A 56,259-nucleotide genomic window follows, 5' to 3' on the forward strand; every position below is an offset into this window, starting at 1 on the left:
GCCCGGTGCAGGTGATCATTCCGTTCCGCGACGAGGAGGAAGCCATCGCGATCGCAAATGGGACCGATTACGGGCTTGTCGCCGGGGTCTGGACCAGTGACGGCGGACGGCAGATGCGGATGGCGCGGGCGATCCGCTCCGGTCAGGTCTTTGTCAACAATTACGGCGCCGGCGGTGGGGTCGAACTGCCTTTCGGTGGCGTCGGCAAATCCGGCCATGGCCGCGAAAAGGGCTTTGAGGCGCTTTACGGCTTCTCGGCCCTGAAAACCGTCGCTGTCTGGCACGGCCGTTGAAAATTTGAGTGAGGAGCACGTGATGAGACTTGAAGGCAAGACTGCCCTGGTAACCGGTGGCGCATCAGGATTTGGAGCGGGCATCGTCCGCAAGTTTCTGGCTGAAGGCGCGCGTGTCGCCATCGCCGACATCAATGCCAATGCAGCCAGCGAGTTCGCCTCAAGCTTTGGGGATCAGGCCTTTGCCGTGGCCGTCGATGTTTCAAAGAATGACAGCGTGGCGGCGATGGCGAAAACCGTGCTTGAGCGCTTTGGTGGCATCGACATTCTCGTCAACAATGCCGGCATCACCCATCTGCCTGCGGCGATGGAAGATATCAGCGAAGACGATTTCGACCGTGTCCTCGCCGTCAACACCAAGTCGGTATTCCTCACCGCGCGTCACTTCGTTCCGGCCATGAAACAAAAACGTGCGGGCGCCATTCTCAATGTTGCCTCCACTGCAGGTGTCAGCCCCCGACCGCGCCTGAGCTGGTACAATGCGTCCAAAGGCTGGATGATCACGGCCACCAAATCGATGGCTGTCGAACTTGCGCCAAGCGGCGTGCGCGTCAATGCCATCAACCCGGTGGCGGGCGAGACGCCCTTGCTCAAATCCTTCATGGGTGAAGACACGCCGGAAATCCGCGCCAAGTTCCTCGCCAGCATTCCGCTCGGGCGGTTTTCCACTCCGGAAGACATGGGCAATGCTGCCTGTTTCCTCTGCTCTGACGAGGCCGCGATGATCACCGGCGTCGCCATGGAAGTCGACGGCGGCCGCTGCATCTAGGCGCACAATCGGGTGAATCGCTTGCTATGCGTGATTTGACCCGCTAGCAGAGGATCAACTTACAGCGCCGCGCGCCCGACGGGACCGCGTGAAGCACCGCTGTGGACCTTTGCAATCATGCATGTGCGCTGGCGTTCAAATGGATCCATCTGGACCCGCCATGCATTGGGAGATCAGATCATGCGCCTCGGCGGACGCCTGCAAGCAGCCATTGAAGTCCTGACAGAAATCGACGCACGGCACCGCCCGGTTCCCGATGCGCTCAAGGATTGGGGCCTGTCGCACCGCTTTGCCGGGTCAGGCGACCGCGCGGCAATTTCCAACCTGGTGCATGATGCGCTCAGAATGAAGCTGTCGCATGGCTTCATTATGGATGGCGATACGCCTGCCAATCTTGCCGTTGCCACCTTGATGCGCCAATGGCGGATCAGCCCCGAAGAGCTGACGGCCTCGCTGGATGGGGACAAATTCGCTCCCGAAATCCCCTCGACCGAGAAAATGATCGAGCATCTCGGGCGTGACCTGTCTGAGGCCGCACCCCACGTCCGCGCCGATATCCCGGAATGGCTGGTCGGATCTTTCGAGCGCGCCTTTGGTGCCGATTGGGAAGCCGAAGCACAGGCGATGACGGCCCGCCCGCCGCTTGATCTGAGGGTCAACACGCTTGCAACCGAGCGCGAACCGGTTCTGGAAGCCTTTGCCGAGCATGGCGCCCGTCCGACGCGGCTCGCGCCCAACGGAATCCGGATTGAAGCCGGCGAAGGGCCGCAGCGGCAGATCGCCGCCACCAGCGAAGTCAGTTTCGCTAGGGGCTGGTTTGAAATCCAGGATGAGGGCTCGCAACTGGCCGCTAGCCTTGCAGGTGCCGCCCCCGGCGAGAGCGTGCTCGACTATTGCGCCGGCGGCGGTGGCAAGTCGCTCGCCTTTGCCGCGATGATGGAGAATGACGGAAGCATCAATGCCTATGATGCTGACCGGCGCAGGCTCGCGCCGATGGTCGAGCGCATGCGCCGTGCGGGCGCCGAGATCATCTATATCAAGGAACGCGCAGCCAACCTGGCTGGGCTCGAAGCCCGCATGGACCGGGTACTGATCGATGCGCCCTGTACCGGCACCGGCACCTGGCGCCGCCGCCCGGATGCCAAATGGCGCATCTCGGAGAAGAACATCGCCGACCGAATGGCAGATCAGGACAAGGTGCTCGATGATGCGGTCAATTATGTCCGCCCCGGTGGTGAACTCGCCTATGTCACCTGTTCGCTGCTGCCGGAAGAAAACACCGACCGTGTGAAGGCGTTTCTGCAGCGTCATCCGGAATTTGAAACCATTGGCCTCAAGCAGCGTTGGCGCTCTGTGGTAGCTGATCAGGATGCGCCTGTTCCTTATGCGGATCAGAACCTGGGCTTGGTGCTGTCGCCACGGCGTACTGGTACTGACGGGTTCTATTTTGCCGGTTTCCGTCGCAAGATGTAATGCATGCAGCAGTCATCCATCCGGTAGGCGGTGGAGATCTAGAAATATGCGAGGAGCCGCATGAGCAAATCAAACGCCGTGACACTGATCCTGTTCATCGTGCTCACTGTGGCTGGCGGTAGCCTGATCGGCTTCTTCTCCATTCCTGGCCCGTGGTACCAGGCGCTTGAAAAGCCGTCATTCAATCCGCCCAACTGGGTGTTTGGCCCGGTCTGGACTGTGCTTTATGTGCTGATAGGCATCGCCGGTGCTCGCGTCTGGATTCGTGAGCGCGGCGGCGTTTTGCCCAAGCTGTGGTTTGCCCAGATTGTCTTCAATTTCATGTGGCCGCTGGTGTTTTTCACCATGCAGCGCCCGGACCTGTCGCTCCCGGTGCTCATTGCAATGCTCGCCTCTATCCTGGCCTTCATTTTTATGGCTTGGGGTCGCGATCGCCCCTCCGCGCTGATGTTCATTCCCTATGCCATGTGGGTCTCTTTTGCAGGCCTGCTCAATGCGGCGATCTGGTGGCTCAACCGGACCTGAACGTCAGACGCCAGAAATGACTTGCTGTTTGCCCGGCTGCTTGGCACCTTCGCAGTTGCGAAAAGGAAGTACCGCATGAATGAGAAGCCGGACGAAAATTTCCGTGGACGTGTAACAGACAGCTTTGCGCGTCAGAGCGTGATGCGCACGATCGGTGCCGAGTTGACCAAGGTCGAATACGGGGTTGTCGAGATCGAAATGCCGTTTCGCGCCGATCTCACCCAGCAGCACGGTTTTCTCCATGCTGGAATTTTGTCGACCGCACTCGATTCGGCCTGCGGTTACGCAGCACTTTCGGTGATGCCTGAAGATGCCGCGGTGCTGACCATCGAGTTCAAGATCAATCTCTTGTCGCCGGGTCGTGGCGATCGGTTCCTGTTTCGGGGTGAGGTCACCAAGCCGGGCAGCACCATCATCGTCAGCGATGGGCGCGGTTATGCGATTTCCGATGGCCCGGCCAAGCTGATTGCATCCATGACCGGCACTATGATGGTGGTGCGCGGGCGCGAGGGGATCGCCGGGTGAGCGGCGCCGTCAAACAGGTCGGCAATCGCCGGGTGCTTTATGTGATGGCGGCAGAGCCGGAATACGGTCCGCATCTCAAGGCCCGTTTCGAGCCTCTGATCACCGGCGTTGGCCCGGTCGAGGCCGCTGTTGCAGTGGCCGCTAGCCTTTCAGCTCACGGCCCTGAGAGGCCCGATTGCATTGTCTGTCTCGGTTCCGCCGGATCGAGGATGCTGGAACAGACCGGGGTCTATCAGGTTTCCTCGGTCAGCTACCGCGACATGGACGCGAGCCCGCTTGGCTTCGAGAAGGGCCGCACCCCGTTTCTCGATCTGCCAGCCGTCTTGCCGCTGCCGGTTATTGCCGATGGCGTTCCCTCGGCAAGGCTTTCCACTGGCGCCAATATCGTCTCGGGCGCGGCCTATGATCTGATCGACGCCGACATGGTCGACATGGAAACCTTTGCGGTTCTGCGAGCCGCCAGCCTGTTTGGCGTACCGGTCATCGGCCTGCGTGGCATCTCCGATGGCAAGGCCGAGCTCAACCACATCGACGACTGGACCGAATATCTGCACGTGATTGACGAAAAACTGGCTCAGGCGGTGGATCTCGTCGAAGCGGCGATTGCATCCGGCGCAGCTTTGGCTTAATCGCTCGCCATGAACGATATCCTCCACACCACTCATCCAGACTCCATCCTGATTATCGATTTTGGTAGTCAGGTTACGCAGCTCATTGCCCGCCGGGTTCGCGAAGCCGGCGTGTATTGCGAGATCGTCCCGTTCCAGCTGGCCGATGAAGGCTTTGACCGGATGCAGCCGAAAGGCGTGATCTTTTCCGGTGGACCGGATTCGGTCACCCGTGAAGGCTCGCCGCGCGCACCGCAGGCCGTGTTTGAGTCCGGCGTGCCGATTCTGGCGATCTGCTACGGCCAGCAAACCATGTGCATGCAGATCGGCGGCAATGTCGAAGGCGGCCATCACCGCGAATTCGGCCGTGCTGATGTCGAAATCCTCAAGCCCTCGCCGCTGTTCGAAGGTTTTTGGGAAGTCGGAAAAAAATACCCGGTCTGGATGAGCCATGGCGATCGTGTCACCAAGTTGCCGGAAGGCTTCGAGGTCATCGGCACATCGCCCAACGCGCCTTTCGCCATATCGGTTGATGAGAAGCGGCGTTACTACACCACCATGTTCCATCCGGAAGTGGTGCACACGCCCGATGGTGCGAAACTCCTGTCCAATTTCGTGCACAAGATCGTCGGTCTCAAGGCCGATTGGTCGATGGCCGCCTATCGGGCGGAAATGGTGCAGAAGATCCGCGATCAGGTGGGCTCGGGAAAAGTCATCTGCGCGCTCTCCGGCGGTGTTGATTCCTCTGTGGCAGCGCTCCTCATTCACGAAGCAATCGGTGACCAGCTCACCTGTATTCTCGTCGACCACGGCCTGATGCGCATGAACGAGGCCGCCGATGTGGTGGCGATGTTCACCGAGCACTACAATCTCAATCTGAAAATGATTGATGCGTCCGACCGCTTTATCTCGCAGCTGGAAGGCGAGGCTGACCCGGAAACCAAGCGCAAGACCATTGGTCGCCTGTTCATCGAGGTCTTCGAGGAAGAGGCCAAGAAGATCGGCGGCGCCGATTTCCTCGCTCAGGGCACGCTCTACCCCGACGTCATCGAAAGCGTCTCGTTCTCCGGTGGCCCATCGGTGACGATCAAGTCGCACCACAATGTCGGCGGTCTTCCCGAGCGCATGAACATGCAGCTGGTCGAGCCCCTGCGCGAACTGTTCAAGGACGAAGTCCGCGTATTGGGCAAAGAGCTCGGCCTGCCCGACAGCTTCATCGGTCGCCATCCGTTCCCCGGCCCGGGTCTGGCGATCCGCTGCCCCGGCGGCATCACCCGCGAAAAGCTCGATATCCTGCGCCAGGCCGACGCCATCTATCTCGACGAGATCCGCAAGGCCGGTCTCTACGACACGATCTGGCAGGCCTTTGCCGTGCTGCTGCCGGTCCAGACTGTCGGCGTCATGGGCGATGGCCGCACCTATGAGTTTGTCTGCGCGTTACGCGCCGTCACCTCGGTCGACGGCATGACCGCGGATTTCTATCCCTACGATATGGATTTCCTCGGCAAGACCGCGACCCGTATCATCAACGAGGTCAAGGGCATCAACCGCGTCGTCTACGACGTCACCTCCAAGCCCCCTGGCACCATCGAGTGGGAATAGGGGCGCCGCGCGCCCAGGCAGACGGAAAGGCCCGATATGACCGCCACGATTTATGGCATCAAGAACTGCGACACGATGAAGAAGGCGCGGACATGGTTGGCGGATCATCAGGTCGAGACGACCTTTCACGACTACAAGGCGTCAGGCATCGACCGGGAGCATCTTGAGCGCTGGTGTGATGAAGCAGGCTGGAAGACAGTTCTCAACCGTGCCGGAACCACCTTCCGCAAACTGCCTGACGATCAAAAGCAGGATCTCGACACAGACAAGGCCATTGCCCTGATGCTGGCCCAGCCTTCGATGATCAAGCGTCCGGTGTTGGAAGCGGATGACCGGATCATCATCGGTTTCAAGCCTGAGCTTTACGAGCAGTTCTTCGCCTGAGGGATTGAGATGGCGAAGACCACCCGCGCCACACAAACACTGAGCAAGCTCGGCATCGTGTTCAGTGTTCACAGCTATGATTACAATCCCGATGCGGAAAGCATTGGCATGCAGGCGGCTGAAGCGCTTCAGGAATCACCGTCACGGGTGCTGAAAACTTTGATGGCGGAACTTGATGGAAAGCCGGTTTGCGTCGTGCTTCCATCCGACCATGAGGTCAGCATGAAAAAGCTGGCGGCGGCCCTGGGCGGCAAGTCGGCAACAATGATGAAGCCCACAGACGCCGAACGCCTCACCGGCTACCATGTCGGCGGCATCAGTCCTTTCGGCCAGAAAAAGCAGGTGCCGACCGCGATCGAACAGACGGCTTTGTCAGAACCTCATGTTTTCATCAATGCCGGTCAGCGCGGGCTGCAGCTGCGTCTTGATCCCAAAGATGCCTGCCGCGCGCTCAACGCCGTTGCAGCATCTGTCATCGCCTGACTGCTCACAACCGGCCGTGTGTCCCGGCAATCGGGGTTGCTTCCTCAGCCGACCTGGCCGTCAGTGTGGCAATCATTTCCGCTGCGAGCCGAAGATCATCCTCGAACGCCGCCATTTGTTTTTCCCGTTCAGCCGGGTCCGGCAGCCGCAACAGATACGACGGATGCACCGAAAGCAGGATGGGTGTTCCGTCGGCAAGCTGTTCCACCGTCCCGCGTCGCTGTAGAATATTGGCCCCGGATCCGGTCAATGCCTCTGCGGCCGTCGCGCCAAGAGCCAGAATGAGCTTTGGCCGCACCATGGCCAGCTCGGCGTCCAGCCACCAGCGGCAATGCTCGATCTCGCCGGAGTTGGGCCGCTGGTGAAGCCGCCGCTTGCCGCGCGGAATGAATTTGAAATGCTTCACCGCATTGGTGACAAACGCCTCTTTCCGGATCAGCCCGGCGGACTGGGCTACCTTGTCGAACAGCTGTCCGGCCGGGCCAACGAAAGGCTTGCCGGTGAGGTCTTCCTGATCGCCTGGTTGCTCACCGACGATCATCAGCGGTGCATCGAGCGGTCCGGTGCCCGGCACAGCCTGGGTTGCAGTCTTGTGCAACGGGCAGCGCCGGCAATCATGGATGGCAGCGGGAAGGGTTTCCATCGGGCCGCTCCAGGCAGATTCGAGCCCGGCGAGCTGCTGACGCGCTTTCCTCGCGCGCACTGGCGGAAGGGTCGGCGCAGCTTCGGCCATGGCGCGCGCCCGGGCAGGAGCATTAGCAATGAGGTCCGGGATTGTTGCCGCTTCCGGCAGGTTCTTCCAGTATTTTCTTGGCATCTCCGAGGTCATGGCCTGAACTTTCAGCCGCGCCGGATTGAAGATGCTGCGGAAATAGGTAAGCCAGAGCGCCTCGCTCGCGTCCTCCGGGAAGTCGGGCTTGGGCTGACCCGGCAAGAAGCGCAACTCGCCACTCTGGAAAGTCGCCGTCTTTTCCGGCGTGACAATGCGCCAGTCCATGTCGCCAAACCGCCGGGCGAAGAATAGGGCCGTCGGTTCCACCGTATGATGGGTTGGCTCAAACCAGGCCGCGAAGCTGCGCCGGGCGTCATCGCGATCGCCAATCTCCCTGAAGCGCACAAAGGCTTTCATCTTGTGTTGGCACCGATGGACCGATTTTTCCATCGCCCGCAAATGTGCCAGCTCCCGGTCGCCGCGGTCGGCAACCAGATGAGGCGTGTCCTTGAGCCGCCAGAGAAATTGATAAAGACGTGCAAATCGATCTTCATCCCGGTGCCAGCAGACGGTTTCGGCAAGCGCGACGAAACTGCGCGGCGCCGTCATCTTCAGCGGCGTGGTGGCGCCGGATACCGGCTGATCATCAAACAACCCCCGCTCTGTCTGCTCGCTTCCCCACGAGACATCTGCCGGCATCAGGCCTTCTGCCAGGCAGGAACGGGCAGCCTTGCGCCACGCAATGGCAGTGCCGGTTTCGGGAAGAGTAATGTGGCGCATCAGAACAGCGTCAATTGCGTAGGCGGGGGCAGGAACTGGCTCCTGAGCTGCGCTGTATCGATCAAGCCTCCCGGCGACCAGCCCAAGGCGGTGATGAAGGCCTTGGCTTTTTTCATCATTCCGCCCATCCGCACCACGTCTTCGTAGCGGATTGTGCGGTAACGACGCGTACTCAGGATCCGGTTCACCGTTTTGACGCCAAAGCCGGGCACGCGAAGCAGCAATTCGCGGTCGGCGCGGTTTATGTCGACCGGAAAGACTTCCCGGTGCGCGAGCGCCCAGGCGAGTTTCGGATCAAGCTCCAGGTCGAGATTGCCGTCATGCGCAACGCCGATGATCTCCTGAAGATCGAATCCGTAGAACCGCAGCAGCCAATCCGCCTGATAGAGGCGATGTTCGCGTACAAGTGGCGGCGAAATCAGGGGCAGCCGCGACGAGCTGTCGGGGATGGGCGAAAACGCCGAGTAATAGACCCGTTTGAGTTGATAGCTCGAATAGAGCCGTGTCGATTCACCCAGTATGGCTGCGTCATTTGAGCCGTCCGCGCCGACAATCATCTGTGTCGACTGCCCCGCGGGCGCAAATCGCGGAGCTTTGCGACCGGTGTGGGTGGTGTCATTGGAGGCCTCCTTGCGCAAACGCACATCCGCCATTGCACGGCGAATCTGCGCCGGGTTCTTTTCAGACGCGAAGGTCTCCATGCTGGCATCGGTCGGCAACTCGACATTGATTGACAACCGGTCTGCCAGCCTTCCGGCTTCCTCGATCAGTTCAGGGGCCGCGTCCGGAATGGTCTTGAGGTGGATGTAGCCGCGAAAGTTCTCTTCTTCCCGCAGCTTGCGGACGATTTGCACCATGTCCGCCATGGTCGCGTCTGGCGAGCGAATGACGCCTGAAGACAGGAACAAGCCTTCGATATAGTTCCGCCTGTAGAAATCGATTGTCAGACGGACAACCTCGTCGACCGAGAAACGGGCGCGGGGCACATTCGACGATACCCGATTGATGCAGTAGGCGCAGTCATAGATGCAGAAATTGGTCATCAGAATCTTCAGCAGACTGATGCAGCGCCCGTCGGGCGCATAGGCATGGCAGATCCCCGCGCCCTGGTTCGACCCAAGCCCCTTGCCGTCTCGGCTGTCACGCCGTGTTGACCCCGACGAGGCACACGAAGCGTCGTATTTGGCTGCATCGCTGAGAATGGCGAGTTTGGATTCGAGTGTTTTTCCAGTCATTTGTTCCTTATATGTTCCGTTCCGTGTCACGGCAACAGCTCAGGTTGAGCCTGTTCTGGAAATAATGGCTGGTGATTAATGCCGCAGAAGGCCTAGAACAGGCTGCCTTGGCCCGGTTCCCCGGGTTTGTCTGCCTTGGTGCGTGCTGGTTTCTTGGGCCTGGAGATGGGTTGATCCGAACTGCTGGCAAGCGCGGCAACCTCACCGTCGGCAAACTCGATTGCCAGCATGGTTCCGGCCTCGACCTGTTCAGCACGCGAAAGTACAGCCCGGTCCTGGTCGCGGATCACCGCGAAGCCGCGACCCAATACACTCTGATAGGATAATGACTGCAGCATGCGGGCCTGTGCGCCGAGCCCGCGTTTGCGCTGGTCGAGCATAAGGCTCAGCGCGCTGTCGCTTCTCCGGGCCATATCCGTGAGCCGATCCCTGCCGCGCGCATGCATGTCGGTGATCCGGCGTGGAACCGCGGCAAGAACCTGCGCATGCCGCTCCAGGCGTGATCTCAGCGCATCGATTCTGCGTTCCTGCACTCGGTCCATTCGTGCGATCTTGTCGCGCACCACCTGGTGTTTCTCCCGGATCGCAGAGACCAGCGCGATCGGGGTTACCCGGGCCGCCTGCTGTTCGAACCGGCGTCGGCGGTTGGCGGTGTTGAGTTCCAGCGCCCGGCCCAGCGACTGGCCCGAACGGTCTAGGCGTTGCCGCGGCAGCGCCAGCACGCTGTCAAGCGTTGGCAGGGCCCGCGCCAGAGCACGGAGCGCATCGCGGCGGCGGTCGAGCGTGCGTGACTGGGCCGATTTGAGCCGTGCTGCCAGCGTTGCCAGATGCGCTTCCAGATCCGCTTTCACCGGCACCGCCATTTCGGCAGCACCGGTTGGCGTTGGCGCACGCCGGTCGCTGGCGTGATCGATCAGCGTCCAGTCGGTCTCGTGGCCGACTGCCGAGATCAGCGGGATGTCTGACTCTGCCGCAGCCCGCACAACCGCTTCGTCATTGAAGCCCCAGAGATCTTCCAGGCTGCCACCGCCACGCGCCACGATGATCAGATCCGGCCGCTTGATCAGACTGTTCGCGCCAAGCGCGTTAAAGCCGTTGATGGCGCGCGACACCTCCTCGCCTGACGTGTCGCCCTGAACCCGGACTGGCCACACGATCACATGGACGGGAAACCGGTCCTCGATCCTGTGCAGGATATCGCGGATCACGGCGCCTGTGGGTGATGTCACCACGCCGATCACCATCGGCATGTAGGGCAGCAATTGCTTGCGCGCTTCGTCAAACAGGCCTTCGGCGGCAAGCTTGCGCCGCCGTTCCTCGATCAGCGCCATCAGCGCACCGGCGCCTGCCGGCTCGAGTGCTTCGATGACGATCTGGTATTTTGAAGACCCGGCATAGGTGGTGATCTTGCCGGTGGCGATCACCTCCATCCCCTCTTCGGGACGATATTTCAGCTTCGAGAACGCGCCCTTCCAGATCACGGCCTCGATGCGGGCCTTGTCATCCTTGAGCGAAAAATAGGCGTGCCCGGAGGAATGCGGACCCCGGTAGCCGGAAATTTCGCCACGCACGCGTACATTTCCGAAAGCATCTTCGACAGTGCGTCGGATGGAGCCGGACAATTCACTGACTGTGAATTCGGCGGCGTTGGTGGGCGAATCATCAAGAAGCGAAGGCATGCCCGAATGCGCACTATGATGGGGCCTGCGTCAAGCGTCGCGTTGTGCCGAGCCAGCCGTGGAACCTGAGATCATAAGACCCGGTGTCGGCCGTGATTTAAGCCCGTTTGGCAATACTGTTTAAAATCATTGCCTTGCCGCAAATGGATTCGAAAAATTACACCTGAATTTAACCCATGCACTGTAAAAACAGGTGACGAGAGGTAGGGGAGGCAGAGTTTTGACTGGAACAAAAAACTATCTGTCGCGTCTCCCGGATGAGGATCGGCGCGAATATGAGCGCCGGCAAACAAATTTGGTGGGTACCATCCACTACATGCTTCACGGGGTTCGCGGGTATTCGTCGCAAACCTGCCGGATGATCAACATCTCTGAAAGTGGCTGTGAAGTCAGTCGCATTCTCCCGGAATCGGTGCCCGATTTTCTCTATTTCGTGCTCAAGGGCCTGGCCGCCAAGTTTCCCTGTGCCGTGATTGATCGCGAGGAAGAAGGCCTGCATTTGAAATTCATGACTGTCTTGCCCACCGAACTGGTTGACAGGATCACCCAAAAAGGCGGACCCGCGAAGTAGCGCCGAAACAGCAAAGTGTTCCTCGCGCAAGACAGCGCGGTCCATTGCGCAGGCCTTTGCTCTCGTTGCAGGATGCTTCCCGTACGAAGCAGGACAATGTCACATGAAGCATGCGGTAATCATCGGCGGCGGCCACAACGGACTGGTTTGCGCCTGGTATCTGGCGGCAGCCGGGCACAAGGTCACGGTTCTTGAAAAGAATGACACAGTGGGTGGCGCCGCGATCACCGAGGAGTTTCATCCCGGATTTCGCAATTCCGTGGCCTCCTACACGGTGTCGCTGCTCAATCCGAAAGTCATCACCGATCTCGAATTGCACCGGCATGGCCTCAACATTGTCGAGCGCCGCATGGGCAATTTTCTGCCCCTGCCGGATGGGCGTGCGCTCGAGGCAGGCCCCGGCCGGACCAAGGCATCAGTGGCACAGTTCTCGACCCGTGACGCCGAGGCGCTCGACGGTTTCGACCGGATGCTCGAGAATGCCGCCAACGTTCTGCGCGATCTGTTGCTGCGCACCCCGCCCAATGTCACCGAGGGCAATTGGCTCGCCGCCGTTCCGGAACTCCTCAAGGCAGCGTCATTGGGGCGTCAGTTTGCCGAATTGTCCCTTGATGCGCGGCGTGACGTGCTCGATCTCTTCACCTGTTCCGCCGCCGAAATCCTCGATCGCTGGTTCGAAAGTGATCCGGTCAAGGCCCTGTTCGGCTTCGACGGCATCGTCGGAAACTGGAACAGCCCGATGGCGCCGGGCACCGGCTATGTTCTGCTGCATCACTATTTTGGTGAAGTGAACGGCAAGCAGGGCGTCTGGGGCCACGCCATCGGCGGCATGGGCGCAATTACCGATGCCATGCGCAAGGCCTGCGAGGAAAAGGGCGTGGTTGTGAAAACCGGCACCCCGGTCGCCCGTATCGAAGCCGGAAAGACCAGTGTCACCGCTGTTATTGCCGAAGATGACGCGCGCATCGAAGCCGATCTCGTAGTTTCCAATATTCACCCGAAACTGCTGGTCTCGAATTTGCTTGAGGATGCCCCGCTGCCAGAGGATTTCCGTCGGCGCATCGGGTATTGGCAAAGCGGCTCGGGCACGTTCCGGATGAACGTGGCGCTCGATGCGTTGCCCACTTTCACCGCGCGCCCCGAACCCGGCGACCATCTGAGCGCCGGCATCATCATTGCACCCTCGCTCGATTATATGGACCGCGCCTATCTCGATTCCCGCGCCCATGGCTGGTCGCGCCAGCCGATTGTCGAGATGCTGATCCCTTCGACGCTTGATCCAACCCTTGCGCCTGAAGGCAAGCATGTCGCGAGCCTGTTCTGCCAGCACGTCGCGCCTCAATTGCCGGATGACTTTCCCGGCGGTGCGTCCTGGGACCATCACAAGGAGGCGGTCGCTGATCTGATGATCGGAACGGTGGACCGCCATGCCCCCGGCTTCGCCAGGAGCGTGATCGGTCGTCAGGTGCTCTCGCCGCTCGATCTTGAGCGCAAGCTGTCGCTGGTGGGCGGCGATATCTTCCATGGCAAGTTGAGCCTCAACCAGCTGTTCTCGGCACGCCCGGTGCTGGGTTACGGCGCCTACCGCGCACCGCTGAAGGGCCTTTACATGTGTGGCTCGTCCACCCATCCCGGTGGCGGCGTTACCGGGGTCCCGGGACACAATGCGGCACGCGAAATTCTCAGCGACATCCGCGCGCGCCGGGTGTAGGCGTCTGCGCACACAGCTTTCATGTTCAGGGTGAGACAAGATGAAGACCGAAATCGAATCCATACCAGGTGAAACCCCGGGCATTGCCTATGAGCTGATTGTCCATCGGCTGACCGGTTCGGACCCATCCGCGCCCCGCGTTTACATTCAGGCGGCGCTTCATGCCGATGAACGCCCTGGCGTTGCAGCATTGCACTACCTGATACCGATGCTTGAAAAAGCCGAAGCCGAAGGCCGCTTGCTCGGGTCGCTGACCCTGGTGCCGCATGCCAATCCGATTGCTGCGGCCCAGCATCTTTTCAGCCAGCATATGGGGCGTTTTTCCTCGGGAACCCGGATCAATTTCAATCGGGATTTCCCGATCCCCGATGAACGCGGTGTGCGCACGCTTCACGCGGCGTCATCCCCGGTCTTTGCCGAACTCAGGCTCAAGAGCAGATTGCTGGAGCTCGCCGACAATCATCCGATCGTCCTGGACCTGCATTGTGATGATGAAGGTGTGCAGTATCTCTATATTCCCGAACAGCTATGGCCGGAAATGTCCGATCTTGCAGCATGCCTCGACGCCGAGGCTGCGGTTTTGTGGAGTGCTGGTTCCGACTGTGCCTTCGAGGAAGCTGCCTTTGCCCAGATGAGTGCCAAAGCCGTCAACGGCAATCTCAGTGGTCTGTGTGCCACGACTGTCGAACTTCGCGGTCAACTCGATGTCGACCCCGCCCTTGCGAGGAAGGATGCGAAAGGATTGTACCGCTTCCTCAAGATGCGTGGCGTCATTGCGGATGAGACCGCACAGCCGGCGCAACTTCGTGCAGATTTTGTCGCCAAGCAAATCCGCAACGTGGAGATGGTCCGGGCGCCGGTTGGCGGCACCATCCTGTTCCATGTCCGCACCGGTGAGCGGGTCGAAGCGGGTCAGCTGCTGGCCGAGATTGTCTCCCGGCCGGGCGAGGCCGGTGGTACGGTTGGTGTTCATGCCCCGCAGTCGGCGTTTGTGCTGACCCGCCGCATGCGCCGGTTCATTCGCATGGGCGATGATCTGCTGAAGCTGGTTGGCGACAGCCCGTCGCCATCCGCCCACGACGGCACACTGGAAGATTGAGCGCGCCGGTTGAAAGCCAGTGCCAATCGCCAGGCCCGGCCGGGCCGGCTTTTAGTCCTTGCGAACCGCGTTCAAGACAAAATCGAAGTTCGATTTCCAGATCGTGTCGCCACTTTCGCCTGGCTCCATTTTTGTGAGCAAGGATGATTTGACGCCAAACACCGCATCCGATGTCAGCCATTTGTCATCGGCGACGAATGTGTGGGTGATGACCGTCTCATAGCCATCGGCGGACACGATGAAATGCATATGCGCCGGCCGGTTTGGATGTCGGCCAAGCGCTCCCAGCATTTGCCCGACAGGCCCGTCGTCCGGGATCGGATAGGAGACCGGACGAATGCCGCGAAACGCATAAGTGCCGTCTGCGCCGGTCACAAACACACCTCGATTGTTCCATTTCGGCTGGATATCCGGCTGCTGGACATCGTAGTAGCCTTCGGCATTGTCGCACCAGACATCGAGTTTCGCGCCTGCCACCGGCTTACCGTCGAGAGCCAGAACGCGGCCCTCAAACAGACAGCTTTCGCCCTTGCCGTCGAGCGAGATCTCATCTCCCATGGCGCGAACCGGGGCTCCTTCCACATGGAACGGGCCAAGCACGGTGTTTTCGGTCGCCCCCGACGGCCTGCGGTTGTTGATCGCGTCAACCAGCATTGAGAGCCCGAGAACGTCGGACAACAGGATGAATTCCTGGCGGTTACCATCGCACATCTTTCCGGTCCGGGTCAGGAAGTCGATCGCCACGCCCCATTCTTCCTGTGTCAGGTGCACGTCCTTGGCAAAAGCGTGCAGATGCCGGACAAGCGATTCCATCACCTCGCGAAGACGGGGATTGGTTTCGTCGCCAACGCGGGCGTTGACGGCCTCGACTGAGCCGGCTTCGGTGAAATAGTTGATATTTGATGCATCGGTCATTTGGGTCACTCCGCAGCCTGAACAGCACTTTTTGAAGTCCGGTCGAGGATCGAGCTCAGCGCCCGCATCAACTCGCCTGCCGGATCATCCGGCAGTGTCATGGCGCGCCAGGCGACATGGTGGTCCGGACGGACCAGAACACAGCCGCCTTCTTCGGTTTCACGTGACCTGGCCCAATCGCCATGATGATCGACCAATGCCCGGCGCGGACCGATCACATGCACCGCAATATCAACGCCAAGCGCCTTGCTTGCTTGTGCCGCGGCCTCGGTCCACCGCTCACCGGAAATCCCTGTCAGAATGGTGAAGCGGCCCTTGCCGGTGATATCAAGCGTGGAATGCTGCTTGCCGTCCTGATCATAGATCCAGGCATGCGGCAGCCGCGCGCCCGGCCATGTGGTCGGCTGGTAGTGCAGTTCCTTGTCCTTGGCGAAATCCGGCTCCGACTGACCATCCGTAACTGCAGCCGCCGATGTGTAGCGCTGGTTCATTTCCACGCCGTGCGCATCAAATTCATACTTCTTGAACTCGAACGCCTTGCGCAGGGCCTCGCGCTGTTTTTCTGCAGCTTCTGTTGCATCACAGCGGGCGTCCATGGATGCCTTGATCTTTTCGACATCGGTGCCGCCATCCATGCCGAGCGCTTCGAAGATCGGGCCGAATTCGCCAATTGACTGGTTGGCCCGCGTCACGATCTGCCGTGCAATCGGAGCGCGCTCCTTTGAATAGGTGTCGAGCAGGGCGGGGCCAGCCTCGCCCTTGATGACGGCGGCGAGCTTCCAGGCCAGATTGAACCCGTCCTGGATCGAAGTGTTGGAGCCGAGCCCGTTTGACGGTGGATGCCGGTGCGCTGCGTCGCCCATGATGAAGGCGCGGCCCTTCTGCATGTGGGTCGCAAACATGTTGTTCACGGTCCAGGTGTTGGCCGACAGCAGCTCGATTTCCAGCTCCGGGTCGCCCACCAACTGCCGCGCCACTTCGGTGGCGACCTCAGGCGTGACTTCCGGCGCCGGCTGGTTGATATCGTAGCCCCAGACAATCAGCCATTCGTTCCAAGGTCGCACCATGCGAACCAGACCCATGCCGATACCGCCTACATCCGCGCCGGGCTGCATGACCCAATAGAGAACGGAGGGACGGTGGGCCACATATTTGGACAGGTCGGCGCGGAACAGGATGTTCATCGAGCCGCCGACCCCCATCTGTCCCTCGAACGGCAGGCCCAGATCTTCGGCAACCTTCGAATTGCCGCCGTCTGCACCGACCAGATACTTCGAGCGAATGGTGATTTCCTGGCCCGTCAAGCGGTCGAGACAGGTTGTCGTCACGCCTTCAGCGTCCTGGACATGTGACTTGTACTCCGTCGACATCCGCGCCTGCGTACCGCGGGAACAGGCGGTCTTGAAGAGAAGCGGCTCCATCATGGTCTGCGGCAGGTCATTCATCATCGTCGGCGACGACAGACGATGCTCCGCCTTTGATTCCGGATGATTGCCCCAGCTTTTCATGCGGCCGATTTCCTCGCCCGCCAGGCTCTCGCAGAAGACATTTTCGCCCATCAAATCCTGTTCCGAGCAGTGCATATAGGCTTCCGCCTCTACGTCAGTCCCGAGGTCACGCAGCACTTCCATTGTGCGCTGGTTGGTGATGTGCGCCCGCGGCGTGTTCGCGAGCCAGCGGTAGCGGTTGATCACCATGTTCTCGACGCCATAGGTAGACAGCAGGGCCGCGGTGGCCGAGCCCGCAGGACCGGTTCCGATGATCAATACGTCCGTCGTGATATCCGCCATCATTATTCCTCCCTGGATGTGTCGTTCTGACCGGCAATTTTTCCGCCCGATAGGCGGCGCCGGATTGGAAACAATTGAATGCCGCTTTTATCGCTGATCAGGCCCCATAGCCCTCGCGGCGCAAACAGCATGATGATGATGCCGAGCAGGCCGAGCGCGATCAGATACCAGGACCCGTAGTCGGCAAACAGAGTCTGGAGGGCAAAGAAGACCAGGACCCCGATGATCGGGCCTTCTATCGTGCCGATCCCGCCGATCACCACGATGAAAATCACGAAGGCTGTCCAGTCGATCACAGAGAAAGCACTGTCCGGGCTGATGCGACCGTTCTGCAGGAAGATCAGGCCGCCGGCGATTCCGGTTCCAAACGCCGCAATCAGAAAGACCGCCCACTTCATCCGCGCCGCATCGACACCGACCGACTTCGCCGCCTCCATGTTGTCGCGCACGGCGGCCAGCGCCAGGCCCCTCTTGGTGCGGAGCAACCAGTAAATGCCGCCAATTGTCGCCACGACCAGCGCAAGCGCCAACCAATAGGCCAGAATGTCGAGGGCCGCCGACGCGCGCACATCAAAGGTCGACTGGACCCAGTCCACGCCCCACATCGCAGCGCGTGCGTCGCGCGGCAGCGATGTGCCTGTCCCGCCGCCGACGGCCTGCCATTGTGCCACCAGAAGCCGAACAACTTCGGCGACGACCCAGGTGCCGATGGCGAAATAGGCGCCTTGGAGGCGGAATGCGAAAAAGGCTGTTGGTATGGCAATCAGCAATGAGCCGACGCCGGACAGCAGCAGTGCCGCAATCGGGTTCCAGCCCCACAGGATTGCAGCGCCAAAAACCATATATGCGCCGAAGCCTACGAAGGCCTGCTGCCCAACGCTCACCAATCCTCCATAGCCGGCAAGCAGGTTCCAGAATTGCGCCAGAACCAGCATGGTGAAGATGAAAAACAGATCCTGGATAAGGCCGCGATCCGCGAAGACCGGAAGCACGATTGCAACGATCACCAGACACGCAGCAGCGATGGAAGCGAAAGTTGAGGTTCGGGTACGGGTGGTGACGGTGTAGGAATGTGTGCGCATCAGTCTGTGGCCCTCGGAAACAGCCCGCGCGGTCGCACAAGAAGCACGATCAGAAAGGCCAGATGCCCCCCCAGAATCTGCCATTCAGGACTGATTGCGGCGCCCAGCGTCTGGGCAACGCCGATGATGATACCACCGGCCAGCGTCCCCCAGAGTGAACCAAGTCCGCCGATGATGACGGCTTCGAACGCGTAGATCAGCCGTGCCGGGCCAACAGTCGGATCGAAATTTGCGCGCGTGCCCAGATACAGCGCCGCAATGGTGACAACCACCATGGCGATGCCGGTGGCCTGAGCGAAGACGAGTTGCGGCTTGATCCCCATCAGGCTTGCCGTCACCGGATCATCTGATGTGGCGCGGAAGGCGCGGCCCAGCGAGGTGCGGTAGAATAGCCATTGCAGGGCAAGGATCACGCCGATTGCCGAAAACAAGGTCAGCAGCGGCATGACCCCGACTGTGATTGGGCCAAGCGGAAGCGATGCGGTTTCCAGAGCGCCGGCTGGGATGCGGCGACTATCGGCCGAGAAGCCTTCCTGCAAGACGTTCTGGATGACCACGGAAAGCCCGAAGGTGACAAGCAGTGGCGGCAGGATATCGGTTCCAAGCACACGGTTGAGCACATAGCGCTGCAGGCCGTAGCCGACCAGGAACATGATCGGCATCGCGACCAGTGCGGCAAGGAACGGATTGAGCCCCAGCATCGAGACAATGACCAAGAGCAGATAGGCGGCCAGCACGATCAGGTCGCCATGGGCGAGATTAACCAGCCGCATAATGCCAAACATAAGTGAAAGGCCTGCGGCAAATAGGGCGTAGAGGCTGCCCAGCAGGATACCCTGCACGATCGTATCGACCCAAATCATGCAGCAACTCCAAAATAGGCCTTGTGGATCGCGTCGCGGCTCAAATCGGCCGGCGTCCCCTCAAGTGTCACCTTGCCCTCCATCATGCAGTAGACCCTGTCAGCGACCTTCAGGGCCTGGCCGATGTCCTGCTCGACGAGAATGACGGAGGCTCCGCCTTTGCGAATTTCGGGCAGGGCCTTGTAGATGTCGCGGATGATAACCGGCGCGAGGCCCAGTGAAAGTTCGTCACACAATAGCACGCGCGGATTGCTCATCAGGGCGCGGCCGATTGCGACCATCTGCTGTTGGCCACCGGAAAGAGCGTTTCCTGGACTGTTGCGCCGTTCTTTAAGAATTGGAAACAGCCCGTAAACCGCATCAAGGTCCCACGTGCCGTTGCCGCGGCTGCGATACGCGCCGATCAGCAAGTTTTCCTCAACGCTCAACGAGGGAAACAGACGGCGGCCTTCAGGCACCATCGAGATGCCGAGCGCCACGATGTCATCGGCCGCAAGTGCGCCAATCGGATGATCATCAAGGACAACCATTCCCGGCTGCTGCTGCAGCACGCCCGAGAGCGAGCGCAGAAGCGAGGTTTTGCCAGCGCCATTGGCGCCGATGATGGCTACGCATTCGCCCTTAGCCAGGGTCATGTCGACACCGAAGAGGGCCTGGAAATCTCCGTAATGAGCAGTCAGGCCGCGTGTTTCAAGCAACGCCATCAGACTTCGATCCCCAGGTAGATTTCCTTGACGTCCTTGGACGCCATGATGGTTTCGGGGTCTCCAAGGCCGATCATCTTGCCGAAATCGAGCACCAGCAACCGCTCGACCACCCGGTTGAGCGCGTGCAGCACGTGCTCTATCCAGATGATCGTGACACCCTCTCGGTGGATCGAGCGGATGGTTTCCACCAGTGCGATGCACTCGCCTTCCGTCAGTCCTCCGGCGATCTCATCAAGCAGCAGCAGCTTTGGGCCTGTGGCCATGGCTCGCGCCAGTTCCAGGCGCTTGCGCTGCAGCAGCGACAGGCTGCCTGCGAGCACATTCGCCGAGCCGATCAGCTCGGTGCGCTCGAGAATTTCGCCGCACTGCTGCTGTGCCTCGCGTTCGCTGCAGGTCTGGCCGTGGGTTGCCGCCACCAGCAGGTTCTCGAACACCGTCAGCTTGTCAAAGGGTTGCGGGATCTGAAACGAACGTCCTACGCCGGATATGCAGCGCTGCATCGGCGGGACGCGCGTGACATCTTCGCCCATGAAGGCAATCGAACCGGCGTCGGGATAGAGGTTGCCGGTAATCAGATTGAACAGTGTCGACTTACCGGCCCCGTTCGGGCCGATAATCCCGAGCGCCTCACCATGCGACACCTCGAATGTCACATCGTCCGTGACCTTGAGCGCGCCGAAACTTTTCGACACACCCTGCAGTTTCAGGATTGGTTGTACCGGGTTGTTCATTCGCAAGCCTTCGGACAAGGTTTAGCTTTGGCAGAATGTGCCGCCCCACATCGCGGGGCGGCACTGTTTATGGTTCAGGAAAGCGCTTCCATTTCGCCACCCGTCGGAATGCTCGGCGCGGTCTTGTTGTCCACGACCACGAGCTCGAACGTGCCGTCATCCTTGCGGCGCCACTGTCCGCCAACCAGCGGCGTCTTGCAGACGTTCTTGGCAGCGAACGGTGGAACGCCCTCACCATTCCAGGCAACACGACCGACAATGGTGTTGAGATCACTCGTGGCGATTGCCTCGGCTACGGCTTCGGCATTGGTCGGGTCATCCGACCGCTTGATGACATCGGCTGCCATTTCGAACAGGGAATGGACGAAACCGATCGGCTGTGTCCATGGACGCCCGGTTGCTTCGGTGAAGCCCGCCGCGAGCTCTGCGCAGCTTTCGCCTGTCAGCGATGACTTGAACGGATGGCTGGCTGACCACCAGACTTCCGATGACAGATTGTGACCGGATTCGCCCAGCGTCTCCACCGACTGCGGGAACAGGATCGCCTTTGCGACCGTCATCGCCTTGGGCGTGAAGCCCTGCTGGGTTGCCTGATTGCGGAAGGTGGTGAAGTCCGGCGGTATCACGACGCCGGTGACGATTTCCGCGTTGGCCTGCTTGAAGGCGTTGATTTGCGCCGTGAAGTCATCTGTCAGGTTCTGGAAACGGCCCGGATCGATGGTTTCGTAGCCGGCAGCAGCAAAGCCCGGCGCCACGCCGACATTGGGGTCACCCCAGGCATTGCCGTCGGCATCGTTGGGGAACAGTCCTCCGACCTTCTTGTTGGTGTCGAGCTGGTTCCACATGTTGGTGAACACGGCGATGACGTCTTCGAGCCCCCAGAAATAATGGTAGGTGAAATCGAACGGCTTCCAGCTACCCGGATCGCCCGGGTTGCCCTGCTGCCCGATGAACCATGGCTGCCAGGGCGCTGCGGTCGATATCGTCGGCACGCCTTCGCTTTCGCAGACGGTCGAAACCGGGTTGGTTGTTTCCGGCGTCGAGGCGACCAGCATCAGGTTGATGCCGTCATCGATGATCAGTTCCTGCGCCACATCGGCGGCTCGGTTGGGGTTGGACTGGCTGTCCTTGACGATGACTTCGACGTCCATCCCCTGTTCGGCAATGTATTTATTGAACATCGCAATGGTGAAGGCATCGGCTTCGGCGAACCCAGCCAGCGGACCTGTCTGCGGGCTGACGTAGCCAATGCGGATTTTCTTGCCTTGTGCGATGGCGGGCATCGACAGCCCGCCAGCAGCGATGATGAGGCCGCCGGCGGCGGCAGTCTTGATAATGCGTCTGCGTGAAATCATCCGGTTTTCCTCCCATGAACGATTGCTTCAGTGTTCGGGCCTGCGCCCTTCCCAAGCGGCCTGCAGCAGGGCGCGAATATCGTCCTGCGAAAATGGCCTTGGATTTGAATATTTGTTCTTCACTGCAATTTCCGACGCCCGATCGAGATCGGCTTCGCTCAGTCCGAGATCCGAAAGCGCCAAGGGGGCACCGGCCTCCCTTGCAAAATCCCACAGTCCCGCACCGGGTGTGGCTCCGAAGATGTCGTGCAGTGGCGCGAGCGCATCAGTCGCAACAGCATTGAAGCTTGCGGTGTGCGGCAAAAGGATAGCGTGGGTCTCTGCGTGGGGTGTGTTGAAGCTGCCGCCGAGGGTGTGGGCGAGCTTGTGATGGAGCGACATGGTGACAGCGCCCAGCGCCGTCGAGCAAAGCCAGGCGCCATAGAGCACCAGACTGCGCGCCTCGCGATCCTGCGGCGCTTCGCGCAGCACCGGCAGCCCGGCCTTGAACGCCTTCATGGCTTCCACCGACATCAGGCTGATTACCGGATTGGCGTCCGGTGCATAAAGTGCTTCTACGCCATGAGCGATGGCATTCAGTGACGAGGTCACCGTCATCTCCGCAGGCAGCGTCAGCGTCAGGTCCACATCATAGATGACGGTTTCCGGTCTGATCGAAGCGTCGCGTCGGGTTGTCTTCAGTCCATCTTTTGTTTCGCCAAGGATGTCCGTCATTTCCGAACCGGCATAGCTGGTCGGAATGGCGATCTGGTTGGCGCCTGTGCGTGTTGCAATTCCCTTGCCGAGACCGATCGTGGAGCCGCCGCCAATCGACACCACGCAATCGGCGCCACTCCGTCTGAATGACTCGATCGCTCGTTCAGTGACCTCGACCGGCGTGTGCATCGCAGCTTCGCTGAAGCTTCCTGCGGACAGGGCGCCGAGTTGTGTCGCAAGCGATTGGGCCTGCTCGGTCTGGTGTGGCGTTGAGAGCACAAAGGCTTGCTTGTTACCGAGACGCTCAACTTCCTCGCCGACACGGGCGAGTGTCTGCGATCCGAACACAACGCGGGTGCCAATGCCGGGGAAGGTGAAGCCGTCTGCAGGCAACTTCATGTCTGGTACTCCGCAAGTTCCTGGCCTTCGACCACCGCACCGAGCAATATCGAAAAGGCTGCAATTTCGTCATCCGACACAAGATGTTCCCGCCCGGCGAAAACGTCAGAGCGAACGCGCGCCCCCTGCCGGATCAAGGCGTCTTTGGCGCCTTGCCATGCCCACAGCGGAATCCACGGATCATCGTCGCCATTGGAGATATAAACGGGGATCGCATCCGCAAGTTTCTCCGGCAACGCGTCGCCAGATGCGCCAACCCTGCATCCGGTGAACAAGGCAGCTGCGTCGGCCTTTCCGCCGCGCAGCAGATACTCCGTGGCCAGGCATGCACCTTGCGAAAAGCCCGCAATGATGAATGGCCCGGAAGGCACGGCCTGATGCGCGGCGTCGATCGCATCCCGGACAAGCGACAGGGCATTCTCAAGCTGGGCGGCGGTGGCCTCGGTCATCTCGTCCACTGCCTTGGCATCATACCAGGCTGGCTGCGGCGACTGCGGCAAAACAAAATGCACCCCCGGCGCATTCACCGACGCAATAACCTCATCCACCATTTGTGAGGCGGTCTGGCCACGCCCGTGCAGGAAGACGCAGACCGCACGGGCGGTCTGAGCCGGAGTTCCTGTTGTCAGGATTTGCCCCATCATGCTGCCTCAGGCGTTCTGGAAGCTGGCGGGCTCAAGACCGGCCATGAGTTCTTCGCGCCGGTCTTCAAACCAGGGCGGGAAGACCAGCGTCGAGCCGATCGCGTCGGCGGGTTCGTCCTTGGCCCAGCCTTCGGGCACGGTCCAGGCAAGCTCGAACAAGGCACCGCCGGGCGAGCGCACGTAGCAGGACTTGAAGTAGTTGCGATCCTTCTGTTCCGATATGTCAGTGAAGCCCATACCTTCGATATGCGCCCGCAGTTTGAGCTGGTTTTCCTCGTTGCCGGTGTTGAGCGCGAAATGGTGGATAGTGCCGCCGGACAGTGTCCAGGTTCCCTGCGGCTGGTCCCGGATTTCGGTGACTTCCACCACGCTGGTGGGGCCGTTTGGATTTGGCACTTCGTAGGCCATGCCGTCGGCATCATCGGCCATTTTCTTGAGCGGCAGGGCAATGGTCAGAAAATCATCCATGGCGTTGCGATCAGTGACCGCTATGACGCCGCCATAAATGCCCTTGATGGCATGCTCAGCGGAAACGCCCTGCGCCTCGTTGACGATCGGGATACGGTTGTCTGCCGGATTTTCCACCAGCTGCAATTCAATGCCGCAGGGATGCTTGAATTCGACGCGATCTATACCGAACCGGCTTGTCTTGCGCGCTTCGATGCCGCGCTCTCCCAGACGGTTTATCCAGAAATCAGATGCCCCGACCGGAATTGACTGCTGCACGACTTTCGACTGGTTGGTGCCGCGGCGGCCATAAACGCCGGGCTTGCGAAACGGGAAGGTGGTGATGATCGTCGATTCATCGCCGTTCCTGGCCCCATAATAGAGGTGGTAGACCGGGATGTTGCCATCAAAGAGCACCGTCCTCTTGACCGAATAGAGGCCCAGGTCCTTGGTGAAAAAATCGAAGTCTTCCTGAGCACCGTCGGTGCTCATGGTCAGGTGATGATATCCGCTGATTGGCGACATTGTCTCTCTCCCAAAATATTCATGTCGGTTTCTGAAAATCTTCATCCCCTGCGAGGATGAAAGTGAAGGCGCACTCGCACTCGCCGCCACGCGACTGTGTAAAATCGGCGAGCAGTGCCGGTTGGACGGCAAAAAGCGGGTCCACGCCTATTGCAGGGTCACTCCTGTCAAAGACATGGGTGATGAGTGTCTGGTAGCCGGAGGCCGCAATTCTGAATTGGAGATGGGCCGGACGTGTCGTTGGAAGTCCAAGTTTGCGAAGGAGTTTTCCGACAGGCCCATCGTCAGGGATGCGGTAGCCTTGGGGGCGGACAGTCCGGATACGAACGGCTCCGTCCGGCCCCGTGGTGTAGGTCCCGCGCAGATTGAACTCAGGCTGCATGTCCGGGGCCTGATTCTCGTACACGCCCTCGCCATTGGCGTGCCAGACCTCAATCCGGGCACTGACCAGGGGCTCACCATCGCTGTTGGAAACCCGTGCGGTAAACACAAGAGGTGTGCCCATGCCGTCCAGGCAGATGCTTTCATTGTCGCCCCGCCGCGGTGCCCCGGGTCGGTAGAACGGACCGGCGAGCGTGTTCGGGGTCGCATTGGCGGGAAGGCGCGAATGGCGCGTCTCGAACGCACTGCTCAGCCCGAGAACATCGGCGAGCAGGACCCATTCCTGACGACGTTCGGAGCAAGTTTCGCCGACTTCTGTCAGGAAACCGATGACTGCCTGCATTTCCTTGCGACTCATATCCATGCGGTCTGCGAGGTTGGCAAGATCGCCGATCAACTCGCTCATGAAGCGGGCGAGACGCATGTCAGGTGCATCATGCAGGCGTGCGGAAAAGGCGTCAGCCGCACTTTTCATAGCCTTGTCAGTAGACCGGACGTCCATCGCAAAACTCCTCCTCCGCGAAAAAGTATAGGCCGATGGATCAACACAACTATTGTTTTTCTCAGCATTAATATAACATTTTGGTATGAAGTTTGATGAGAAGCACCTCGCGCAATTGGCAGCTGTCGTGGAAACCGGCAGCGTGACGGAGGCTGCCCTGCTGCTGGGTCTTTCTCAGCCGGCAGTTTCACGCACCCTTTCAACGCTGGAAAAACGGCTCGGTGAACCGATCTTCAAACCGGGAAAACGGCCGCTTGAGCCGACAATCATCGGTCACCAGCTTGCCGAACACGGCCGCGTGATCCTAGAAGCGTCCCGCCGCGCATCGGAGACAATCCGCGGTTTCCGGGCAGGGTCTGTCGGAACCGTCCGCATCGCCGGCGTGCCCTTCTTCATGGATGCCTTCATCAGCCGCATGATCGGCGAGTTCCAGGAACGCGAGGCCAACATCCGTGTCGATCAGTCCTATGGCAACATGCCGGAACTGGGTAGTGGCCTCGTGGCGAACCAGCTTGACCTGGCCATCTGTCCGCTCGGACTGGTGGAGGCGGCGAAGGGCCTGACCTTCACCCCGATCCTGCCCGGCCGAAACATAGTTGCGTGTCGCGTCACTCACCCGCTGTTAAGCAGGCGCCGCCTGAGCACCAGTGACCTGATCGAATTCCCGTGGATTGCGCCGCTTCCCGGCTCTCCGCTGCTTGCCGACCTGCATGCCATCCTGCTGTCGATCGGGATGACGGAGATCAACATCCGCTATTCCGGCGGCTCGCTGCTTTCGGTGTACAATTACCTCGAAGAGACCGATGCGCTCACCGTGCTTCCCCATTCGGTGGTCTTTGCCCACCGCAAGGACCGGAAAGTGACCGTGCTGCCTGTCGAAATCCCGCAACCGACCCGAACGCTTGGGATATTGCGCCTCGAGGGACGCCCGAGAATACCTGCTGCGGAAAAACTGGCGCGCCATATCTCGACACGCTTCGATGATTTGCGTCAGCTTATCAAGCGCCACGAGGATGCCGTCGTGTGGGGCAACAGTCCTCACTGATGTGATCAAAGTGCCGGAAGCTCACCCTAAAGCCGATCTTCAGCCCTATGCAGCTCCCTGAACGCGCAGCCGCGCCCAGTCAGTCGGCTACCATGTTTGATTCGATGCAATCCAGAACCGCCATTGCGGCGCGGCTGGTGCCGGGAACCGCTTTCATGGCCTCCGAAATGCCCTTGAGGCGCCTTTGCATCTCGACATCATGCAGCAGGGACAAGACTGCTGATTCCAGCTCACCGTCGGTCCAGTTTGAGCGATGCATGTTCAGGCCCGTCCCGGTGGCTTGCGCGCGCTGTGCGTTGTCATGTCCATCCCAGCAGTAGGGCATGATCAGCGATGGCACGCCGTGATAGAGCGCTTCGCAATAGCTGTTGTTGCCGCCATGATGGATGAACAGCGCTGATTGCGCCACAACGGAGGGCTGGGGAAACCAGCTTCCCAGGAAAACATTGTCGGGCACCCGTTGATAGGCTTCCAGGAACCCGCCGACATTGATCAGGAATCTTGCGGGGAGTTTGGCGAAGACATCGATCATCCGCTCGATCAGTTGCGTATCGATGGCGCCAAGACTGCCGAAGCTCATATAGATGAGCGGGCCATCCTCGACCGGAAAGTGCGGTGAATCAAACCGTGTCTCGCTGCGCACGCAGCCTTCCAGGAAAACAAATTCCGGTTCGGCAAGCGGGATGTGGCGATCATAGCGCACCGCTGTCGGTGCGAGGATGAGGTTGAGGTGCTCCGACGTTTCCAGAAAGTTGCCCGCTGGCAGGGGGGCAAGTCCACGCGCCTTGCGAAAAGTGTTGTAGCGGCGGTGCGCTGAGTCCGTGGCCTTCAGATAGGATTTTTCAAATCGTTTGCAGGCCAATCTGTCCTTTGGGTCCAGGCCGGAGAGATAAGGTGGCACATTTGCGTCTGGCAACTCGGTCTCTGCGCAAGAGACAACGCGCACCCACGGGCAACCGGCCCTTATGATGGCGGGAAACATGATGACGTTGTCGAGAAGGATGGCATCCGGCTTGATCCGGGTCAGAAGCGCTTCCAGCCCCTCTTCGGCGGCTTCGACGGTGTCGACAATAGCCTCCCATGTCGGGCCGACATAAGTCGGCAGTTGCGCCTCAGGATCCAGATCGAAATGTGCAAGCTGGTTGCTGATAAAGCTCTGCCAGTAATCTTCGGCTTCATGCGCGCTGCTCGGCGTGGCTTCGTAGAGATGGTACTCCTTGAACCCGTATTCGGCAAAAACACCAGTGAAGCCCGGGTGGCATATGAAAACTGGGGTTGCGCCCAGCCGCTGAAGTTCCTGAGCTATGCCCACACAGTTGAGTGCGGCGCCGAAGCTCGCCTCGGGGAACAGGGCGATGATGGGAGAAACGCTCATGCACGAGGCCTTCTGATCAGTGGAGGAATGCCACGGTTTGCGGCCTCGGGTCTTCGGGTTCGTGAGCGGCGCAGATGCAACACCATCTGGTCTGCCGCGATGTCAAACTGGTTCTGTTCAAGACTGTCGAGAATGCCAAGATGCTCTTCAAGCGATTGGCGGAGCCGAAAGTCAGGCACGGACGTATCTTTTTGGGTCGCACGGCGCAATCTGTGGTGTGCCAGAAGAGTACCGCGGGCGAAGCGGTTGGCCGAACATTCGGCTATGAAGCAATGGAACTCCGTATCGATCCGCATGAAACCCGCGGTCGTGATGCGACCCTCACGTATGGTGAGGAAGTCCTCCATCCGGCCTCTGAGAATGCCGGCCTTCTTGCTGTCGACTGCAAAACCGGGAGCCAGAATGGCTTGTGGTTCCAGGATCAGGCGGAAGGCAAGGCTTTCATCCATGGCCTTTGGAGAATCCAGCATGGGTTGAAATGCCCAGGAGCGACCCGGCAATTGGGTGGCGACGCCATCCTGAGATAGTATTTTTAGTGCAAAAAGTACCGAATGCCGCGACGCATTATACTTTCTTGCGAGCGCGCTGACCGATTGCACGTCACCAATCCGGCGCTCGGCGCGATCCGACAGGATCCGGTCGGCGAGCGTTTGCTCCATCCCTTCCAGAGCCTGGGCTGCTTGCAGCAATTCATCCGATTCCGAAATCGCCAGAAAATAGCCCTCTTCTTCGCGGCGATAGAGGATATTGTTCTCTTCAAGAAGCCGAAATGCTGAACGAATGGGCGTTCTTGATACGCCACAGTCATCCGAGAACAGTTTTTCAGGCAAATGATCACCCGCCTTCATGGCGCGTTCCAGCGCGATATTGATAATCTGCTGGGCAAGCGCAAGGTGGTTCTGGCGTGCGTTTCGTCTTGTGTCGGCCATGGGAATCCCGGGTGTTGAAGGGGGCTTTCGATGACGCTCCCGGTCAGGATCTGTTGAAAATACATCAAATACATATTTGACGTATTTTTACGGCTATTCGTACTATGCGGTGCATCAGCCAACAAGAGCTGTCTCACAAAATTCCGCCAACGCCGAAACAGGCGACGGCTATCCAAGGGATCAAATGGAGGATCACCATGACCCGACTGACGAACTTAATCGGAGTCACGCTGGGCGCCGGTCTTGCAGCTTTCGCTGTCGCCGCACAGGCGGAAGATCTCGTCGTTTCCAACTGGGACGGCTATATGGCGCCGGACGCGATTGAGAAGTTCAATTCCGCGACCGGAAACTCGGCAGAACTCGTGCTGCATGCCACCAACGAAGAAATCATGGGCAAGCTGATTGCCTCCAAGGGCAAGGGCTACGATGTTGTTTTCGTCTCCTCGCCCTTCGCTGAAATTCTCAACAATCTTGGCCTGGCCGAAACGCTCGATCATGCCAAAATCCCGAATATCGCCAATCTCTACGAGGACGCGACCGTACTCAAGCACGACCCGGGCAACGCATTCTCGCTGCCATACGCCTGGGGTACGACGGGTCTTTGCTATCGCAGCGATCTGGTCGGCAAAACCCCTGACAGCTGGATGGACCTTCTCGAGCCGTCAGAAGCGCTCACTGGAAAGACCACGATGCTCGCCACCGACCGCTGGATGATGGCTGCCGGTGAATTGGCGCTTGGCTACTCGGTCAATGAAACAGATCAGGCCAAGCTCGAAGAAGTTCGCGATCTTCTGATCAAGGCCAAGAAGACACTTCTGGCCTACGATGACACCACATTCTATTCCAAACTTGTGACCGGCGAAGCGGAACTGGTGCAGGCCTGGGACGGCTGGTGCAACTACGGCATCGGCGAGAATGCTGACATCAAATACATCGTCCCGAAGGAAGGCTCCGACCTTTGGGTTGATACCATGGTGATCCTCAAGAACTCCGAGCACAAGGATGCTGCCTACGCATTCGTGAACTACATTCTTGATGCGGCAAACCACCGTTGGGCCGCCGAGAACATTCTCTACAAGGTGCCCAACAAGGCAGCCATGGACGGACTTGACCCCTCGCTTGTCGAGACCTACCCGAACCTTGGCATGACGCCCGATGAGCTGCTGGCTCATGAGCAGCTGCGCGATCTGGGCGAGGCACAGCGCGCCTACTCCCGTATCGTGTCAGAAATCAAGGCTGCCAACTGACGGTAGGCCGTTGATAGCCCCGGCGCGATCTGCGCCGGGGCATTTTCTTCAATGGAAATCATGCACCGCGCCTTGATGGCGTGAAGGATCCCCGAGTTAGCCCATGGCAGACCGCAAGCCGATCTATTTGATGACGCCAGCCTTGCTGTGGTTGACCGGCTTCATGGTCATTCCCTGCCTGCTGATCTTGGCGCTGGCGTTTTTCCGCCGCGGGATTTACGGCGGCATTGAATATGATTTCACGCTGGAAAACATAGCCCTGGTTTTTGATCCGCTCTATGTCGGGATCTTCATCCAATCAGCGATCATTGCCGGCCAATCCGCCTTGATCGCCTCGGTAGTTGGTTACGCAGCCGCCTACGCGATTGCCGCCATGCCGAAAAAGCGCCAGCCGCTGCTGCTGTTTCTTGCCATTCTTCCGTTCTGGTCAAATTATCTGGTGCGCACCTATGCCTGGATAGTGCTGCTAAACCGCGAGGGTCTGGTCGTGGCCGTGGCGCGGGCGCTTGGGTATGATCAGGAACTGCCGAGCCTGCTCTACACCGAAGGCGCCGTCATTGTAGGGCTCGTCTACAACTATCTTCCCTTCGTCATTCTCGCCTGCTATGCCCCGCTCGCGCGGCTCAACACGGAGATCACTGAGGCGTCGCGCGATCTGGGGGCCGGCGGCTGGACAACGTTTCGCCGTATCACCCTGCCGATGACTGTGCCGGGCATCGCCACCGGATTTGTCTTCGTCTTCGTTCTCTCCATCGGCAATTTCGTCACGCCCGCGCTTCTGGGCGGCGGTCAGTTCCAGATGATCGGCAACTTGGTCTACGCCCAGTTTCTCACGGCCAATGACTGGCCATTCGGGGCAGCCCTTTCGATGGCGTTGATTGCGGTGATGATGGGACTGCTCACGCTCCAGACCTTTGCGACTGAACGCGCCTCTGGTGGACGTGCCGAGGGCGACGCTCATGGGTAATCGTGCGCCGCTTCCGTTCATGCTTGCCATTCTGGCGGCCGTTTTCGCCTTTCTCTATCTGCCGATTTCGGTCCTGTTCGCCCTGTCGTTCAACGAGGGCGGCATGCCGACGGCCTGGTCGGGATTTTCGGTGAAATGGTACTATTCGCTGTTTCAGGACAAGGACATCATCCATGCAGCACTCAACACGCTGATTGTGGCGGTGATTTCCACCATTCTCGCTGCCATATTGGGCACGCTTCTGGCGATTGGCGTCGAAATCCGCCGCCGCAAGGGCCGCTTTCTCGAGACCATGATCTTCGCGCCGATGATCATTCCCGACATTGTGCTCGCCATCGCGCTGCTCAGCTTCTTCTCGCTGCTCGACGTCACCATGGGGCTTCACACCATTATCGTGAGCCACGTGGTCTTCAACCTGGCCTTCGTCTGCTCGGTGGTCCGCGCCAGGCTGAAAGGCTTTGACTGGTCGATTGTCGAAGCATCGACAGATCTCGGCGCGCCGATTCTGGTCACCTTGCGGCGCATTGTGGTTCCGGTGCTGATGCCCGCCGTTGTCGCGGGTTCGCTTCTGGCCTTCACACTGTCGGTTGACGAATTCATCATCGCCTTCTTCACCGCAGGCGCAGGACGTGCATCGATCACGTTGCCAATGCAGATCTTCTCGATGATCCGCTTTGGCGTCACCCCTGAAATCAATGCGCTTTCAGCCATCGTGATGACGGTCTCGGTTGTCATCCTTGCTGTTTCGCAGCGCCTTAATCGCGGAGGGCTTCCAGGCCAATGACCAGCGCTCTTCTCACCATTCGCAATGTCGAAAAGCACTTCAACAAATATCATGCAGTGGACGGCATCTCGCTTGATATTAAGGAGAATGAGTTCTTTGCGCTGCTTGGCCCCTCGGGCAGCGGCAAGACCACGTTGCTGCGCATGTTGGCGGGGTTTGAAACCCCCACAGTCGGCAGCATCCTGCTTGATGGAGAGGATATATCCCGCATTCCTCCAAACCATCGCCCGATCAATCTGATGTTCCAGTCTTACGCCCTGTTTCCACATATGACGGTGGCGCAGAACATCGCCTATGGGCTGGAAATGGAAAAGCTGCCCAAGGCAGAAATAAAATCCCGCGTCAATGAAATGATGGAGATGGTTCAACTGCCACACCTGGCGGGCCGCAAACCGGAGCAGCTTTCAGGCGGCCAGCGCCAGCGGGTTGCCCTCGCGCGCTCTCTGGTAAAGCGCCCTCGTCTGTTGCTGCTTGATGAACCTTTGGGCGCGCTCGACAAGAAGCTCCGTGGCGAGATGCAGCTTGAGCTGAAACGGATTCAGGATCAGTTCGGCATTACCTTTATTGTCGTCACTCATGACCAGGAAGAAGCCCTGGTGATGGCCGACCGCATTGCCATCCTCAAGGATGGCAAGCTCTTGCAGCACGGCACGCCGCTCGAAATCTACGAATATCCGCAGACGCGCTTTGCGGCGGATTTCATCGGAGTGATGAATTTCTTTCCGGCGACAGTCCATGGTGGCACCCTGAAGTCGGCCGACGGTACCAGCTTCAGGGCGGAAATTCCCGACACGATCAGTGCTGGAGACGACGTCATGGCTGCGGTTCGGCCCGAGCGTCTGCATCTTGGCGCCGGCGAAAAGGAAAACAGCCTTACCGGCACAGTAAGGGCGATGGCCTATCACGGGCTTGATCTCCAGGTGCATCTCGACACACCGCTCTCTCCCCAGCCGGTGATGTTGCGCCTGACGGCCGATGCGGCCGAAGGGCACGCGCTCTCCGTCGGCGATTCGATTACCGCGGGCTGGTCTGCCCGCGACACGCGGGTCTTTGCCGCCTGAAACCTGGCCTCAAGACCACGACATGAAACACCGAACGAAACGCAAAGAGGATGGAAGATGACACAGAAGATTTTCGCTTTTTTCCCGGAAGCGGCCTATGGCCCGGCCTTGAATTCCGTCGGTATCGCGCAAGCCGTTGAACGCATGGGCCACAAGGCCGTTTTCCTGTCAGATCCCGGGTTTGTCGATGTTTACAAGGGCTATGGCTTTGAAGCCCATCCCGTGAACCTGTCGGCCCCGATGCCGCCCGAACAGATGGCCAAATTCTGGGAAGACTTCATCAACGGCCATATTCCCAATTTTCGCAAGGCGCCGATCGATCAGCTCGACAATTACGTCAAGGAATGCTGGGAGGCGATCGTCGACAGTGCGAAATGGGCAGAGAAAGATCTTCCCGGCATTCTTGCCGAGATAAAGCCCGACGTGATTTCAGTCGACAATGTGATCCTTTTCCCGGCAATCAAGCAGAATGGTGCACCCTGGGTGCGGATCATTTCCTGCTCCGAGAACGAGATCGAGGACGATGCCATTCCTCCGCATCTGTCTGGCATGTCGGTAAATGATACCGAAGGTCATGCAGCCTTCCGCGCCAAATTTCATGAAGTGATCAAGCCGATCCACGATGATTACAATGAATTCCTGAAGTCGGCAGGCGAGGCGCCTTATCCTCTGGGCGAGTTCTTCGAAGCCTCACCTTTCCTCAATCTGCTGCTTTATCCTGAGCCAGTCACCTACAAGCGCGCCAAGCCGCTCGATCCGGCTCGGTTCCAGTATCTCGAAGGCTGCGTGCGTCAGGACAAGCCATACGAAGTGCCGACCTTCAAGAAGAACAATGACGGCCCGCTTCTTTATGTGTCGTTCGGATCTCTGGGCGCAGGCGACACCGATCTCTTGAAACGCCTGATCACGCTGATTGGTAAGACCCGCTACCGCGCGCTGGTCAATGTCGGTGACTACAAGAGCGAGTACAGCGACATACCGGACAATGTGATCATTGAAGGCTGGTATCCGCAGCCGTCGGTGATCCCGCAGGTCGATGCCGTGATCCATCATGGCGGCAACAACTCCTTCACCGAATGCCTCTATTTCGGCAAGCCTGCGATCATCATGTCCTATGTCTGGGATGGTCATGACAATGCCATGCGCGTGCAGGAAACCGGTCATGGCTTCCGCTCCGATCGCTATGAATGGACCGACGAGGACCTGATCGAAAAGATCGAGGCCTGCCTCACCGATGAGGGCATGGCCGCACGTCTGAAGGCGACCTCAGCTCATATGCAATCGCAAAATGGTCAGGAAAAAGCGGCCAAGCTGCTCGTCGCTTTGACGGAGAATGGGGAATGACCAACCTGTCCTCCTCTGCCCCCCACATCCACGACGCCTGCACCTATGACGACCTGGTGGATTGGGGCCCGCAGCCGGGCATGATCGAAGGTCAATCCCATTCCACCGGCCGGCTGCTTTTCAAGCGACCCAACAACTCTCCCGAAACGGGGATCTGGGTCTGCACACCCGGGCGCTGGCGCCTTTCGGTTCCACGCGATGAATTTTGTCATTTCGTCTCCGGCCGCGCCACCTACCGCCGCGACGGGACCGACGAGGTGATTGAAGTGACGCCCGGCACCTGCGTGCTGTTTCCTGCCGGATGGGAAGGCGAAGCCAATATCTCCGAGACCATCCGCAACATTTACATTCTGAGTTGAACTGGAATTCTCAATGACCACCACACCTGTCATGCACAAGCCGCTCGATGTGACCGATACGGTCGACTGGGGGATCATTCCGACGATGGTTGAGGGCGAAAGCCACACCTCCGGCAAGGTTCTTTACAAGGGGCCTGAGGGACAATCGGAATGCGGCCTTTGGATCTGCACACCCGGCAAATGGGAATGCCACGTCACCAAGGATGAGTTCTGCCACTTTCTCGAAGGCCGCTGCACCTATGTGCATGAAAGCGGCGAGGTGATCGAAATCACGCCCGATACGGCGGCGTTCTTTCCGCAGGACTGGAAGGGCATCTGCACCGTCCACGAGACCGTGAAGAAGGTCTACATGATCCGATGACATCTGCAGCACCAAGCGCAGTGACCCTGGCACCACCCATTGCCGCCTTTCTGGCGCGGCATGGGCTGGCAAATGCTCGCCTTGAGCCTCTGGCTGGCGATGCGTCGGCGCGGCGGTATTTCCGCTTGCCGGACAAGGGGCTTTTGCTGATGGAAGATCGCGAGGATCTGGTGGGTTTTGCAGCCTATGTGCGGCTCTCGCGCCATCTTCTGAGCCTCGGCCTGTCGGCTCCGCGCGTTCATGGCGCCGACCCGTCAACCGGTCTTGGGCTGGTCGAGGATTTTGGCGCCGACACCTATTCGAAGTGCCTCTTTGACGGCGCAAGCGAGGCCGACCTTTATGAGCTTGCGGTCGATGCGCTGCTGCATCTGCATCATGATGTCCGTGGCGCGCAGGTCGCGTGCCCTGAGTTTGACATGGCGACCTATCTCGCAGAACTCGACATGTTTTCGCAATGGTTCGCGCCGGCGGTAAATCCGTCTGTCGACCGGCCCCGGTTCTCGGAGACATTCCGTGGGCTCTGGGCCGATGCCCTGGCGCCTCTGAAGGATGCGACCGAAACCCTGGTGCTCCGCGATTTTCATGTCGACAATCTGATGTATCTGCCTGAGCGAAAAGGTTTGGCGCGCTGCGGATTGCTTGATTTCCAGGACGGCATTCTCGGGCCATGCGAATATGATCTCGTCTCGCTGCTGCAGGATGCGCGCCGGGACCTCGCTCCCGGCCTCGAGCAGGCTCTGCTCGATCGGTACATCGCCAGAGCGCCGGCGCGGCTGGGTGGAGAATCCGCCATCCGTCAGCGCTATTTTCTCCTCGGCGCCCAGCGTCATGCTCGCATAGCCGGCGTGTTCCTGCGGCTGTCGCAGCGCGACGGCAAGGCAAACTATCTCGCCTTCTTGCCCCGCGTGCTGCGGCAACTCGATACCGCGCTCACCGACGCGGGCCTCGTCGAAATCAAGACCTTTCTGACAGCCGAGCTCCCCGGTTGGGCAGCTCACGGCACGGCGCTTGGGCAGAAGGCAGATGAAAACAAAGGAATGATCCATGTCTGATACGGCCAAGCCGCGTTATTTCCTGACGCCGGAGTTTCACGTGAGCCAGGGGCCTCAGCATGCGGTGATTGACCCCGCTACGTTAGAAGAGGTCGGCAAACGCTCTGACGTGACGGCTGAGGAAGTTGAAAGCGTTCTTGTTCGGGTCAACGCGGCGCAAGCCAGCTGGAAAAAGATCGACGCCAAATCGCGTGCGCAGATCCTGCATCGCCTGGCAAACCGGATCGAAGCCAACGACATGACCGACTGCGCCATTCTGATGTCGCGGGAAATGGGCAAGCCCTATCCGGAAGCCATCGGCGAAGTCGCCAATTGCGCCTCGATCTTCCGCTATTATGCGGAAATGGCGCGCGACGAAGCGGGCAAGGTTGCAGGCACGACACAGGCCGGATCGCTGCAATATGCGCGCTATGAGCCCTATGGCGTCTCGGCCCATATCATGCCCTTCAACTTTCCCATTCTGTTGATGTGCTGGACGGTTGCTGCTTCGCTCGCAGCTGGCAATGGCTGTGTGATCAAGCCGGCCGAAGCCACGACGCTCTCGACACTGGAATTCATGAAAGTGTTTGATGTTCTGCCCGCGGATCTCGTTGCCTGCTTGCCGGGCGGTGCCGCTGTCGGGTCCGCCTTGGTTGAAAGCGACAAGACCCATGCGATCGCCTTCACCGGCTCTGTCGGTGCTGGTCAGGCGGTGGCAGCAGCCGCAGCGCGGAAGATGAAGCCGGCGGTCATTGAGGCTGGCGGCTCCGACCCGATGATCATCACCAAGCACGCGCCGATTGCCATTGCTGCAGCCGGCGCCGTAACTGGTGCATTTCACATGTCCGGTCAGGTCTGCACATCAACTGAACGGCTCTATGTGGTCGACAGCATTCACGATGAATTCGTCAAAGCCTTCGTGGAGGAAACCAGCCAGTTGCGCATCGGCAATGGCCTCGACAAATCTGAAATCGGCCCGCTGGTGAGTGAAGCAGCGCTTGAAAAGGTCAAGCGGCTTGTGGCCGATGCTGTTGCCAAGGGAGCAAAGGTTGAATGTGGCGGGGGCAAGCCGCAAGGGCTCGATACGGGCTGGTTTTTTGAGCCCACCATTCTGACAGGCTGCACGCCGCACATGGAGATCATGAAATCGGAAGTCTTTGGCCCGGTCGCCTCCATCGTGCGCGTTCCGGATTTCGATACCGCGATTGCCATGGCCAATGACAGCCCGTTCGGTCTTGGCGCATCGATCTTCACCACCGACCTCGAAGAAGCCCACGAGGCAGCCGAACGGCTTGAGGCGGGGATGGTCTGGGTCAACAATCCGATGATCGACAATGACGCTCTGCCCTTCGGTGGCTGGAAAGCGTCAGGCATGGGGCGTGAACTGGGTCGACAGGGTCTTGATGCATTTCGTAGGTCCAAGATGGTGATCATGGATCACAAGCCCGTCCGTCATGACTGGTGGTATCCCTATCCCGACGACTGGTTTCTGGAAGCTGGCGGACGCAAGCACGTTTGATCACTCAGGATTGCCGCTGAGGCAATCCTTGATGAGGAAAAGTGAGACCTACGCTTATGGATATCAAACAGCGCCTTGCCGGAGCTTCAACCGACCCGGTCTGGTGGAGCACGCTGCCGCAATCCGCGGCCTTGCCGCCGCTTGCCCAGGATGGCACCTGTGATCTTGCCATCATCGGCGGCGGGTTTACCGGGTTGTGGTGTGCGCTTAAAGCGCGCGCGCGTTATCCCGAGGCTCGGATTGTGGTGTTGGAAGCAAAGCGCTGCGGCGGGGCTGCCAGTGGGCGCAACGGCGGGTTTTGCGCGCCGAGCATTTCCCACGGCGTCTCCAATGCGATGGAGCGCTGGCCGCGTGAGGCGGAAACGCTTGTCAGGTTAGGCAACGAGAACCTCAATCAGCTCGAGCAGGATCTGGGTGCCTATGGCATTGATGCCGAATTCGAGCGAAGCGGCAAACTGAATGTAGCAGCAACACCGTGGCAGGCCGATGGTTTGAAATCCATGCAGTCGAGCCTCGGCAAGTTCGGTTTCAAAACCGATTTGCTGCAAAACGAGGCGCTGGACACCCGGTTCAAGACGCCGGCCTATCAATCAGGCCTTTGGGATCCGAATTATGCTCTGGTCAATCCGGGCAAACTGGTCACCGGCCTGCGTCGCGCCTGCCTTGAGCGCGGCATCGAGATTTACGAAGACACGCCTGTCGAAAATCTTAAAAACACGAGAGATTGTATTGAGCTGAAAACACCGCAAGCTCAATTACGAGCCGCCCGGGTGGCCATGGCAACCAATGCTGCTGTTCCTCTGCTCAAGCGGCTGCGGATGGCGATCATTCCGATCTATGATTATTCCCTGGTCACCGAGCCGCTCAGCGATGAGCAGCTTGAGGCCATTGGCTGGGTCGGGCGATACGGGATCGCCGACAGCGGCAACCAGTTCCACTATTCCCGCAAGACCGCCGACAACCGTATTCTTTGGGCGGGTTTCGATGCGATCTACGAGTTTGGCAGTGACAGGTCTGATGCACGGCTGCAACGCGCCGAGAGTTTCGAGCGGCTGGTGCAAAACTTCGACCGCGTCTTCCCGGCTCTCGCAAATGTCAGGTTCAGCCACATCTGGGGCGGTATCATCGACACCTCGGCGCGGACGACATTTTTTGCTGGCAAAGCCTTTGGCGGACGTCTGGCCTATGCGCTTGGATTTACCGGGCAGGGCGTTTCCGCCAGTCGCTTTGGTGCGCTGACAATGCTGGATCTGCTCGACGGGGTCGAGACCGAGCGCACATCGCTCGCCATGTCGCGCAGTTGGCCGGTGCCGTTTCCGCCAGAGCCTCTGCGCTATCTGGCCGTGCAATGGGCACAGCGCGATCTCGCCCGTGAAGACATCACCGGCAAACGGTCCCTCATGCTGAGAACCCTGGATCGCCTGGGCATCGGCTTCGCATCCTGACCTCTCAGTGATTTTTGGAGACAATAATGTCTGACCAACCCGCCCATGTGATTGGCTTTGACACAAGCGATACCGTGCCCAAGGTGACTGTTACCGATGACCCGGCAGTCGTTGACACTGCGTATGAAAGCCGCAGCTGGCGCTGTTTTCAATCGCCCGAAAAGGGCGCGATCGCGGGGATCTGGGAGGCTGGACCGCATCTCGAACGCTGCGCCTGTGACTACGATGAAATGTGCCACATCCTCGAAGGCGAGGTGCGCCTGACTGACGCCGATGGCAGATCACGAACCTTTGGTCCCGGCGACAGCTTTGTCGTTGCTGCCGGTTTTCGCGGAACCTGGGAAAACCTGACGCTGGTTCGGAAGGTCTTTTTCATACTGTCGTGAAATGGATTGGCAAGCTTGGAAGCGCACAGCCGATGGAAAGTGTTCGTGTTCGCGGCTAGTGTGACTGCTGCGGCCATCGTCACGTTGACCTCTTGGGCTCACCCTTACGCCGCAGCGACCATTCCACTTGAGCGAAGATCTCCTCGGTTCTCAGATTGGTTTTCGTGACGATGGCATGGTGTGCTATGCGGGACCGGTATCGGACGAAGGGGACAACAAATGGGACTTCGGGTATCTGCGTTGCTGCACGCGGCACAAATCTTGTCAGTTGCGGCCCTCGTGACGTTGGGTGGGGCGGCAGCACATGCCGAGGATATGACCTATTTCACAATCGGCACCGCCGGGGTCGGTGGAACCTATTTTCCGCTCGCCGGGACGATTGCCAATTCGATTTCAAATCCGCCCGGCTCGCGCGAATGCGATGAAGGCGGGTCCTGCGGTGTCCCGGGCCTAGTGGCGGTGGCGCAATCCTCACATGGATCGGTCGCAAATGTCAGCGCAATCGTCTCGGGCGGCCTTAATTCAGGGTTCTCCCAGTCAGATGTTGCCTACTGGGCCTATTCGGGCACCGGCACTTTCGAGGGCCAGGAGCCGATGCGCGATCTGCGCGTCATTGCGGCGCTCTATCCCGAGCATGTTCACCTGATCGCTTCCAGGACTTCCGGCATCGCTTCTGTCACGGACCTGAAGGGCAAGCGGGTTTCTCTCGACAAGACCGACTCCGGCACCTATCCCGACGCTGTTCTGATCCTTGAAGCTTTCGGTCTCTCGGAAGCAGACATCACCGTCGAGCACCTCAAGCCCGAGGATGCCTCGGATGCGCTGCGCGATGGCCGGCTTGATGCACTCTTCTTTGTCGGCGGCTATCCGGCCCGCGCGCTTGCCGAGCTTGCTGGCAATGCTGAGGTGGTACTCGTTCCCATCTCTGGCCCGGAAGTGGACGGGATGCTTTTGGAGCATTCGTTTTTTGCCAATGACGCGATACCGGACGGGGTCTACCAGAATGTGGATGGCGTCCCGACAGTTGCGGTAGGGGCGCAATGGCTCACCGGTCTGGAGCAGGATGAGGAATTGATCTACCAGATCACCAAGGCGCTCTGGAATCCGACCACGCGGAAGCTGCTTGATGTCGGACATGTCAAGGGCGCATCGGTGACCCGCCAAACCGCACTTGATGGAATAGGAATCCCGCTGCATCCCGGCGCCGAGAGATTTTACCGTGAAGCTGGCATGATCAGGTAAGGCGCCTTCGCCCGGCGTTCAGCGATGTCCGTAATAGAGCGAAACCGCATGTTCGGCTTCGGCGAAGAACAACCAGCGTTCAGCCAGCAGCCCGATGATCATGGACAGCGCCGCCACCAGAATGAGCGGCGCCGGCGCTCCGGTAAGGGCAATCAGCGCCAGGATCACGATCGGCAGCACGCCGCCAAGTACGAGTGCCAGCAGCCGCAATTTGCGGGCGTGCTTGCGGCCGATCCGATGCACCATCTCGCGGGTGAGATAGTTCTCGCCGGTATGCGGGCGTTCAAGCAGCCGCACCTTGCCGATAAAGCCGAGCCCGGTTGCGGTTTCCGGCGTTGAGCCGACGTCGGACAGCCGAGCCCGGCCAGCATGCGCCCACCATATCCACTTGGCTGCCCAGGCAAGAGCAACCAGCAGGATGCCCCAGAGTTCCGGTGATTGATAATCGCCGAAGGCCGATGCCAGCAGCCAGCCGGAGCCGAGCGCGAAACTCAGATAGACAACCGGCGTGAGCGGGCTCTTCCATTGCGGCACGGTCTTAAGCTGGGCGTAGATCATCGAGGTGGTGAACACCGTTGTCGCCGCGCCGAGGGCGATCAGCAGACCCAGAAGCTGCGATCTGTTGCCCGTCAGCATCCAGACAAGCGCATAGATCCCGAACAGAACCAGCGTGACAATTGCCGCGATGCCTTCTCGCGACAGCCAGCTCGAGCGCCACTGGCTGAGCGCCCGCCAGGCACGTTCCGGGTGCCCCAGATGAAATGTCGAGGCCAGAAGCCCGGCCACGGCAAGCCCGCCACCGAGGAGCGAGACCAGGAATGCACGTCCCGCGCCACCACCAACGGGAAATCCCAGCCCGATGAGGAAGATCATGCCAAAGCCGGCGCCCGAGGCGACCGTGAAAAAGATGACGGAAACGGCAGGATGCATGATCTGTTATCCGAGTTTGTCGAGCGCCGCGTCGAGCCAGCCCAAGAACCCGTCGGCTTTCGGTGTGTCGATCTTGGCGGGTGCTGCCGTTTGAGCCGATCGTTGCGAGGTCTTCGGACGGGGCGGCAGATACTTGTTGACCGGGCGTGTTTCCATCTCCGGCATCAGGTCGATCCCGCCACGTTCTGCGACCAGCCGTGACACGTCTGAGCCTGGATCGTTGAAATCACCAAAGTGCCGCGCGCTTGAGGGGCAGGTGCGCACACAGGCCGGGATCCGGTCTTCTTCAGCCAGGGTGTCGCTGTAGATCCGGTCAACGCACAGCGTGCATTTCTTCATCACGTTTTCGACCGGGTCCATCTCGCGCGCGCCATAGGGGCATGCCCATGCGCACAACCCGCAGCCGATGCACAGGTCCTCATCGACCAGCACGATCCCGTCCTCGGAGCGCTTGTAGCTGGCGCCGGTCGGGCAAACGGTCACGCACGGCGCATCATCGCAATGCAGGCAGGATTTGGGGAAATGCACGATCTGCGCCGGCGCATTCTCGGGCGTCACCTCGAACGTGTGGATCCGGTTCAGCCAAGCGCCGGACACATCGGCGCCATAGGCGTCAGTATCGGCGAGTGGCGAGGCTCCGGCGCTGGTGTTCCATTCCTTGCAGTTGACCGCGCAGGCATGACAGCCGACACAAGTGTCGAGATCGATGACGAGGCCGAGCCGCTTTTCGGTCGATGTGGGAAGACTGGTCATCGGGCTTTCTCCCGTCCGAACACCACATTTGTAGGCGCGGAACCGACCGGGCTTGTCTGCGCGCCGGCCTGGGGCAGGCTTTGCCCGCTGCTTTGATCAGTATCCTTGCGGATTGCCACGCGCAGGTCGAACCAGGCGGCCTGGCCGGTGATCGGGTCGGAATTTGCCCAGCGGCGGCCATCGCCTTTTGGTGGCAGCAATTCGTCAATCAGGTGGTTGAGCAGGAAACCGCGCGTCGCCTCCGGTGCGTCCTTGTCGAGTGCCCATGCGCCAGCTCGCTTGCCAATCGCATTCCATGTCCAAAGCGTCGAGCCGTTGACCGCATCCATGCGAGCAATCCTGACCCGGATTTCACCTGATTGCGAGGACACCAGTGCCCAGTCGCCAGTCTCCAATCCCTGGCTGTCGCAAACGTCGCCCGGCACATAAAGCGCGTTCTCGCCGTGGATCTGCCGCAGCCAGGCATTCTGCGACCCCCAGGAATGGTACATCGCAGCTGGCCGTTGGGTGATGGCGTGAAGCGGATAGGCGTCGCCATCCAGACCATCTTCCATGAAGGGCGGGTACCAGACAGGCAGCGGATCGAAACAGGTCCTGATCCGCTCGCGGTGATGTTCCGGCGGCATTGGCTTGATCTTGCCTTCGGCGGCAAGCTGGAATTTGCGCAAAGGTTCGAGATAGAGCTGGAAGATGTTCTCCACCGGCCCGTCCTGCAGCCCGTGCTCGATCGCCCAGTCGCTCCAGGCCCGGTTGGCGTGTTTGAAGTAGTGCGCCTCCGCAGGCACGTGCACCTGCGAGAATCCACCATTCTCGATATAGCGTTTGAGCTGGTCCGGATTGGGTTTCCCCCGCCCGGTCTTGTCGCCTCTCTCGCCGCGCCAGCCTGAAAGCGGGCCGATCCCCGGCTTGCGCTGGTGTTTGACGATGTAGTCGGCATAATCCTTGTAAATAGCTGCGCCGTCCTCATCGACCATGCCCGGAAGTTTCAAGCGTGCTCCAAGATCCAGCAGCACGCTCTGGAAGCCGCGCACATCCCGGTCCGGTTCAACCACCGGCCAGCGGATTGAATCGCACAGCGCCTCGGGTTCGCTGATCGGCCTGTCCAAAAGCGAAATACAGTCATGCCGTTCGAGATAGGTGGTGTCGGGCAGGATCAGATCGGAAAACGCCACCATTTCGGAGGAATAGGCGTCCGAATAGATGATCTTCGGGATCACATACTCGCCATTCTCGTCCTTGTCGGTCAGCATCTTCATCACTGATGAGCTGTTCATCGACGAGTTCCACGCCATGTTGGCCATGTACATGAACAGGACATCGATGCCGTAGGGATCGCGCGCATGCGCATTGGAAATGACCATGTGCATCATGCCATGTGCCGACAGCGGCGCATCCCAGGAAAATGCCTTGTCGATGCGCTGCGCGGTCTCGCCGTCTGCTTCCAGCAGCAGATCTTCCGGTCCACGCGGGTAACCCAGGTGCGGCCCCGCAAGCGCGGTATCGGCGCAGGCGCCGCCATGCGGCCGCGGCTGGCCAGCGACCGGCCGCGGATAGGGCGGCTTGAAGCGGAAGCCGCCGGGGCTATCGATCGATCCGACGAGGATCTGCAGCAAATGCAGCGCGCGGCAAGTCTGGAACCCGTTGGAATGCGCCGAGATGCCGCGCATGGCATGAAACGCCACCGGTCGCCCGATCATCCGCTCGTGCCGTTCGCCCTTCATGTCGGTCCAGGGTTGCTCGATGATTACTTCGCGCTCGAAAGCGGCCTCGGCGATCTCTCCGGCGATCCGTATGATGGTTTCGGCATCAATCCCGGTTCGCCCGGCCACGGCGGAGGGTGCATATTGCGGATCCAGATATTTTTGCGCCAGCAGTTCGAACACCGGAATGGCGTGACGTCCGTCGGGCAACTCGAAACGGCCTTTTAGCGCCGGCTTGATTCCCGGGGTCGCGGAGGAGGTGGCCTTGCCGCTCTTCCTGTCGGCCACCAGCGGCGTGCCGTCTTCGTCGCGCGCGAACAGGCCGTGACTTGAACCCTCGGGATCGTCGATCACCAGCCAGGGCGCATTGGTGTAGCGGATCAGGTAGTCGACATCGATCTTGCCGTTGCGCATCAGTTCGTGCACCAGCGCCAGGATCAGCAAACCGTCAGTGCCCGGCGTGATGCCCAGCCATTCGTCGGCGATGGCGTTGTAGCCGGTGCGCACCGGGTTGACCCCAATCACCTTGACGCCGCGCTCCTTCAGCTTGCCGAGGCCCATCTTGATCGGGTTGGAATCGTGATCCTCGGCAACGCCGAAAATCATGAACAGTTCAGTGTGGTCCCAGTCGGGTGCGCCAAACTCCCAGAATGCGCCACCCATCGTGTAGATGCCGGCGGCCGCCATGTTGACGGAGCAGAATCCGCCATGGGCGGCATAGTTGGGGGTGCCGTATTGCTGCGCCCACCAGCCGGTCATCGACTGGCTCTGGTCGCGGCCGGTGAAAAAGGCGAGTTTGCGCGGATCGGTGCGACGAACCTCGCCGAGCCAGTCAGTTGCCAGCGCCAGCGCCTCGTCCCATTCGATCTCCTTGAATTCGCCGGAGCCGCGTTCGCCGGTCCTCAGCAGCGGCTTCTTCAGCCGTGCTGGGGAATAGTGTTGCATGATCCCGGCTGATCCCTTGGCGCACAGAACGCCCTTGTTGATCGGATGGTCGCGGTTTCCCTCGATATACCGGACCTTGCCTTCGGCCATATGGACATTGATGCCGCAGCGGCAGGCACACATGTAACAGGTTGTTTTGCGAATCTCGGTCTTGCCGTCAGCCGCGCCTGAAGCCCTGCTGGTCTGGTTCATTCACTCTCCCCAAGACGCGCCGCCCGATGTTTCGGTTGCACCACGTTCTAGTGTCCGCCTTTTTCGGCAAATCCACTGCGTCCGCCTCCGCGACCGTTGGGCAAGCGGACCGCGCAGCCGGGCAAATGTCAAGTGTGGCTGGTAAAGCCAGATTGACTATTTCTAAGTCCAGATAAGAGGGGCCCGGCGGTGTAGGGGATGGCGTGCATCAGCAAATGGCTTCGCCGGGCGGGCTGCAATACAGACCGTGCAACACTTCAAGCACGGCTGCGACTTCCTTGCCCTTAAGGGAATAATAGATGGTCTGGGCATCGCGTCTGGTGTGGACCAGGTCTGCATCGCGCAACTTGCGCAGATGGTGTGACATGGCCGGCTGTGACAGCCCCGCCATATCTGCCAGTTTCAGGACACTTTGCTCGCCATCGAGCAGAATGCACAGGATCCGCAGACGCACCGGCTGTGACAGCATTTCCATCAACTTCGCCGCCTCGCCCATGCGCGGCTCCATTTCGGCCATGTCTTGTGCTTCAAGCATCTCCGGATTCCGATCCAATAAACATTAATGACCGCTTATATAAGTATTTGCCATTGAGGTTTCAACCGGCAAACGCCTTGGTACTGCCTCTCACGATCAGTTCCACTTCGAGAATTGTCGTCTCAACGGCAGGAGAGGTGTTGGTCTGAATATGGTTGATCAGCATTCTGGCTGCGGACATGCCAATTTTCTTGCGTGGTTGGCGTAGCGTGGTCAGTGCGGGAATGAAACGCTTGGCAATTGCAATGTCATCAAACCCGACCACTGAGACATCATCGGGAACCGAGACGTCGTTCAGCGCCAGCTCGGAAATAAAGCCAAACGCCATCTGGTCGGATTGGCAGAACACGGCGCTGGGGCGCTGATCGAGCTGCAGCCAAGCCTGTGCAGCGCGTGCGCCGGCATCAAGGCTGAAATCACCTGAAAACCGATGCAGCGGGTTGAACACCAGACTTTCCGCTGCGAGCGCCTTCAGCGCGCCCCTGCTTCGGTCGTGGGTGAGTACGTTGTCGTCCGGTCCGGTGATCATCCCGATCGTGCGGTGCCCAAGCCCGGCGAGATGCGAGATCGCCAATGCGCCGCCGCGGGTGTTGTTGGCGCGCACGGATGAGAACTCGCCCTTCGGCGTCCACTCGCAGGCGAAGATGATCGGCGGGGCGCCGGAGCCGGAACTGGCGACCGAAAGAATCGCGTCGGGCAGCGAGCCATCGAGTGCAATTATTCCGTCAGCGCGCGTCGCGTGCAGATACTCCAGAACCAGCTGCGGCTTCATGTGGGCCTGTCTTGTGTCCACGACAAGCATGTTGATATCGGCTTCCGACAGCGCTGTTTCGATCCCCGCAAGGATCTCGGAGAAAAACGGATTACCGATATTGGGGACCAGCACCACGATCGCGCCGGTCCGCTGGCGCCTGAGATTCCGCGCCGATAGATTGACCCTGTAACCGGTCTTTTCCGCGGCTGCAAGAACGGTGTTACGTGTTGATTCTGCTACAGTTTCCGGCTTGCTCAGCGCCCGGCTTACGGTCGCTGTCGAAACGCCTGCAAGCCGTGCGACGTCTGTGATTTTCGGCGCTTTCGATTCCATGGTGAGCTGCATTCCCGCTTCTGCGAGACGGGCTTGAGGCACGTAACGCAAATATCACTTGACTCCAAATCGCATCGCGGTCAAGCTTTATGTAATCGATTGCAGTGCAGCATTTTCATCGCCGATGTAATCGATTGAAAACGGTGTGAGGACACCGGTGGGCCCGGACCGCTGCGGGAGAGCAACGAGGCCGGGGAGGAACATTCCTGGGAGGGAACTCGATGAATACATTGAAGCTATTTCTTGCTGGTGCATCCGCGCTCGCACTCTCGACGTCCGTCAACGCGACAGACCTGGAAGTAACCCATTGGTGGACATCCGGCGGCGAAGCCGCGGCTGTTGCCGAATTTGCCAGGATGTTTGACGCAACTGGCAACAAGTGGATTGACGGCGCGATCGCCGGCGGCGGCGGCACTGCCCGCCCGGTCATGATTTCCCGCATCACCGGCGGTGATCCGATGGCAGCCACCCAGTTCAACCACGGCCGTCAGGCCGAAGAGCTGATCGAAGCCGGTTTGATGCTGGACCTTACCGAACTGGCAGAAAAGGAAGGCTGGAAGGATATCGTCAATCCGCCAAGCCTGCTCGACAGCTGCACGCTCGATGGTCGTATCTACTGCGTTCCGGTCAACATTCACTCGCCACAGTGGCTTTGGCTGTCCCATGCCGCCTTTGAAAAGGCCGGGGTTGCTGTTCCCACGAACTGGGAAGAATATGTTGCCGCCGCACCGAAGTTGCGCGATGCCGGCATCCTGCCGCTTGCTGTTGGTCAGCAGCCCTGGCAGTCAAACCTTCTGTTCGGGGCCGTCCAGATTGGTGTAGGCGGTATCGACCTCTGGAAGCAGATCAATCTGAACAAGGATGTGGCTGCAGCCAGCGGTCCGGAAATGGCCAAGGTCTTTCAGGCCATGGGTGATGCCCGCGAAATGGCGGACGGCTCCAACGTTCAGGACTGGAACCAGGCCACCAACATGGTGATTACAGGAACCGCAGGCGGCCAGATCATGGGCGACTGGGCGCAGGGTGAATTCCAGGTTGCCAATCAGGTTGCCGGCAAGGACTACACCTGCCTTCCGGGCCTTGGTGTAAATGAGTATCTCTCAACCGGCGGCGACGCCTTCTATTTCCCGAAACTGAAGGATCCGGAGAAGGCAGCAGCACAGCTTGAGCTGGCCTCGATGATGATCTCGAAGGAAGCCCAGGTTGCCTTCAACCTGAAAAAGGGCTCGCTTCCGATCCGCGGCGATATCGACCTCTCCGCAGCCAATGACTGCATGAAGAAGGGTCTGGAAATTCTTGCGACCGGCAACCTGCTGCCTTCTGGCGACCAGGTGTTCTCGGCCGACACCCAGACCCAGTTCAACGATCTCATGGTTGAGTTCATGAACGACAAGAGCATCACACCTGAAGATGCTCAGAAGCGATACGCAGCTATCGTGGAATCCGCTGACTGATCAAGTCCTTGATCGCGCCGCCGGTCCGTTGAAGCGGATCGGCGGTCATCAGCACCTGGAGACCGGCGATGACCACCACAAGCGCGCCTGCGTCTACGCAGCGTCCCTCACGTCTATTTCGCAACAAGGCGGCCAAGATTGCTGCCATTCCCATGATCCTGACTGCGTTGGTGGTTTTCATGGGGGGAACGATCTGGACGATCGTCTACTCGTTCACCAAGTCCAGACTGCTGCCCAAGGCGAATTTCATCGGCCTTGACCAGTACGAACGTCTTTGGTCGAGCTCCAAATGGATGATCGCGATCGAGAACCTGTTCATCTACGGGGTGTGTTCGGTGGTCTTCTCGCTCATTATCGGCTTTGTTCTTGCCGCCCTTCTTGATCAGAAGATCCGCTTCGAGAACACCTTCCGGACAATCCTGCTCTATCCCTTCGCCCTTTCCTTCATTGTCACTGGTCTCGTGTGGCAGTGGATCCTGAACCCTGATTTCGGCATCCAGAAAGTGGTTCGTGCAACCGGATGGGAGAGCTTTTCCTTCGATCCGCTCAACAACCAGAACATCGTCATCTATGGCATTCTCATCGCCGGCCTCTGGCAGGGCACGGGCCTGATCATGTGCCTGATGCTCGCTGGCCTGCGCGGCATTGACGAGGATATCTGGAAGGCGGCGCGTGTGGACGGCATTCCCGCCTGGAAGACCTATCTGTTCATCGTCATTCCGATGATGCGTCCGGTGTTCGTCACCACGCTGGTCATCATCGCCTCGGGTATCGTCAAACTCTACGACCTCGTCATCGCCCAGACCTCCGGCGGACCCGGCATCGCGTCCGAAGTCCCGGCGAAATACGTCTACGATGCCATGTTCCTGTCGCAGAACCTCGGTCAGGGCTTTGCCGGCTCCACGATGATGCTGCTTGCGGTTTTGATCGTCCTCATCCCCTGGGCTTACATGGAATTTGGAGGACGCCAGCGTGGCTGATGTGATTTCTCACGACACCGCAGGGGCTGCGCCCCTGAACAGAACGCGCCTCCTGGAGGGCCCGCAGGGCGCCAAGCCCAAGCGCGCCATCTCTCCGCGCAATATCTTCATCTACGGAACGCTGCTTCTGGTCTCGATCTACTATCTGCTGCCGCTCTACGTAATGATCGTGACTTCGCTGAAGGGCATGCCGGAGATCAGGCTCGGAAATATCTTCGCGCCGCCGGTGGAAATCACCTTCGAGCCCTGGGTGAAGGCCTGGGCAACCGCCTGCACGGGCCTGAATTGTGATGGCCTCTCGCGCGGTTTCTGGAATTCGGTACGTATCACCATACCATCCGTCATCCTGTCGATCGCAATTGCTTCGGTGAACGGCTATGCGCTGGCCAACTGGCGCTTCAAGGGTGCGGATGTCTTCTTCACCATCCTGATCTTCGGAGCCTTCATCCCCTACCAGGTGATGCTCTACCCGATCGTCATTCTGCTGCGCGAACTGGGGATCTACGGCACCTTGTGGGGCTTGATCCTGGTTCACACCATCTTTGGCATGCCAATCCTCACCCTGCTGTTCCGCAACTATTTCACCACCGTGCCCGAAGAGTTGTTCAAGGCGGCGCGCGTCGATGGCGCGGGCTTCTGGGGCATCTATTTCAAGATCATGCTGCCGATGAGCCTGCCGATCTTCGTCGTTGCCATGATCATCCAGATCACCGGCATCTGGAACGATTTCCTCTTCGGCGTGGTCTACACAAAACCTGACGTCTATCCGATGACGGTCCAGCTCAACAACATCGTCAATTCGGTCCAGGGCGTGAAGGAGTACAATGTGAATATGGCAGCGACCATCATCACCGGGCTCGTTCCCCTGTTCATCTATTTCATTTCCGGGAAACTTTTCGTGCGCGGCATCGCCGCCGGCGCGGTGAAAGGGTAAGTATAGTGACCAGTGTATCGATCCGTGATCTGACATTGAAATTCGGATCTCTTGAAGTCCTCAAATCGCTCAACATCGATATTGATGAAGGTGAGTTCCTGGTTCTTCTCGGACCATCGGGCTGCGGCAAGTCAACGCTGCTCAACTGCATCGCCGGCCTGCTCGATATCTCCGATGGCCAGATCTTCATCGGCGGAAAGAATGTCACCTGGTCCGAACCGAGCGAGCGTGGCATCGGCATGGTGTTTCAGTCCTACGCGCTCTATCCGCAGATGTCGGTTGAAGGAAATCTGGCCTTTGGCCTGAAGAATGCCCGCATGCCGAAGGACGAAATTGCCAAGCGGATTGCGCGCGCGGCCGAAGTTCTGCAGATCGAACCGCTGTTGCAGCGCAAGCCTGCGCAGCTGTCCGGCGGCCAGCGTCAGCGTGTCGCCATCGGAAGGGCTTTGGTGCGCGATGTCGATGTGTTCCTCTTCGATGAGCCCCTGTCCAATCTGGATGCCAAGCTGCGCGCCGAACTCAGGGTCGAAATAAAGCGGCTGCATCATCGGCTCAAGAACACCATGATCTACGTGACCCACGATCAGATCGAGGCGCTGACACTGGCCGACCGGATCGCTATCATGCGCAGCGGCATTATCCAGCAACTCGACACACCAAATGAAATCTACAACCGTCCGGTCAATCTCTATGTTGCGGGCTTCATGGGCTCGCCGGGCATGAATTTCATCGAAGGCGAGATCTCCGGAGCGGGTGATTCCATCTTCAGTTTTGCCTCCACGCAGATCCCGCTGGCGCGCTATCCCTTTGTTCAGGAAGATCCGCCGAAAAAAGTGATCTTCGGGATCAGACCGGAACACGTCACCTGCGGAACGGCGGCAGCCGATGAACCTTTCATTGTCGATGTTGAAATCGAGGTTGTCGAGCCGATGGGAGCCGACACCCTCGTTTGGTCTGTGCTGGACGGCAAGGAATTCCGTTTCCGGGTCGACGGGCAAAGCCAGCTGCACCCCGGACAAATGATCAGGATCGGGTTCGATCCGGCCAAGGCCTCCATCTTCGATGCGGCCACCGAACTGCGGCTCTGACGAAAAGTAGCGCCCGGTCGAATGCGATTGAGCGCTTCCAATTCGCAATAGTTCACGCCGGTCCGGTGATGAAAACTGAAGAATCGAACAAGACATAGACAAGGCATAATCAGGAAAGTCCAAACCGATGAACTTCTCGCTTCAACTTTACAGTGTCCGCAATTTCCAGCCCTGGTCCGACGTCCTGGCGATGCTCGCCGCCGCCGGATACAAGAATGTCGAGGGATTCGGCGGCGTCTACGAGGACCCAGCGGCGTTTCGCAAGCTCATGTATCAGAATGGACTGGCCATGCCGTCGGGACATTTTTCGATCGATGCGCTGGAAGGCGACCTGGAGACGGTGTTCGCAACCGCATCCACCCTTGGGATCAAGCGGATCTACTGCCCGCATATTGTTGCTGATAAACGCCCGACCGATAAGGCTGGCTGGCAGGCCTTCGCCGCGCGGCTGAGCGCGGTTGGTGAGAAGGTCCGGGCTGCGGGTTACGGTTTTGGCTGGCACAATCATGATTTTGAGTTCGCGGCGCTCGCTGATGGTTCAGTGCCGATGCAGATCCTGCTGGATACCGCGCCTGAGCTCGATTGGGAGGCCGACATTGCATGGATAATCCGCGGTGGCGCGGATGCGCCGGACTGGATTGCCCGTCATGGCGACAGGATCACCGCCGTGCATGTCAAGGACATCGCAGCCGCAGGAGAAGCCACGGACGAAGACGGCTGGGCCGATGCCGGTCACGGCACGGTCGACTGGACCGGACTGTTCAAGCAGCTCAAGGCCCAAACGCCGGCAAAGCTCTTCATCATGGAGCATGACAATCCTTCTGACGCCGGCCGGTTCGCATCGCGATCCCTCGACTGGTGCCGTGGCGCTGCGGAGTAAGGCAAATGACAAGAGTTCTTGGTGTAGGCATCATCGGCTGCGGCAATATCTCGGCGGCCTATCTGGGCTTGGCTCCCCTGTTCAAGGGCATTGAGGTGCGCGCTTGCGCCGATATCAATCCGGAGGCGGCAAAGGCACGCGCGGCCGAATATGGCATCCGCGCCGAAACTGTCGAGGATCTTCTGGCGGCCGACGACATCGACATGATCGTCAACCTGACAGTGCCCGCGGTCCACTATGCGGTGTCGGCCCAGGTGCTCGATGCAGGCAAGCATGTCTATTCGGAAAAACCCTTCGTGCTCTCGGTCGAAGAGGGCCGGGATCTCGCAAAACGAGCGGAAAAGAAGGGGCTTAGGGTCGGCTCTGCGCCTGACACCTTCCTCGGCGGCGCGCATCAGTTGGCGCGTCATCTGGTTGAAACCGGCGCTGCCGGCCGCATCACTGGAGGCACATGCCACGTCTTGAGCCCCGGCATGGAGCACTGGCACCCCAACCCCGATTTCTTCTTCAAGCCCGGCGGCGGTCCGATCCTCGATCTCGGTCCCTACTACATTTCCAATCTGGTGCAACTGATCGGCCCGGTCGTCCGCGTCACCGCCATGTCCTCGATCCCGAGCCCGGAGCGCAAGATCACGTCTCAGCCGCGCCATGGCGAGATGATCACGGTCGAAACCCCGACCACGATTCATGCGGTACTCGAATTTGCCAATGGTGCGGTCGTCACGCTGGGCGCGAGCTGGGACGTCAAGACCCATGGCCATCGGCCGATGGAACTCTACGGTACCGAAGCAAGCCTCGTCGTTCCCGATCCGAATTTCTTCGGTGGCAAGGTCGAGATGCTCGGCCAGGGTGGCGAAGCCTTGGCCTTGCCTGAATGGGATCATGCCCTAGGTGTGCCCAATCAGAAGCATAATCAGGGCATGATGGCCAATTACCGCACTGCGGGCCTAGCCGACATGGCAATGGCCATCCTGGAAAATCGACCGCATCGCTGCTCGCTGGAGTTTGCACTTCACGTGGTAGACGTTATGACGGCGATCCTCCGCTCTGGGGAAACCGGCGAATTCATTCGTCCAACCACCAGCTGTGAGCAACCGGCCCCGCTTGGCATCGAGGAGGCGGCCGCGCTCCTCAACCAGAAAGACACCTGACCATGTGGAAACCAGCACCCGGCCGCTACGACTCCATGAGCTATCGGCGGACCGGTCGATCCGGCCTCAAACTGCCAGCGATCTCTCTCGGCCTGTGGCACAATTTCGGCGGGGATACGCCGCATGAACTCAAGCGCGATCTCTGCCGCACCGCGTTTGATCTCGGCATCACCCATTTTGATCTCGCCAACAATTACGGCCCGCCTCCAGGCTCGGCCGAAACGGCTTTCGGCGAGATCCTGAAGACCGATTTCCATGGCCTGCGTGATGAAATGGTCATCTCTTCAAAGGCCGGATATGGCATGTGGCCCGGACCTTACGGCGAGTGGGGCAGCCGCAAATATCTCGTCTCGAGCTGCGACCAGAGCCTCAAGCGCATGGGTCTCGACTATGTCGACATCTTCTATTCGCATCGCTTTGACCCGGATACACCACTTGAAGAAACCATGATGGCGCTGGATCACATCGTCCGGTCTGGCCGGGCGCTCTATGCCGGCATCTCGAGCTACAACTCGAAGCGGACAAAGGAAGCCGCCGCGATTCTCAAGCAGCTCGGAACGCCTTGCCTCATTCATCAGCCGAGTTACTCGATGATCAACCGCTGGGTCGAGGATGATGGCCTGCTCGATACGCTTGATGAAGAGGGCATCGGTTCGATCGTTTTCTCGCCGCTGGCCCAGGGCATGCTGACCGGCAAATATCTGGGTGGCATCCCCGATGACAGCCGCGCCGCACAGGACAAGTCGCTCAATGCAGGCTTCCTCAACGAGCGCAATCTCGGCAACATCCGCGCGCTCAACGAAATCGCCAAGCGCCGTGGCCAGACGCTGGCGCAGATGGCGCTTGCCTGGGTGCTTCGCGGCGGACGCGTCACCACGGCCCTGATTGGCGCCAGCAAACCGCAGCAGATCATCGATTGCGTCGGCGCGCTCGACAATCAGGATTTCACCGAAGCCGAGCTCGCTGAAATCGATACCTATGCCCGTGATGCCGACATCAACCTGTGGGCGGCGTCCGCCGAGCGTGAGGGACCGAAAAGAAAATGATCATCAATCCGATTCTGCCCGGCTTCAATCCGGACCCATCGATCTGCCGGGCAGGACCGGACTATTACATCGCCACCTCGACATTCGAGTGGTACCCCGGCGTCCAGATCCATCACTCGACGGATCTGGTCAACTGGCGGCTGGTGGGGCGTCCACTCAACCGCGCCAGCCAACTCGACATGCGTGGAAATCCGGATTCCTGCGGCATCTGGGCGCCGTGCCTGTCCTATGCCGATGGTCTGTTCTGGCTGGTCTATACCGACGTCAAACGGCTCGATGGCAATTTCAAGGATGCTCACAACTACATCGTCACCGCGTCAGATATCGCCGGACCATGGTCCGATCCGGTCTACATCAATTCCTCCGGCTTCGATCCCTCGCTGTTTCATGATGATGACGGGCGCAAATGGTTCCTCAACATGGTCTGGAATCATCGCACCGATTCGATTGGCGGAAGCCCGAAGCACCCGGCATTCGCAGGCATTCTGGCGCAGGAATATGATGCCAAGGCTGGCAAGCTGATCGGTGAGCCGGTCAATATCTTTGCCGGCAGCTCGCACGGTCTGGTCGAGGGGTCGCATATCTTCAGGCGCGATGGCTGGTACTACATCACCGTGGCCGAAGGCGGCACCGGCTATGATCATGCGGTTACCATGGCGCGGTCGCGGAGTTTGACCGGACCTTATGAACTGCATCCCGACACATTCCTGATGACATCCAAGGATGCGCCCGAAGCACCCTTGCAGCGTGCCGGTCATGGTCAGATGGTCGAGACGCCTGACGGTCAGGTCTACCACACCCATCTGTGCTCGCGGCCATTGCCGGGAATTCGTCGGTCTCCGCTCGGTCGCGAGACGGCAATTCAGAAATGCGTCTGGGGCGATGATGGCTGGCTGCGTCTGTCCCACGGCGGTCTTGTGCCGGCTTTGGAAGTCGATGCGCCGGACCCGGGTAGCCGCAAATCGCCAGCGGAGCCGGTCAACCGGGAATTCACCGGCGATACGCTGCCTCAAGAGTTCCAGTGGCTGCGGACACCCTATCCCGAGCGCATATTCTCCATGACCGGATCGGCGCTGAGGCTTCACGCGCGTGAATCGATCGGCAGCTGGTTCGAACAGTCGCTGGTGGCGAGACGCCAGGAGCATCTCGGCTTCCGTGCGGAAACCATGGTTTCATTCGCGCCGCGCAATATCCAGCAGACCGCCGGGCTGGTGCACTATTACAACCGCTACAAGTTCCATTATCTGGCCGTCACCTGGCATGAAGAGCTGGGTCGGGCGCTGATGATCCTGAGTTGTCCCGGCGACTGGCCTGACGGAAAGCTGCAGTTTCCGCTCGCAAGACCGGTTGCCCTGCCGAAAGATGGCCCGGTTGAGCTGGCTATGAGCGTTGATGGCGCGGAATTGCAGTTCTTCTACCGGCTGTCCGGTGAGGACTGGCAAGCCGTCGGCCCCGTGCTTGACGCCAGCGTGATCTCGGATGAAGGCGGGCGTGGTGAACACGCCTCCTTCACCGGCGCCTTTACCGGAATGGCAGCCTTCGACACCTCCGGCAGCGCGATTGCCGCGGATTTTGACCGGTTTGCCTATATCCCGATCAGCGTCTGAGAGCGCGCCAGGCGAACACCAGTTCTGAGATCGGATAGTCTACCAGTGCGGCGGCGGCTGATTGGCGGCTGGTCCGCCGGTCTGGTCTTCGATGTCCTGAAACCGGTCACTGAGCCGTGCGAGCTCGCGTCGCAGCTTCTCGTTTTCTTTCCAGCCTTCGGTCAGTTGGCGAGACAGATCCTCGATCGCAGCCTGCTGGTGTGCCACCAGTTCTTCAAGCCGGACGATTCGGGGTTCGAAATCCGCGTCATGGTTCCCTGTCATTGAGCGATCTCCCCCAGTTTGGCGCGCCATGGCTCGGGCAGTTGCTCCGGCCGCCGTGTGACGCGGTCAACATATACATGAACGAACCTGCCATCGGCAAAAGCCGTTTCGTCATCGTTGCGAAACAGCCCG

The 56,259-nt window shown here is 59.6% G+C and carries 56 protein-coding genes (2 of these 56 only partly in view); 33 read left to right on the plus strand and 23 right to left on the minus strand.

Annotated features, from left to right (window positions below; all coding sequences use genetic code 11):
• From WNZ14_RS04235 to ybaK, 9 genes are all read left to right on the plus strand, one after another.
• Positions 1-293: the final stretch of an aldehyde dehydrogenase family protein gene (locus WNZ14_RS04235; RefSeq protein WP_342867347.1), read on the plus strand. It extends 1,174 nt beyond the left edge of the window; only the last 293 of its 1,467 coding nucleotides appear in the window; its start codon lies off the left edge, out of view; the stop codon is at positions 291-293.
• A 22-nt stretch (positions 294-315) separates the two neighbouring features.
• Complete coding sequence (locus WNZ14_RS04240) at positions 316-1,062, plus strand: SDR family oxidoreductase (protein WP_342867348.1); 747 nt, start codon at positions 316-318, stop codon at positions 1,060-1,062.
• Between the two features lie 180 nt (positions 1,063-1,242).
• Entirely contained in the window at positions 1,243-2,535 is a 1,293-nt protein-coding gene (locus WNZ14_RS04245; protein ID WP_342867349.1) for an RsmB/NOP family class I SAM-dependent RNA methyltransferase, read from the plus strand.
• A 60-nt stretch (positions 2,536-2,595) separates the two neighbouring features.
• The gene (locus WNZ14_RS04250) at positions 2,596-3,060 is read left to right on the plus strand and encodes a TspO/MBR family protein (RefSeq protein ID WP_342867350.1); all 465 of its coding nucleotides are present in this window, start codon (positions 2,596-2,598) and stop codon (positions 3,058-3,060) included.
• A 75-nt stretch (positions 3,061-3,135) separates the two neighbouring features.
• Entirely contained in the window at positions 3,136-3,585 is a 450-nt protein-coding gene (locus tag WNZ14_RS04255) for a PaaI family thioesterase (RefSeq protein WP_342867351.1), read from the plus strand.
• On the plus strand, positions 3,582-4,214 hold the full coding sequence (locus WNZ14_RS04260) for a 5'-methylthioadenosine/S-adenosylhomocysteine nucleosidase (protein ID WP_342867352.1): 633 nt from the start codon (positions 3,582-3,584) through the stop codon (positions 4,212-4,214). Before WNZ14_RS04255 ends, WNZ14_RS04260 begins: the two co-directional genes overlap by 4 nt.
• Positions 4,215-4,223: 9 nt before the next feature.
• The gene (gene guaA, locus WNZ14_RS04265; protein ID WP_342867353.1) at positions 4,224-5,795 is read left to right on the plus strand and encodes a glutamine-hydrolyzing GMP synthase; all 1,572 of its coding nucleotides are present in this window, start codon (positions 4,224-4,226) and stop codon (positions 5,793-5,795) included.
• Between the two features lie 36 nt (positions 5,796-5,831).
• On the plus strand, positions 5,832-6,179 hold the full coding sequence (locus WNZ14_RS04270) for an ArsC family reductase (RefSeq protein WP_342867354.1): 348 nt from the start codon (positions 5,832-5,834) through the stop codon (positions 6,177-6,179).
• Positions 6,180-6,188: 9 nt separating this feature from the next.
• Entirely contained in the window at positions 6,189-6,662 is a 474-nt protein-coding gene (gene ybaK / locus WNZ14_RS04275) for a Cys-tRNA(Pro) deacylase (protein ID WP_342867355.1), read from the plus strand.
• Positions 6,663-6,666: 4 nt separating this feature from the next.
• Here ybaK and WNZ14_RS04280 read toward each other — a convergent pair whose 3' ends face one another.
• From WNZ14_RS04280 to xseA, 3 genes are all read right to left on the minus strand, one after another.
• Positions 6,667-8,154 carry a UdgX family uracil-DNA binding protein gene (locus tag WNZ14_RS04280; RefSeq protein WP_342867356.1) on the minus strand — a complete coding sequence of 496 codons (1,488 nt, stop codon included), beginning with the start codon at positions 8,152-8,154 and terminating at the stop codon, positions 6,667-6,669.
• Complete coding sequence (locus WNZ14_RS04285; protein ID WP_342867357.1) at positions 8,154-9,389, minus strand: putative DNA modification/repair radical SAM protein; 1,236 nt, start codon at positions 9,387-9,389, stop codon at positions 8,154-8,156. Before WNZ14_RS04285 ends, WNZ14_RS04280 begins: the two co-directional genes overlap by 1 nt.
• A 92-nt stretch (positions 9,390-9,481) precedes the next feature.
• Positions 9,482-11,068: an exodeoxyribonuclease VII large subunit gene (gene xseA / locus WNZ14_RS04290; protein WP_342867358.1), complete on the minus strand. Its 1,587-nt coding sequence runs from the start codon at positions 11,066-11,068 to the stop codon at positions 9,482-9,484.
• A gap of 220 nt (positions 11,069-11,288) precedes the next feature.
• Here xseA and WNZ14_RS04295 point away from each other — a divergent pair, with 220 nt between their 5' ends.
• Genes WNZ14_RS04295 through WNZ14_RS04305 form a run of 3 tightly spaced genes read left to right on the plus strand, consistent with a single transcriptional unit; the run spans position 11,289 to position 14,449 of the window.
• Positions 11,289-11,639: a PilZ domain-containing protein gene (locus tag WNZ14_RS04295; RefSeq protein ID WP_342867359.1), complete on the plus strand. Its 351-nt coding sequence runs from the start codon at positions 11,289-11,291 to the stop codon at positions 11,637-11,639.
• Positions 11,602-13,350 (plus strand): NAD(P)/FAD-dependent oxidoreductase, encoded by a 1,749-nt coding sequence (locus WNZ14_RS04300; RefSeq protein WP_342867360.1) that lies wholly within the window; start codon positions 11,602-11,604, stop codon positions 13,348-13,350. Before WNZ14_RS04295 ends, WNZ14_RS04300 begins: the two co-directional genes overlap by 38 nt.
• A gap of 40 nt (positions 13,351-13,390) precedes the next feature.
• Positions 13,391-14,449, plus strand: a complete 1,059-nt coding sequence (locus tag WNZ14_RS04305; protein ID WP_342867361.1) for a succinylglutamate desuccinylase/aspartoacylase family protein — start codon at positions 13,391-13,393, stop codon at positions 14,447-14,449.
• A gap of 51 nt (positions 14,450-14,500) precedes the next feature.
• Here WNZ14_RS04305 and WNZ14_RS04310 read toward each other — a convergent pair whose 3' ends face one another.
• The 11 genes from WNZ14_RS04310 to WNZ14_RS04360 form a co-directional block, all read right to left on the minus strand.
• Complete coding sequence (locus tag WNZ14_RS04310; RefSeq protein ID WP_342867362.1) at positions 14,501-15,364, minus strand: intradiol ring-cleavage dioxygenase; 864 nt, start codon at positions 15,362-15,364, stop codon at positions 14,501-14,503.
• A gap of 5 nt (positions 15,365-15,369) precedes the next feature.
• Positions 15,370-17,154 (minus strand): FAD-dependent monooxygenase, encoded by a 1,785-nt coding sequence (locus tag WNZ14_RS04315; protein ID WP_342867363.1) that lies wholly within the window; start codon positions 17,152-17,154, stop codon positions 15,370-15,372.
• A 2-nt stretch (positions 17,155-17,156) separates the two neighbouring features.
• The gene (locus WNZ14_RS04320; protein WP_342867364.1) at positions 17,157-18,236 is read right to left on the minus strand and encodes a branched-chain amino acid ABC transporter permease; all 1,080 of its coding nucleotides are present in this window, start codon (positions 18,234-18,236) and stop codon (positions 17,157-17,159) included.
• Complete coding sequence (locus WNZ14_RS04325; protein ID WP_342867365.1) at positions 18,236-19,099, minus strand: branched-chain amino acid ABC transporter permease; 864 nt, start codon at positions 19,097-19,099, stop codon at positions 18,236-18,238. Before WNZ14_RS04325 ends, WNZ14_RS04320 begins: the two co-directional genes overlap by 1 nt.
• Positions 19,096-19,803 carry an ABC transporter ATP-binding protein gene (locus WNZ14_RS04330; protein WP_342867366.1) on the minus strand — a complete coding sequence of 236 codons (708 nt, stop codon included), beginning with the start codon at positions 19,801-19,803 and terminating at the stop codon, positions 19,096-19,098. The genes WNZ14_RS04325 and WNZ14_RS04330 overlap by 4 nt, the downstream gene beginning before the upstream one ends.
• Positions 19,803-20,537, minus strand: coding sequence for an ABC transporter ATP-binding protein (locus tag WNZ14_RS04335; protein ID WP_342867367.1), 735 nt, complete (start codon positions 20,535-20,537; stop codon positions 19,803-19,805). The genes WNZ14_RS04330 and WNZ14_RS04335 overlap by 1 nt, the downstream gene beginning before the upstream one ends.
• 74 nt (positions 20,538-20,611) lie before the next feature.
• Complete coding sequence (locus WNZ14_RS04340; protein ID WP_342867368.1) at positions 20,612-21,892, minus strand: ABC transporter substrate-binding protein; 1,281 nt, start codon at positions 21,890-21,892, stop codon at positions 20,612-20,614.
• 27 nt (positions 21,893-21,919) lie between these two features.
• Positions 21,920-22,987: a maleylacetate reductase gene (locus tag WNZ14_RS04345; RefSeq protein WP_342867369.1), complete on the minus strand. Its 1,068-nt coding sequence runs from the start codon at positions 22,985-22,987 to the stop codon at positions 21,920-21,922.
• Positions 22,984-23,631 carry a dienelactone hydrolase family protein gene (locus WNZ14_RS04350; protein ID WP_342867370.1) on the minus strand — a complete coding sequence of 216 codons (648 nt, stop codon included), beginning with the start codon at positions 23,629-23,631 and terminating at the stop codon, positions 22,984-22,986. The genes WNZ14_RS04345 and WNZ14_RS04350 overlap by 4 nt, the downstream gene beginning before the upstream one ends.
• A gap of 6 nt (positions 23,632-23,637) precedes the next feature.
• Entirely contained in the window at positions 23,638-24,603 is a 966-nt protein-coding gene (locus WNZ14_RS04355) for a glyoxalase (RefSeq protein WP_342867371.1), read from the minus strand.
• 19 nt (positions 24,604-24,622) lie between these two features.
• Positions 24,623-25,486 carry a dioxygenase gene (locus WNZ14_RS04360; protein ID WP_342867372.1) on the minus strand — a complete coding sequence of 288 codons (864 nt, stop codon included), beginning with the start codon at positions 25,484-25,486 and terminating at the stop codon, positions 24,623-24,625.
• A gap of 85 nt (positions 25,487-25,571) precedes the next feature.
• On the opposite strand from WNZ14_RS04360, the gene WNZ14_RS04365 reads away from it, so the two are divergent.
• A complete protein-coding gene (locus tag WNZ14_RS04365; protein WP_342867373.1) occupies positions 25,572-26,531 on the plus strand; it encodes a LysR family transcriptional regulator in 960 nt (319 codons plus the stop codon).
• A 79-nt stretch (positions 26,532-26,610) separates the two neighbouring features.
• On the opposite strand, the gene WNZ14_RS04370 is transcribed toward WNZ14_RS04365, so the two are convergent.
• Positions 26,611-27,906, minus strand: coding sequence for a glycosyltransferase (locus WNZ14_RS04370; protein ID WP_342867374.1), 1,296 nt, complete (start codon positions 27,904-27,906; stop codon positions 26,611-26,613).
• Positions 27,903-28,835: a GntR family transcriptional regulator gene (locus WNZ14_RS04375; RefSeq protein ID WP_342867375.1), complete on the minus strand. Its 933-nt coding sequence runs from the start codon at positions 28,833-28,835 to the stop codon at positions 27,903-27,905. Before WNZ14_RS04375 ends, WNZ14_RS04370 begins: the two co-directional genes overlap by 4 nt.
• Before the next feature lie 197 nt (positions 28,836-29,032).
• On the opposite strand from WNZ14_RS04375, the gene WNZ14_RS04380 reads away from it, so the two are divergent.
• The 12 genes from WNZ14_RS04380 to WNZ14_RS04435 all read left to right on the plus strand — a co-directional run bounded on the left by WNZ14_RS04380 (position 29,033) and on the right by WNZ14_RS04435 (position 40,581).
• The gene (locus tag WNZ14_RS04380) at positions 29,033-30,082 is read left to right on the plus strand and encodes a spermidine/putrescine ABC transporter substrate-binding protein (RefSeq protein WP_342867376.1); all 1,050 of its coding nucleotides are present in this window, start codon (positions 29,033-29,035) and stop codon (positions 30,080-30,082) included.
• 103 nt (positions 30,083-30,185) lie between these two features.
• Entirely contained in the window at positions 30,186-31,049 is an 864-nt protein-coding gene (locus WNZ14_RS04385; RefSeq protein WP_342867377.1) for an ABC transporter permease, read from the plus strand.
• The gene (locus WNZ14_RS04390) at positions 31,042-31,833 is read left to right on the plus strand and encodes an ABC transporter permease (RefSeq protein ID WP_342867378.1); all 792 of its coding nucleotides are present in this window, start codon (positions 31,042-31,044) and stop codon (positions 31,831-31,833) included. The genes WNZ14_RS04385 and WNZ14_RS04390 overlap by 8 nt, the downstream gene beginning before the upstream one ends.
• Positions 31,830-32,894, plus strand: a complete 1,065-nt coding sequence (locus tag WNZ14_RS04395; protein ID WP_342867379.1) for an ABC transporter ATP-binding protein — start codon at positions 31,830-31,832, stop codon at positions 32,892-32,894. The genes WNZ14_RS04390 and WNZ14_RS04395 overlap by 4 nt, the downstream gene beginning before the upstream one ends.
• Positions 32,895-32,951: 57 nt before the next feature.
• Positions 32,952-34,238, plus strand: coding sequence for a glycosyltransferase (locus tag WNZ14_RS04400; RefSeq protein ID WP_342867380.1), 1,287 nt, complete (start codon positions 32,952-32,954; stop codon positions 34,236-34,238).
• Positions 34,235-34,597: a cupin domain-containing protein gene (locus tag WNZ14_RS04405; protein WP_342867381.1), complete on the plus strand. Its 363-nt coding sequence runs from the start codon at positions 34,235-34,237 to the stop codon at positions 34,595-34,597. The genes WNZ14_RS04400 and WNZ14_RS04405 overlap by 4 nt, the downstream gene beginning before the upstream one ends.
• A 13-nt stretch (positions 34,598-34,610) precedes the next feature.
• Positions 34,611-34,958 carry a cupin domain-containing protein gene (locus WNZ14_RS04410; RefSeq protein ID WP_342867382.1) on the plus strand — a complete coding sequence of 116 codons (348 nt, stop codon included), beginning with the start codon at positions 34,611-34,613 and terminating at the stop codon, positions 34,956-34,958.
• Positions 34,955-36,010: a phosphotransferase gene (locus WNZ14_RS04415; RefSeq protein WP_342867383.1), complete on the plus strand. Its 1,056-nt coding sequence runs from the start codon at positions 34,955-34,957 to the stop codon at positions 36,008-36,010. Before WNZ14_RS04410 ends, WNZ14_RS04415 begins: the two co-directional genes overlap by 4 nt.
• Positions 36,003-37,508, plus strand: a complete 1,506-nt coding sequence (locus tag WNZ14_RS04420) for an aldehyde dehydrogenase family protein (RefSeq protein ID WP_342867384.1) — start codon at positions 36,003-36,005, stop codon at positions 37,506-37,508. The genes WNZ14_RS04415 and WNZ14_RS04420 overlap by 8 nt, the downstream gene beginning before the upstream one ends.
• Before the next feature lie 56 nt (positions 37,509-37,564).
• Positions 37,565-38,953, plus strand: coding sequence for an FAD-dependent oxidoreductase (locus tag WNZ14_RS04425; protein ID WP_342867385.1), 1,389 nt, complete (start codon positions 37,565-37,567; stop codon positions 38,951-38,953).
• A gap of 26 nt (positions 38,954-38,979) precedes the next feature.
• Entirely contained in the window at positions 38,980-39,339 is a 360-nt protein-coding gene (locus WNZ14_RS04430) for a cupin domain-containing protein (RefSeq protein WP_342867386.1), read from the plus strand.
• 219 nt (positions 39,340-39,558) lie between these two features.
• Positions 39,559-40,581: a TAXI family TRAP transporter solute-binding subunit gene (locus tag WNZ14_RS04435; protein WP_342867387.1), complete on the plus strand. Its 1,023-nt coding sequence runs from the start codon at positions 39,559-39,561 to the stop codon at positions 40,579-40,581.
• Positions 40,582-40,599: 18 nt separating this feature from the next.
• Here WNZ14_RS04435 and WNZ14_RS04440 read toward each other — a convergent pair whose 3' ends face one another.
• From WNZ14_RS04440 to WNZ14_RS04460, 5 genes are all read right to left on the minus strand, one after another.
• On the minus strand, positions 40,600-41,511 hold the full coding sequence (locus WNZ14_RS04440; protein WP_342867388.1) for a DmsC/YnfH family molybdoenzyme membrane anchor subunit: 912 nt from the start codon (positions 41,509-41,511) through the stop codon (positions 40,600-40,602).
• Between the two features lie 6 nt (positions 41,512-41,517).
• Positions 41,518-42,264 carry a 4Fe-4S dicluster domain-containing protein gene (locus WNZ14_RS04445; protein ID WP_342867389.1) on the minus strand — a complete coding sequence of 249 codons (747 nt, stop codon included), beginning with the start codon at positions 42,262-42,264 and terminating at the stop codon, positions 41,518-41,520.
• Complete coding sequence (locus WNZ14_RS04450) at positions 42,261-45,101, minus strand: molybdopterin oxidoreductase family protein (RefSeq protein WP_342867390.1); 2,841 nt, start codon at positions 45,099-45,101, stop codon at positions 42,261-42,263. The genes WNZ14_RS04445 and WNZ14_RS04450 overlap by 4 nt, the downstream gene beginning before the upstream one ends.
• 208 nt (positions 45,102-45,309) lie before the next feature.
• Positions 45,310-45,636, minus strand: coding sequence for a metalloregulator ArsR/SmtB family transcription factor (locus WNZ14_RS04455; RefSeq protein WP_342867391.1), 327 nt, complete (start codon positions 45,634-45,636; stop codon positions 45,310-45,312).
• Positions 45,637-45,697: 61 nt separating this feature from the next.
• Entirely contained in the window at positions 45,698-46,723 is a 1,026-nt protein-coding gene (locus WNZ14_RS04460; protein ID WP_342867392.1) for a LacI family DNA-binding transcriptional regulator, read from the minus strand.
• 221 nt (positions 46,724-46,944) lie between these two features.
• Between WNZ14_RS04460 and WNZ14_RS04465 the strand changes: the two genes are divergently transcribed.
• The 8 genes from WNZ14_RS04465 to WNZ14_RS04500 all read left to right on the plus strand — a co-directional run bounded on the left by WNZ14_RS04465 (position 46,945) and on the right by WNZ14_RS04500 (position 55,863).
• On the plus strand, positions 46,945-48,177 hold the full coding sequence (locus WNZ14_RS04465) for an ABC transporter substrate-binding protein (protein ID WP_342867393.1): 1,233 nt from the start codon (positions 46,945-46,947) through the stop codon (positions 48,175-48,177).
• 68 nt (positions 48,178-48,245) lie between these two features.
• Positions 48,246-49,157, plus strand: a complete 912-nt coding sequence (locus WNZ14_RS04470; protein WP_342867394.1) for a sugar ABC transporter permease — start codon at positions 48,246-48,248, stop codon at positions 49,155-49,157.
• A 52-nt stretch (positions 49,158-49,209) separates the two neighbouring features.
• Positions 49,210-50,091: a carbohydrate ABC transporter permease gene (locus WNZ14_RS04475; protein WP_342868508.1), complete on the plus strand. Its 882-nt coding sequence runs from the start codon at positions 49,210-49,212 to the stop codon at positions 50,089-50,091.
• A gap of 5 nt (positions 50,092-50,096) precedes the next feature.
• On the plus strand, positions 50,097-51,179 hold the full coding sequence (locus tag WNZ14_RS04480) for an ABC transporter ATP-binding protein (protein WP_342867395.1): 1,083 nt from the start codon (positions 50,097-50,099) through the stop codon (positions 51,177-51,179).
• A 127-nt stretch (positions 51,180-51,306) separates the two neighbouring features.
• Complete coding sequence (locus tag WNZ14_RS04485; RefSeq protein WP_342867396.1) at positions 51,307-52,059, plus strand: sugar phosphate isomerase/epimerase; 753 nt, start codon at positions 51,307-51,309, stop codon at positions 52,057-52,059.
• A gap of 5 nt (positions 52,060-52,064) precedes the next feature.
• Positions 52,065-53,210: a Gfo/Idh/MocA family oxidoreductase gene (locus WNZ14_RS04490; protein ID WP_342867397.1), complete on the plus strand. Its 1,146-nt coding sequence runs from the start codon at positions 52,065-52,067 to the stop codon at positions 53,208-53,210.
• A gap of 2 nt (positions 53,211-53,212) precedes the next feature.
• Positions 53,213-54,256 carry an L-glyceraldehyde 3-phosphate reductase gene (gene mgrA / locus WNZ14_RS04495; protein WP_342867398.1) on the plus strand — a complete coding sequence of 348 codons (1,044 nt, stop codon included), beginning with the start codon at positions 53,213-53,215 and terminating at the stop codon, positions 54,254-54,256.
• Positions 54,253-55,863: a glycoside hydrolase family 43 protein gene (locus WNZ14_RS04500; protein ID WP_342867399.1), complete on the plus strand. Its 1,611-nt coding sequence runs from the start codon at positions 54,253-54,255 to the stop codon at positions 55,861-55,863. The genes mgrA and WNZ14_RS04500 overlap by 4 nt, the downstream gene beginning before the upstream one ends.
• Before the next feature lie 39 nt (positions 55,864-55,902).
• Here WNZ14_RS04500 and WNZ14_RS04505 read toward each other — a convergent pair whose 3' ends face one another.
• On the minus strand, positions 55,903-56,127 hold the full coding sequence (locus tag WNZ14_RS04505; protein WP_342867400.1) for a SlyX family protein: 225 nt from the start codon (positions 56,125-56,127) through the stop codon (positions 55,903-55,905).
• Positions 56,124-56,259 carry the end of a thioesterase family protein gene (locus tag WNZ14_RS04510; protein WP_342867401.1) on the minus strand. Its footprint extends 299 nt past the window's final position, so 136 of the gene's 435 nt are visible here — the last part of the coding sequence; its start codon lies beyond the right edge, outside the window; it ends in the stop codon at positions 56,124-56,126. The genes WNZ14_RS04505 and WNZ14_RS04510 overlap by 4 nt, the downstream gene beginning before the upstream one ends.

It is taken from the genome of Hoeflea sp. AS60 (genome assembly GCF_038900115.1).
In the GTDB taxonomy this organism is placed as follows: domain Bacteria; phylum Pseudomonadota; class Alphaproteobacteria; order Rhizobiales; family Rhizobiaceae; genus Hoeflea.

Excerpts from the sequence above, each read along its gene's own strand:
- WNZ14_RS04240 (WP_342867348.1), top strand. The coding sequence starts at position 316 with ATGAGACTTGAAGGCAAGACTGCCCTGGTAACCGGTGGCGCATCAGGA.
- WNZ14_RS04245 (WP_342867349.1), top strand. The coding sequence starts at position 1,243 with ATGCGCCTCGGCGGACGCCTGCAAGCAGCCATTGAAGTCCTGACAGAA.
- WNZ14_RS04250 (WP_342867350.1), top strand. The coding sequence starts at position 2,596 with ATGAGCAAATCAAACGCCGTGACACTGATCCTGTTCATCGTGCTCACT.
- WNZ14_RS04255 (WP_342867351.1), top strand. The coding sequence starts at position 3,136 with ATGAATGAGAAGCCGGACGAAAATTTCCGTGGACGTGTAACAGACAGC.
- guaA (WP_342867353.1), top strand. The coding sequence starts at position 4,224 with ATGAACGATATCCTCCACACCACTCATCCAGACTCCATCCTGATTATC.
- WNZ14_RS04270 (WP_342867354.1), top strand. The coding sequence starts at position 5,832 with ATGACCGCCACGATTTATGGCATCAAGAACTGCGACACGATGAAGAAG.
- ybaK (WP_342867355.1), top strand. The coding sequence starts at position 6,189 with ATGGCGAAGACCACCCGCGCCACACAAACACTGAGCAAGCTCGGCATC.
- WNZ14_RS04280 (WP_342867356.1), bottom strand. The coding sequence starts at position 8,154 with ATGCGCCACATTACTCTTCCCGAAACCGGCACTGCCATTGCGTGGCGC.
- WNZ14_RS04285 (WP_342867357.1), bottom strand. The coding sequence starts at position 9,389 with ATGACTGGAAAAACACTCGAATCCAAACTCGCCATTCTCAGCGATGCA.
- xseA (WP_342867358.1), bottom strand. The coding sequence starts at position 11,068 with ATGCCTTCGCTTCTTGATGATTCGCCCACCAACGCCGCCGAATTCACA.
- WNZ14_RS04305 (WP_342867361.1), top strand. The coding sequence starts at position 13,391 with ATGAAGACCGAAATCGAATCCATACCAGGTGAAACCCCGGGCATTGCC.
- WNZ14_RS04310 (WP_342867362.1), bottom strand. The coding sequence starts at position 15,364 with ATGACCGATGCATCAAATATCAACTATTTCACCGAAGCCGGCTCAGTC.
- WNZ14_RS04315 (WP_342867363.1), bottom strand. The coding sequence starts at position 17,154 with ATGGCGGATATCACGACGGACGTATTGATCATCGGAACCGGTCCTGCG.
- WNZ14_RS04320 (WP_342867364.1), bottom strand. The coding sequence starts at position 18,236 with ATGCGCACACATTCCTACACCGTCACCACCCGTACCCGAACCTCAACT.
- WNZ14_RS04325 (WP_342867365.1), bottom strand. The coding sequence starts at position 19,099 with ATGATTTGGGTCGATACGATCGTGCAGGGTATCCTGCTGGGCAGCCTC.
- WNZ14_RS04330 (WP_342867366.1), bottom strand. The coding sequence starts at position 19,803 with ATGGCGTTGCTTGAAACACGCGGCCTGACTGCTCATTACGGAGATTTC.
- WNZ14_RS04335 (WP_342867367.1), bottom strand. The coding sequence starts at position 20,537 with ATGAACAACCCGGTACAACCAATCCTGAAACTGCAGGGTGTGTCGAAA.
- WNZ14_RS04340 (WP_342867368.1), bottom strand. The coding sequence starts at position 21,892 with ATGATTTCACGCAGACGCATTATCAAGACTGCCGCCGCCGGCGGCCTC.
- WNZ14_RS04345 (WP_342867369.1), bottom strand. The coding sequence starts at position 22,987 with ATGAAGTTGCCTGCAGACGGCTTCACCTTCCCCGGCATTGGCACCCGC.
- WNZ14_RS04350 (WP_342867370.1), bottom strand. The coding sequence starts at position 23,631 with ATGATGGGGCAAATCCTGACAACAGGAACTCCGGCTCAGACCGCCCGT.
- WNZ14_RS04355 (WP_342867371.1), bottom strand. The coding sequence starts at position 24,603 with ATGTCGCCAATCAGCGGATATCATCACCTGACCATGAGCACCGACGGT.
- WNZ14_RS04360 (WP_342867372.1), bottom strand. The coding sequence starts at position 25,486 with ATGGACGTCCGGTCTACTGACAAGGCTATGAAAAGTGCGGCTGACGCC.
- WNZ14_RS04365 (WP_342867373.1), top strand. The coding sequence starts at position 25,572 with ATGAAGTTTGATGAGAAGCACCTCGCGCAATTGGCAGCTGTCGTGGAA.
- WNZ14_RS04370 (WP_342867374.1), bottom strand. The coding sequence starts at position 27,906 with ATGAGCGTTTCTCCCATCATCGCCCTGTTCCCCGAGGCGAGCTTCGGC.
- WNZ14_RS04375 (WP_342867375.1), bottom strand. The coding sequence starts at position 28,835 with ATGGCCGACACAAGACGAAACGCACGCCAGAACCACCTTGCGCTTGCC.
- WNZ14_RS04380 (WP_342867376.1), top strand. The coding sequence starts at position 29,033 with ATGACCCGACTGACGAACTTAATCGGAGTCACGCTGGGCGCCGGTCTT.
- WNZ14_RS04385 (WP_342867377.1), top strand. The coding sequence starts at position 30,186 with ATGGCAGACCGCAAGCCGATCTATTTGATGACGCCAGCCTTGCTGTGG.
- WNZ14_RS04390 (WP_342867378.1), top strand. The coding sequence starts at position 31,042 with ATGGGTAATCGTGCGCCGCTTCCGTTCATGCTTGCCATTCTGGCGGCC.
- WNZ14_RS04395 (WP_342867379.1), top strand. The coding sequence starts at position 31,830 with ATGACCAGCGCTCTTCTCACCATTCGCAATGTCGAAAAGCACTTCAAC.
- WNZ14_RS04400 (WP_342867380.1), top strand. The coding sequence starts at position 32,952 with ATGACACAGAAGATTTTCGCTTTTTTCCCGGAAGCGGCCTATGGCCCG.
- WNZ14_RS04405 (WP_342867381.1), top strand. The coding sequence starts at position 34,235 with ATGACCAACCTGTCCTCCTCTGCCCCCCACATCCACGACGCCTGCACC.
- WNZ14_RS04410 (WP_342867382.1), top strand. The coding sequence starts at position 34,611 with ATGACCACCACACCTGTCATGCACAAGCCGCTCGATGTGACCGATACG.
- WNZ14_RS04415 (WP_342867383.1), top strand. The coding sequence starts at position 34,955 with ATGACATCTGCAGCACCAAGCGCAGTGACCCTGGCACCACCCATTGCC.
- WNZ14_RS04420 (WP_342867384.1), top strand. The coding sequence starts at position 36,003 with ATGTCTGATACGGCCAAGCCGCGTTATTTCCTGACGCCGGAGTTTCAC.
- WNZ14_RS04425 (WP_342867385.1), top strand. The coding sequence starts at position 37,565 with ATGGATATCAAACAGCGCCTTGCCGGAGCTTCAACCGACCCGGTCTGG.
- WNZ14_RS04430 (WP_342867386.1), top strand. The coding sequence starts at position 38,980 with ATGTCTGACCAACCCGCCCATGTGATTGGCTTTGACACAAGCGATACC.
- WNZ14_RS04435 (WP_342867387.1), top strand. The coding sequence starts at position 39,559 with ATGGGACTTCGGGTATCTGCGTTGCTGCACGCGGCACAAATCTTGTCA.
- WNZ14_RS04440 (WP_342867388.1), bottom strand. The coding sequence starts at position 41,511 with ATGCATCCTGCCGTTTCCGTCATCTTTTTCACGGTCGCCTCGGGCGCC.
- WNZ14_RS04445 (WP_342867389.1), bottom strand. The coding sequence starts at position 42,264 with ATGACCAGTCTTCCCACATCGACCGAAAAGCGGCTCGGCCTCGTCATC.
- WNZ14_RS04450 (WP_342867390.1), bottom strand. The coding sequence starts at position 45,101 with ATGAACCAGACCAGCAGGGCTTCAGGCGCGGCTGACGGCAAGACCGAG.
- WNZ14_RS04455 (WP_342867391.1), bottom strand. The coding sequence starts at position 45,636 with ATGCTTGAAGCACAAGACATGGCCGAAATGGAGCCGCGCATGGGCGAG.
- WNZ14_RS04460 (WP_342867392.1), bottom strand. The coding sequence starts at position 46,723 with ATGGAATCGAAAGCGCCGAAAATCACAGACGTCGCACGGCTTGCAGGC.
- WNZ14_RS04465 (WP_342867393.1), top strand. The coding sequence starts at position 46,945 with ATGAATACATTGAAGCTATTTCTTGCTGGTGCATCCGCGCTCGCACTC.
- WNZ14_RS04470 (WP_342867394.1), top strand. The coding sequence starts at position 48,246 with ATGACCACCACAAGCGCGCCTGCGTCTACGCAGCGTCCCTCACGTCTA.
- WNZ14_RS04485 (WP_342867396.1), top strand. The coding sequence starts at position 51,307 with ATGAACTTCTCGCTTCAACTTTACAGTGTCCGCAATTTCCAGCCCTGG.
- WNZ14_RS04490 (WP_342867397.1), top strand. The coding sequence starts at position 52,065 with ATGACAAGAGTTCTTGGTGTAGGCATCATCGGCTGCGGCAATATCTCG.
- mgrA (WP_342867398.1), top strand. The coding sequence starts at position 53,213 with ATGTGGAAACCAGCACCCGGCCGCTACGACTCCATGAGCTATCGGCGG.
- WNZ14_RS04500 (WP_342867399.1), top strand. The coding sequence starts at position 54,253 with ATGATCATCAATCCGATTCTGCCCGGCTTCAATCCGGACCCATCGATC.
- WNZ14_RS04505 (WP_342867400.1), bottom strand. The coding sequence starts at position 56,127 with ATGACAGGGAACCATGACGCGGATTTCGAACCCCGAATCGTCCGGCTT.